The organism is Candidatus Accumulibacter phosphatis (genome assembly GCF_012939955.1).
GTDB classification, from domain to species: domain Bacteria; phylum Pseudomonadota; class Gammaproteobacteria; order Burkholderiales; family Rhodocyclaceae; genus Accumulibacter; species Accumulibacter delftensis.
This window is the reverse complement of record NZ_SPMY01000109.1, coordinates 1-54,985: the sequence shown is the minus strand read 5'-3', so window position 1 is coordinate 54,985 and position 54,985 is coordinate 1. Positions and strand designations below refer to the sequence as shown.

At 59.7% G+C, this 54,985-nt stretch carries 55 protein-coding genes and 6 pseudogenes (1 of these 61 cut by a window edge); 29 read left to right on the top strand and 32 right to left on the bottom strand.

Annotated elements, in window-relative coordinates:
- The 8 genes and pseudogenes from E4Q23_RS21835 to E4Q23_RS21800 all read right to left on the bottom strand — a co-directional run.
- On the bottom strand, positions 1-3 hold part of the coding region annotated (locus E4Q23_RS21835; protein ID WP_169068541.1) for a nitric-oxide reductase large subunit (this coding region is incomplete at its 3' end). Its footprint begins 1,642 nt before the window's first position; 3 of 1,645 annotated nt are visible.
- A 173-nt stretch (positions 4-176) separates the two neighbouring features.
- A complete protein-coding gene (locus E4Q23_RS21830; protein ID WP_169068540.1) occupies positions 177-626 on the bottom strand; it encodes an RrF2 family transcriptional regulator in 450 nt (149 codons plus the stop codon).
- 161 nt (positions 627-787) lie between these two features.
- Positions 788-1,120, bottom strand: coding sequence for an AraC family ligand binding domain-containing protein (locus E4Q23_RS21825; protein ID WP_169068539.1), 333 nt, complete (start codon positions 1,118-1,120; stop codon positions 788-790).
- Between the two features lie 20 nt (positions 1,121-1,140).
- Positions 1,141-2,886 carry a cation:proton antiporter gene (locus tag E4Q23_RS21820; protein WP_169068538.1) on the bottom strand — a complete coding sequence of 582 codons (1,746 nt, stop codon included), beginning with the start codon at positions 2,884-2,886 and terminating at the stop codon, positions 1,141-1,143.
- A gap of 13 nt (positions 2,887-2,899) precedes the next feature.
- A pseudogene (locus tag E4Q23_RS24405) lies at positions 2,900-2,992 on the bottom strand (type II toxin-antitoxin system mRNA interferase toxin, RelE/StbE family); the annotation flags it as partial.
- Between the two features lie 64 nt (positions 2,993-3,056).
- The gene (locus E4Q23_RS21810) at positions 3,057-3,641 is read right to left on the bottom strand and encodes a hemerythrin domain-containing protein (protein ID WP_169068537.1); all 585 of its coding nucleotides are present in this window, start codon (positions 3,639-3,641) and stop codon (positions 3,057-3,059) included.
- 113 nt (positions 3,642-3,754) lie between these two features.
- Positions 3,755-5,860, bottom strand: coding sequence for a phosphoenolpyruvate--protein phosphotransferase (gene ptsP, locus E4Q23_RS21805; protein WP_169068536.1), 2,106 nt, complete (start codon positions 5,858-5,860; stop codon positions 3,755-3,757).
- A gap of 35 nt (positions 5,861-5,895) precedes the next feature.
- Entirely contained in the window at positions 5,896-7,047 is a 1,152-nt protein-coding gene (locus E4Q23_RS21800; RefSeq protein WP_169068535.1) for a trans-sulfuration enzyme family protein, read from the bottom strand.
- A gap of 153 nt (positions 7,048-7,200) precedes the next feature.
- Here E4Q23_RS21800 and E4Q23_RS21795 point away from each other — a divergent pair, with 153 nt between their 5' ends.
- The 4 genes from E4Q23_RS21795 to E4Q23_RS21780 all read left to right on the top strand — a co-directional run bounded on the left by E4Q23_RS21795 (position 7,201) and on the right by E4Q23_RS21780 (position 10,216).
- A complete protein-coding gene (locus E4Q23_RS21795; RefSeq protein ID WP_169068534.1) occupies positions 7,201-7,620 on the top strand; it encodes a MarR family winged helix-turn-helix transcriptional regulator in 420 nt (139 codons plus the stop codon).
- Positions 7,621-7,682: 62 nt separating this feature from the next.
- Positions 7,683-8,129: a PAS domain-containing protein gene (locus tag E4Q23_RS21790; protein WP_169068533.1), complete on the top strand. Its 447-nt coding sequence runs from the start codon at positions 7,683-7,685 to the stop codon at positions 8,127-8,129.
- A gap of 12 nt (positions 8,130-8,141) precedes the next feature.
- The gene (locus E4Q23_RS21785) at positions 8,142-8,675 is read left to right on the top strand and encodes a hemerythrin domain-containing protein (RefSeq protein WP_291998426.1); all 534 of its coding nucleotides are present in this window, start codon (positions 8,142-8,144) and stop codon (positions 8,673-8,675) included.
- A gap of 386 nt (positions 8,676-9,061) precedes the next feature.
- Complete coding sequence (locus E4Q23_RS21780) at positions 9,062-10,216, top strand: cytochrome P450 (RefSeq protein ID WP_374682542.1); 1,155 nt, start codon at positions 9,062-9,064, stop codon at positions 10,214-10,216.
- Positions 10,217-10,994: 778 nt separating this feature from the next.
- On the opposite strand, the gene E4Q23_RS21775 is transcribed toward E4Q23_RS21780, so the two are convergent.
- The 6 genes and pseudogenes from E4Q23_RS21775 to E4Q23_RS21755 all read right to left on the bottom strand — a co-directional run bounded on the left by E4Q23_RS21775 (position 10,995) and on the right by E4Q23_RS21755 (position 16,573).
- The gene (locus E4Q23_RS21775; RefSeq protein ID WP_169068531.1) at positions 10,995-11,546 is read right to left on the bottom strand and encodes a cytochrome b; all 552 of its coding nucleotides are present in this window, start codon (positions 11,544-11,546) and stop codon (positions 10,995-10,997) included.
- Positions 11,547-12,387: 841 nt separating this feature from the next.
- Positions 12,388-12,759: a hypothetical protein gene (locus E4Q23_RS21770; RefSeq protein WP_169068530.1), complete on the bottom strand. Its 372-nt coding sequence runs from the start codon at positions 12,757-12,759 to the stop codon at positions 12,388-12,390.
- A 602-nt stretch (positions 12,760-13,361) separates the two neighbouring features.
- Positions 13,362-13,811, bottom strand: coding sequence for a MaoC family dehydratase (locus E4Q23_RS21765; protein WP_169068529.1), 450 nt, complete (start codon positions 13,809-13,811; stop codon positions 13,362-13,364).
- A gap of 186 nt (positions 13,812-13,997) precedes the next feature.
- Positions 13,998-14,275 (bottom strand): annotated as a pseudogene (locus tag E4Q23_RS24400) (GNAT family N-acetyltransferase); the annotation flags it as partial.
- Positions 14,276-14,345: 70 nt separating this feature from the next.
- The gene (locus E4Q23_RS21760) at positions 14,346-15,704 is read right to left on the bottom strand and encodes a GntP family permease (RefSeq protein WP_169068528.1); all 1,359 of its coding nucleotides are present in this window, start codon (positions 15,702-15,704) and stop codon (positions 14,346-14,348) included.
- A gap of 164 nt (positions 15,705-15,868) precedes the next feature.
- Positions 15,869-16,573 (bottom strand): glycerate kinase, encoded by a 705-nt coding sequence (locus tag E4Q23_RS21755; protein ID WP_336511758.1) that lies wholly within the window; start codon positions 16,571-16,573, stop codon positions 15,869-15,871.
- A 373-nt stretch (positions 16,574-16,946) separates the two neighbouring features.
- Here E4Q23_RS21755 and E4Q23_RS21750 point away from each other — a divergent pair.
- Positions 16,947-17,615, top strand: a pseudogene (locus tag E4Q23_RS21750) (recombinase family protein).
- A gap of 134 nt (positions 17,616-17,749) precedes the next feature.
- Here E4Q23_RS21750 and hsdR read toward each other — a convergent pair.
- The 5 genes and pseudogenes from hsdR to E4Q23_RS21725 form a co-directional block, all read right to left on the bottom strand.
- Positions 17,750-20,068: pseudogene (gene hsdR / locus E4Q23_RS21745) on the bottom strand (EcoAI/FtnUII family type I restriction enzme subunit R); the annotation flags it as partial.
- Positions 20,065-21,330, bottom strand: coding sequence for a restriction endonuclease subunit S (locus E4Q23_RS21740; RefSeq protein ID WP_169068525.1), 1,266 nt, complete (start codon positions 21,328-21,330; stop codon positions 20,065-20,067). The pseudogene hsdR and the gene E4Q23_RS21740, both read right to left, overlap by 4 nt.
- The gene (locus tag E4Q23_RS21735) at positions 21,330-22,787 is read right to left on the bottom strand and encodes an N-6 DNA methylase (protein ID WP_046534170.1); all 1,458 of its coding nucleotides are present in this window, start codon (positions 22,785-22,787) and stop codon (positions 21,330-21,332) included. The genes E4Q23_RS21740 and E4Q23_RS21735 overlap by 1 nt, the downstream gene beginning before the upstream one ends.
- 99 nt (positions 22,788-22,886) lie before the next feature.
- Positions 22,887-23,384 carry a GNAT family N-acetyltransferase gene (locus tag E4Q23_RS21730; protein ID WP_169068524.1) on the bottom strand — a complete coding sequence of 166 codons (498 nt, stop codon included), beginning with the start codon at positions 23,382-23,384 and terminating at the stop codon, positions 22,887-22,889.
- Positions 23,385-23,663, bottom strand: a complete 279-nt coding sequence (locus E4Q23_RS21725; protein WP_169068523.1) for a DUF1778 domain-containing protein — start codon at positions 23,661-23,663, stop codon at positions 23,385-23,387.
- Between the two features lie 486 nt (positions 23,664-24,149).
- On the opposite strand from E4Q23_RS21725, the gene E4Q23_RS21720 reads away from it, so the two are divergent.
- On the top strand, positions 24,150-25,370 hold the full coding sequence (locus E4Q23_RS21720; protein ID WP_169068522.1) for an IS110 family transposase: 1,221 nt from the start codon (positions 24,150-24,152) through the stop codon (positions 25,368-25,370).
- Positions 25,371-25,827: 457 nt separating this feature from the next.
- Positions 25,828-27,048: an IS110 family transposase gene (locus E4Q23_RS21715; protein WP_169068521.1), complete on the top strand. Its 1,221-nt coding sequence runs from the start codon at positions 25,828-25,830 to the stop codon at positions 27,046-27,048.
- Positions 27,049-27,234: 186 nt separating this feature from the next.
- Here E4Q23_RS21715 and E4Q23_RS21710 read toward each other — a convergent pair.
- Positions 27,235-27,318: pseudogene (locus E4Q23_RS21710) on the bottom strand (type II toxin-antitoxin system YafQ family toxin); the annotation flags it as partial.
- Between the two features lie 93 nt (positions 27,319-27,411).
- On the opposite strand from E4Q23_RS21710, the gene E4Q23_RS23375 reads away from it, so the two are divergent.
- The gene (locus tag E4Q23_RS23375; RefSeq protein ID WP_211203894.1) at positions 27,412-27,714 is read left to right on the top strand and encodes a hypothetical protein; all 303 of its coding nucleotides are present in this window, start codon (positions 27,412-27,414) and stop codon (positions 27,712-27,714) included.
- On the opposite strand, the gene E4Q23_RS21705 is transcribed toward E4Q23_RS23375, so the two are convergent.
- Positions 27,711-28,358 carry a DNA-binding protein gene (locus E4Q23_RS21705; protein WP_169068520.1) on the bottom strand — a complete coding sequence of 216 codons (648 nt, stop codon included), beginning with the start codon at positions 28,356-28,358 and terminating at the stop codon, positions 27,711-27,713. The genes E4Q23_RS23375 and E4Q23_RS21705 overlap by 4 nt on opposite strands.
- A gap of 252 nt (positions 28,359-28,610) precedes the next feature.
- Here E4Q23_RS21705 and E4Q23_RS21700 point away from each other — a divergent pair, with 252 nt between their 5' ends.
- On the top strand, positions 28,611-28,916 hold the full coding sequence (locus E4Q23_RS21700; protein ID WP_169068519.1) for an integration host factor subunit beta: 306 nt from the start codon (positions 28,611-28,613) through the stop codon (positions 28,914-28,916).
- Here E4Q23_RS21700 and E4Q23_RS21695 read toward each other — a convergent pair.
- Complete coding sequence (locus E4Q23_RS21695; RefSeq protein WP_211203896.1) at positions 28,898-29,158, bottom strand: CopG family antitoxin; 261 nt, start codon at positions 29,156-29,158, stop codon at positions 28,898-28,900. The genes E4Q23_RS21700 and E4Q23_RS21695 overlap by 19 nt on opposite strands.
- Positions 29,159-29,419: 261 nt before the next feature.
- On the opposite strand from E4Q23_RS21695, the pseudogene E4Q23_RS24395 reads away from it, so the two are divergent.
- Positions 29,420-29,614 (top strand): annotated as a pseudogene (locus tag E4Q23_RS24395) (type II toxin-antitoxin system RelE/ParE family toxin); the annotation flags it as partial.
- A 324-nt stretch (positions 29,615-29,938) separates the two neighbouring features.
- A complete protein-coding gene (locus tag E4Q23_RS21690) occupies positions 29,939-30,121 on the top strand; it encodes a hypothetical protein (RefSeq protein WP_169068503.1) in 183 nt (60 codons plus the stop codon).
- Between the two features lie 1,106 nt (positions 30,122-31,227).
- On the opposite strand, the gene trfA is transcribed toward E4Q23_RS21690, so the two are convergent.
- The 3 genes from trfA to E4Q23_RS21670 are packed head-to-tail and all read right to left on the bottom strand — an operon-like array spanning position 31,228 to position 32,997.
- Positions 31,228-32,055: a plasmid replication initiator TrfA gene (gene trfA, locus E4Q23_RS21680; RefSeq protein WP_169068517.1), complete on the bottom strand. Its 828-nt coding sequence runs from the start codon at positions 32,053-32,055 to the stop codon at positions 31,228-31,230.
- Between the two features lie 16 nt (positions 32,056-32,071).
- On the bottom strand, positions 32,072-32,338 hold the full coding sequence (locus E4Q23_RS21675; RefSeq protein ID WP_169068516.1) for a hypothetical protein: 267 nt from the start codon (positions 32,336-32,338) through the stop codon (positions 32,072-32,074).
- Positions 32,335-32,997 carry a ParA family protein gene (locus tag E4Q23_RS21670; RefSeq protein WP_169068515.1) on the bottom strand — a complete coding sequence of 221 codons (663 nt, stop codon included), beginning with the start codon at positions 32,995-32,997 and terminating at the stop codon, positions 32,335-32,337. The genes E4Q23_RS21675 and E4Q23_RS21670 overlap by 4 nt, the downstream gene beginning before the upstream one ends.
- A gap of 524 nt (positions 32,998-33,521) precedes the next feature.
- Here E4Q23_RS21670 and E4Q23_RS21665 point away from each other — a divergent pair.
- The 3 genes from E4Q23_RS21665 to E4Q23_RS21655 all read left to right on the top strand — a co-directional run bounded on the left by E4Q23_RS21665 (position 33,522) and on the right by E4Q23_RS21655 (position 34,990).
- Complete coding sequence (locus tag E4Q23_RS21665) at positions 33,522-33,920, top strand: hypothetical protein (protein WP_169068514.1); 399 nt, start codon at positions 33,522-33,524, stop codon at positions 33,918-33,920.
- Positions 33,921-34,277: 357 nt separating this feature from the next.
- Positions 34,278-34,628: a DUF6516 family protein gene (locus E4Q23_RS21660; protein ID WP_169068513.1), complete on the top strand. Its 351-nt coding sequence runs from the start codon at positions 34,278-34,280 to the stop codon at positions 34,626-34,628.
- Positions 34,625-34,990 (top strand): transcriptional regulator, encoded by a 366-nt coding sequence (locus E4Q23_RS21655; protein ID WP_043570634.1) that lies wholly within the window; start codon positions 34,625-34,627, stop codon positions 34,988-34,990. The genes E4Q23_RS21660 and E4Q23_RS21655 overlap by 4 nt, the downstream gene beginning before the upstream one ends.
- A 206-nt stretch (positions 34,991-35,196) precedes the next feature.
- Here E4Q23_RS21655 and E4Q23_RS21650 read toward each other — a convergent pair whose 3' ends face one another.
- On the bottom strand, positions 35,197-35,763 hold the full coding sequence (locus E4Q23_RS21650) for a recombinase family protein (RefSeq protein WP_169068512.1): 567 nt from the start codon (positions 35,761-35,763) through the stop codon (positions 35,197-35,199).
- Between the two features lie 183 nt (positions 35,764-35,946).
- On the opposite strand from E4Q23_RS21650, the gene E4Q23_RS21645 reads away from it, so the two are divergent.
- The 6 genes from E4Q23_RS21645 to E4Q23_RS21620 all read left to right on the top strand — a co-directional run bounded on the left by E4Q23_RS21645 (position 35,947) and on the right by E4Q23_RS21620 (position 39,828).
- Positions 35,947-36,198 carry an AbrB/MazE/SpoVT family DNA-binding domain-containing protein gene (locus tag E4Q23_RS21645; protein WP_012806131.1) on the top strand — a complete coding sequence of 84 codons (252 nt, stop codon included), beginning with the start codon at positions 35,947-35,949 and terminating at the stop codon, positions 36,196-36,198.
- Entirely contained in the window at positions 36,195-36,590 is a 396-nt protein-coding gene (locus E4Q23_RS21640) for a type II toxin-antitoxin system VapC family toxin (RefSeq protein ID WP_169068511.1), read from the top strand. The genes E4Q23_RS21645 and E4Q23_RS21640 overlap by 4 nt, the downstream gene beginning before the upstream one ends.
- An 11-nt stretch (positions 36,591-36,601) precedes the next feature.
- Positions 36,602-37,138 (top strand): transposase, encoded by a 537-nt coding sequence (locus E4Q23_RS21635; RefSeq protein WP_169068510.1) that lies wholly within the window; start codon positions 36,602-36,604, stop codon positions 37,136-37,138.
- Between the two features lie 220 nt (positions 37,139-37,358).
- On the top strand, positions 37,359-37,976 hold the full coding sequence (locus E4Q23_RS21630) for a recombinase family protein (protein WP_169068509.1): 618 nt from the start codon (positions 37,359-37,361) through the stop codon (positions 37,974-37,976).
- Positions 37,977-38,290: 314 nt separating this feature from the next.
- Positions 38,291-38,968: a DNA adenine methylase gene (locus E4Q23_RS21625; protein WP_012806128.1), complete on the top strand. Its 678-nt coding sequence runs from the start codon at positions 38,291-38,293 to the stop codon at positions 38,966-38,968.
- Positions 38,965-39,828, top strand: coding sequence for a hypothetical protein (locus E4Q23_RS21620; protein ID WP_012806127.1), 864 nt, complete (start codon positions 38,965-38,967; stop codon positions 39,826-39,828). The genes E4Q23_RS21625 and E4Q23_RS21620 overlap by 4 nt, the downstream gene beginning before the upstream one ends.
- On the opposite strand, the gene E4Q23_RS21615 is transcribed toward E4Q23_RS21620, so the two are convergent.
- The 5 genes from E4Q23_RS21615 to E4Q23_RS21595 form a co-directional block, all read right to left on the bottom strand.
- Positions 39,775-40,446 carry a nitroreductase family protein gene (locus tag E4Q23_RS21615; RefSeq protein WP_012806126.1) on the bottom strand — a complete coding sequence of 224 codons (672 nt, stop codon included), beginning with the start codon at positions 40,444-40,446 and terminating at the stop codon, positions 39,775-39,777. The two genes, E4Q23_RS21620 and E4Q23_RS21615, sit on opposite strands and share 54 nt — an antisense overlap.
- Positions 40,424-41,029, bottom strand: a complete 606-nt coding sequence (locus tag E4Q23_RS21610) for a 7-cyano-7-deazaguanine synthase (protein ID WP_012806125.1) — start codon at positions 41,027-41,029, stop codon at positions 40,424-40,426. Before E4Q23_RS21610 ends, E4Q23_RS21615 begins: the two co-directional genes overlap by 23 nt.
- Complete coding sequence (locus E4Q23_RS21605) at positions 41,026-42,174, bottom strand: PfkB family carbohydrate kinase (protein ID WP_336511755.1); 1,149 nt, start codon at positions 42,172-42,174, stop codon at positions 41,026-41,028. The genes E4Q23_RS21610 and E4Q23_RS21605 overlap by 4 nt, the downstream gene beginning before the upstream one ends.
- Before the next feature lie 572 nt (positions 42,175-42,746).
- The gene (locus E4Q23_RS21600) at positions 42,747-43,613 is read right to left on the bottom strand and encodes an ImmA/IrrE family metallo-endopeptidase (protein WP_248595643.1); all 867 of its coding nucleotides are present in this window, start codon (positions 43,611-43,613) and stop codon (positions 42,747-42,749) included.
- Entirely contained in the window at positions 43,610-43,936 is a 327-nt protein-coding gene (locus E4Q23_RS21595) for a helix-turn-helix domain-containing protein (protein WP_012806117.1), read from the bottom strand. The genes E4Q23_RS21600 and E4Q23_RS21595 overlap by 4 nt, the downstream gene beginning before the upstream one ends.
- Positions 43,937-44,109: 173 nt before the next feature.
- On the opposite strand from E4Q23_RS21595, the gene E4Q23_RS21590 reads away from it, so the two are divergent.
- The 5 genes from E4Q23_RS21590 to E4Q23_RS21570 all read left to right on the top strand — a co-directional run bounded on the left by E4Q23_RS21590 (position 44,110) and on the right by E4Q23_RS21570 (position 48,470).
- Positions 44,110-44,274, top strand: a complete 165-nt coding sequence (locus tag E4Q23_RS21590) for a hypothetical protein (protein ID WP_012806116.1) — start codon at positions 44,110-44,112, stop codon at positions 44,272-44,274.
- Between the two features lie 133 nt (positions 44,275-44,407).
- Positions 44,408-45,592: a nucleotidyltransferase gene (locus tag E4Q23_RS21585; protein WP_336511757.1), complete on the top strand. Its 1,185-nt coding sequence runs from the start codon at positions 44,408-44,410 to the stop codon at positions 45,590-45,592.
- Entirely contained in the window at positions 45,592-46,047 is a 456-nt protein-coding gene (locus E4Q23_RS21580; RefSeq protein WP_012806114.1) for a hypothetical protein, read from the top strand. Before E4Q23_RS21585 ends, E4Q23_RS21580 begins: the two co-directional genes overlap by 1 nt.
- 48 nt (positions 46,048-46,095) lie before the next feature.
- Positions 46,096-47,031 carry an S-4TM family putative pore-forming effector gene (locus tag E4Q23_RS21575; protein ID WP_012806113.1) on the top strand — a complete coding sequence of 312 codons (936 nt, stop codon included), beginning with the start codon at positions 46,096-46,098 and terminating at the stop codon, positions 47,029-47,031.
- The gene (locus E4Q23_RS21570; RefSeq protein WP_012806112.1) at positions 47,028-48,470 is read left to right on the top strand and encodes an SMODS domain-containing nucleotidyltransferase; all 1,443 of its coding nucleotides are present in this window, start codon (positions 47,028-47,030) and stop codon (positions 48,468-48,470) included. Before E4Q23_RS21575 ends, E4Q23_RS21570 begins: the two co-directional genes overlap by 4 nt.
- A 305-nt stretch (positions 48,471-48,775) precedes the next feature.
- On the opposite strand, the gene E4Q23_RS21565 is transcribed toward E4Q23_RS21570, so the two are convergent.
- On the bottom strand, positions 48,776-49,408 hold the full coding sequence (locus tag E4Q23_RS21565; RefSeq protein WP_169068507.1) for a tyrosine-type recombinase/integrase: 633 nt from the start codon (positions 49,406-49,408) through the stop codon (positions 48,776-48,778).
- A 73-nt stretch (positions 49,409-49,481) separates the two neighbouring features.
- On the opposite strand from E4Q23_RS21565, the gene E4Q23_RS21560 reads away from it, so the two are divergent.
- The 4 genes from E4Q23_RS21560 to E4Q23_RS21545 all read left to right on the top strand — a co-directional run bounded on the left by E4Q23_RS21560 (position 49,482) and on the right by E4Q23_RS21545 (position 54,804).
- Positions 49,482-52,511, top strand: a complete 3,030-nt coding sequence (locus tag E4Q23_RS21560; RefSeq protein ID WP_169068506.1) for a Tn3 family transposase — start codon at positions 49,482-49,484, stop codon at positions 52,509-52,511.
- A 213-nt stretch (positions 52,512-52,724) separates the two neighbouring features.
- Positions 52,725-53,405, top strand: coding sequence for a ParA family protein (locus E4Q23_RS21555; RefSeq protein WP_169068505.1), 681 nt, complete (start codon positions 52,725-52,727; stop codon positions 53,403-53,405).
- Complete coding sequence (locus tag E4Q23_RS21550; protein ID WP_169068504.1) at positions 53,365-53,655, top strand: ribbon-helix-helix domain-containing protein; 291 nt, start codon at positions 53,365-53,367, stop codon at positions 53,653-53,655. Before E4Q23_RS21555 ends, E4Q23_RS21550 begins: the two co-directional genes overlap by 41 nt.
- Positions 53,656-53,721: 66 nt before the next feature.
- A complete protein-coding gene (locus tag E4Q23_RS21545) occupies positions 53,722-54,804 on the top strand; it encodes a replication protein (protein ID WP_248595642.1) in 1,083 nt (360 codons plus the stop codon).
- Positions 54,805-54,985: the final 181 nt, after the last annotated feature.

Genomic DNA, 54,985 nt, shown 5'->3' with positions numbered 1-54,985 from the left:
CATGATGAAGCTCCTTTACGATATCGGCGAAAGCCGTTGAACAGAACAAGACCGAGGCAAAAGTCATAAAGAAGCATATTAAATACCTCTTACAAAAGATGCAAGCGCAATACCGCTTATAAATCACCGAGTTCAAAGATGGGCAGGCGGCGCGACAGGCGCCAACTGCAGAAGGACTACCTGGAAGGGAGCGCCAAAGGGTGCAGGACGTGCAGGATCACGCGTTCGCTCTTGCCCAGCAGATCGGCGAGCGTCACGCCATCAAGGACCTTGAGGAAAGCCGCCAGGGCGTTTGAAAGCGCTACCTTCAGCTGGCAATCGGGGTCAAGAATGCAGGCACAATCCTTGCCGAAGCACTCGACCAGATCCATGCCCGATTCCATGTGGCGGACGACATGGCCGACGACGATGGTCGCCGCCGGACGCGCCAATCGCAAGCCACCGCCCTTGCCTCGTACGCCGTCTACAAAGCCGCCACGGATCAAGCGACTGACAACCTTCATCAGGTGGTTGCGCGACACGGCAAAGCGGTCGGAAATTTCCTGGATGGTCACCAGACGGTCCTCGTTGGTCCCGAGGAAGATCAGTGCGCGCAGTGCGTAGTCGGTGTGCTGGGTGATGTGCATGGCAGGTTTTCGGGTCGCCAGTTGGCATCGCCATGGCTGGCGGTCAGGCCCTGCCCCGCGGCGACGGCAAGGGACAGGATGCGCACTCTACCGGAGAGCGCCCGCTGGTGTAAGCCCGGCGGTGCTCGTCGCTTGCCTATTGAGCTTCCGTGCCGCAGCAGCTATTTGCGATGCAACATCAGGGTAATGAGAAGGATGGTCCCCTGTTTGCTATGCAGGGCATGCGGTGCCGCATCGTTCAGATAGATGAGGTTGCCCGGCCGCAGCGTCTGGGTTTTATCGTGACAACTGAAATCCACTTCGCCTCCCAGACATTGCACCGTCATGGCACCGGCAGCGCTGTGCTCCTGCATGTGGGTGCCGGCGCCCAGGACCAGGCGGAAGATCTCGATATGATCATCGCGCACCAGCGTGACTGAAGTGTTGCTACTGAACTCGGCGGCGGCATCTTGGATGTTAACCAGATCGCCGGACTTGGCGTGTGATAGTGCCATGGCAATATTCTCCTATTCGGCTACCGCGCTATTTCCTCGCTATCGGGGTCGGATCTACGTTCAGACGGTTCGCGCACCAGCGCGTAGTCGGTCCCACGCACGCCCTGCAACAGACCCTCGGTGCTTTCGGCTGCGACGCCGAGCATCAGCAGCGCCTCAGCCCCGAGACGAAGACTGCTCTCCACTACCTCGGGAAACACCCGCGTGGCGCCGGCTTCTTCCAGTTTGGCGGTAGCCTCCAGGTCGCGTGCCCGGGCAATGATCGGCAGTTGCGGATACTGGCGGCGCAGGTGTGCCAACGCCGCGATTGCTGTTGGCATGTGATCGACGGTGATTATCGCCAGCGCCGCGTGCTCGACCGGTGCCGCGGCGAGCAGTTCCGGATCGGCCAGGTCGCCATAGTGAACCGGCAGGTGATCGGCCCGGCCCTGGGCAACCCGCACGGGGTCTTTGTCGAACACCAGGATCGGTACGCCACTGGCGCGCAGAATCATGGCCACGGTGTGCCCCACCCGACCGTAGCCGGCAATGATGACCGTCCCGCCCTCCGAGTCCCCCGCCGCGAGGACAGCTGCGCCGGTCGGCCCGGGGCTTGACTTCGTCAGGCGCCGCACCAGGGCATCGCCCGCCCGCACCATCAGCGGCGTGAACATCATACTGATCGATATCACTGCCACCGACACCACGAAGGTACGGTCGTCGATCACGCCCAGTCCACGCGCCGCACCGAACAACACGAATCCGAACTCCCCCGACTGCCCGAGCAGCACGGCCATGCGGATGGCCGATTCGACAGTGAATCGGAACGCCAACGCCAGAGCAAACATTACGGCCAGTTTTATCAACAAGATGACGGCCACTTGCTGAATGAAAACCCAGGGTTCAGCGGCGAGTACCTTCAGTTCGATGGACATGCCGACGGCGACGAAGAAGACGCTCATCAGGATGCCCTTGTACGGCTCGATGTAGGCCTTCACCTGGTAGGCATAGCGTGATCCGGATAACAGCATCCCCATGATGAAGCCGCCCAGTGCCATCGACAGACCAACCTCATTGGTCGCCCAGGCAGCGACGAACACTGCCAGCAGCACGACCAGAATGAAGCCCTCGCGGTTGCGCTGCCGAGACAGTTGTTCGAGGACCCTGGGCACCACGTAGTGGCCGACGCCGAACAGCAGAGTCAGAGTGCCGATCACCAGGCCGATCTGCTTCCAAAGCGGCACCTCGATCGACAGAACCCCGGTCTGGGACAGGATTGGCACAACTGCCAACAGGGGTACGATCGCCAGGTCCTGCATCAACAGCACCGCAAACGACGCCTGACCGTGGGTGCTGGCCAGTTCCCCACGTTCGTTGAGCAACTGGATGACGAAGGCGGTCGACGACAGGGCCATGGTCAGGCCAGCGAGCAGCGCAGTCTCCCAGCGATCCAGGTAGAAAAGCATGTAGCCGGCGATCAACAGGCCCGAGAGCAAGATCTGCAGCGACCCCAGGCCAAACACCTCGCGCCGTAATGCCCACAGCCGCGCGGGACGCATCTCGAGTCCGATCGCGAACAGCAGCAGCACGACGCCCAGCTCGGTGAAATGCCGCACCTCATCGACATGCGTCGTCACCGAGGGGCCGGGAGAATGCGGGCCAACCACGATCCCCGCCACGAGCAATCCGAGCACCGATCCCAGCCCAAGGTGTTTGAACAGCGCTACGCCGACCGCTGCTGCGCTCAGCAGCAGTACCGCGGAGAAAAGAAAACTTTCGAGTTCCATTGAGCCAGACCTTTCACAAACCCGGTTCGCCATGCGAACCGAGACGGACGAGTTGCAGCACGCTGTCGTCCGGTTTTCTGTAGATCAAGACGAGGTCCAGCCTGACGTCGTAAGCGGGAGCTTACCAAGAACCGGGAAGCGAGGGCGATGCTCCGCGATATTGCTCGCCATCACCGCCCTACTTCCGGATTCTCGAAACAGCCACAATCTGCTTCTCTGGCGATCACTCTGCGCAGGTCGGCGAAGCGCTTCTCGGTCAGCGAAACAAAGAGCGGATCTGCCGGCTCACGTGTCGATAAAGCGGCAATCGCATGCCAATCCGCGTCGCCAAGACGCTGTTCAGCCACTGGAAAAACGGCGAGTTCCTCGACCGTCATGTTGTGGCGAAGGCGTTCAGCGTATAGCCGGGCGCTGACCACAGCGGCGTGCCACGAAGTCGTTTCCTCGCGCGCAGCCGACTCGAGGTCGCGCATCAAATCCGTGCCCTGCCCGGCCAGTACACGATGTTGCCTTTCGATCTCGTCAGCGATATCGGCAGACAGCGCATTTTGAGCGAGGAGACTGGCGACGATCCGGTCTTCGACCGGGTGATGACGGACATCTGGAAAGCAGGTCAGGTAAGCGAAGACGTCAACCAGCAGCGTGATCTCGTCGAGTTTCGGATCAGTCATATCCACAGGAAGGCGATCCAGTAGTCCGACCAGTTTCCCCAGGTTTCGATGTTCCGCGAGCAGTTTTGAAATGATCTCGTTCACACAATCCTCCGTTCTTTGTGGGTCGGTATTTTCGGGAAGAAACAGCCTTCGTAAATACTGGCGCAACGATTCCATGGACCCGGCTTCAAGGTACTCAGCGCGAAGCACTTGCTTCAGTCCAGGTTTCCTTCCTGCCGGTCGACCAGGTCGCCAAATTCGGGATGGCGTTCGATGAAGCTGGCGACATACGAACAGCGCGGGACAATCTTCCAGCGCCGTTGCCGCGCCTCCTCCAGCGCTACACGAACCAGATCAGCAGCGATTCCCTGGCCGCGAAGCGCGTCCGGTACGAAGGTGTGCTTCAGAATGACGCGCTCGCCTTCGACACGGTAGCTCAGAAACGCCGAGGCGCTGTCTCCTGCCTGCGCTTCGAAGCGCTGCCGAGCAAGGTTGTGTCTCACCGCAAGCGATCTGCCGACGGGACTTGTTGGGTTGTTGAACTCTGGCGAAGCAACCGGGCGACGTCGGTTCCAGTCGTCCTGCACCTGCGCCCGGATGTCGCGCGTCGAGTGCACCGACAGAACCTGCTCGGCCAGCTTTTCAGCCTGTTGCAGGTCGGTCGAGCGAATGGCGTGCTTGATGTCCAGCAACCGTCCTGGACTGACACTGAAACTTCGAAATCCGAGGCCGATCAAGAGGTTTGTGTAGGTCGGGTCACTGGCAATTTCTCCGCACAAAGAGATCGGTGTTCCTTTGCTCCTGGCCACCGTCGCCAGCTTGGCGAGCACCTGGATGACCGCCGGATGCAAGGGATCATAGGTGGACACCATCTCGCCACGTATCCGGTCCGCAGCCAGCAGAAACTGGACGAGGTCGTTGCTGCCGACACTGAAGAAGTCGACCTCGTCGGCCAGGTGCTCGATGAGGATCGCCGCTGAAGGCGTCTCGATCATCGCCCCGACCGGGATCAGGGGATCGAACGACTGGCCGGCTGCGGCGAGTTCCTCCTTCACATGTTCGATCGTCGCTTTGGCCGCACGCAAGTCGTCGATGCCGTCGATCATCGGCAGAAGAATGGCGACCGGATGCGAGGCACTCAGTCGAAGGATGGCCCGCAGTTGCGTGTGCAGCAGGGTGGGATGCGCGAGCAACAGCCTGATGCCGCGAAAGCCCATGGCCGGATTGGCTTCGCGGGGCAGCGGGAAATAGCTGAGCGGTTTGTCGCTGCCGACATCGAGGACGCGGATCACGGTTTCCGCCGGTTGCAGGTGTTCTGCCGTGTTGCGGTAGAACTGGTACTGCTCGTCTTCCGAAGGGAAATGGTCCTGGACCAGAAAGACGAACTCGGTGCGATACAGTCCGATGCCATCAGCCTTGACGTTCGCCGCCGCCAGCGCGTCGGCGGTCTGCCCGACGTTGGCGCAGAGCTTGATTTCGACGCCATCGCGAGTGACCGTCGGCAGGCCAATCAAGCCCTTCAGGATGCCCTGGTGAACTTGCAGGTTGGCGTCCAGTTGATCGTACTTGTGCAGGATTTCGGCCTGCGGATTGATGAAGGCGCGTCCGGCCAGAGCATCGACGATCACCAGATCGCCGGCACGAATTTTCCCGGTCGCCTCCGGCACCTGTACGAGCGTGGGGATGCCGAGCGAGCGGGCAAGGATGGTGGCGTGCGCGGTGAGGCCACCTTTTTCGACAATCAAGCCACGCACGCCATGGCCTTCCAGGCGAGCAACGACGGAGGCGAGAATTTCGCTGGTGACGATGACGCATCCCTCGTGAACAGCAGGAACATCCGGCAGCCCGTCTTCCGCCAGGTGATCGAGGAGGCGTCTACCGACGTCGTACAGATCGGCGGCACGCTCGCGGAAGTAGGGATCTTCGAGGCGACCGAACAATTCCATCAACTGCTTGATCGCTGCTTCGACCGCAGCCTCCACATTCATCCGATTTTCGAGGCAAAGCGCACGCACCGCATCGCGCAATTGCACGTCGCGCAGGAGGAGGATTTGCGCTTCGAAAATCTCCGCCTCGTCCTTCCCCAAAGTCCGTCGGACGCTCTCCTGAACTTCCAGCAGCTTACCCTCGGCAGCGACCACCGCGGCATCGAAACGCGCGACCTCAGCTTGCACCTCCGCCGCGCTCACCTGCCGAAGCGGAACGGCTGTCTGCGTTCGGGCGCAATCGCACAGCAGAGCGGGTCCACGGGCAAGACCTGAAGACGCCACCTCGCCGACGATCATTAATGGGGCGGACTGCGTGTTGTCAGTGCTGTTCATAAGCGAGATTCCCTCGTCGGAGCCAGGAGCGACGATCATTTCATGGCCAGTGCGTCGGTGAAGTCTGCGAGCAGGTCTGCAACATCCTCGATACCGACAGAGACCCGCAACAAACCGTCGCTGATGCCGGCGCGCTGTCGCTCGGCGGCCGTCATCGTGCGATGTGTACTGCGGCTGGGAACGCAAATCAGGCTCTCCACGCCGCCGAGACTCAAGGCCGGCATGACGATCCGCAGCCGGCTCAGCAAGCGATCCAGCCGTTCCGGCTGACGCAGCTCGAACGACAGCATGCCGCCAAAGCCACGCATTTGGCGTGCCGCGATGGCGTGGTCTGGATGTTCGGACAGGCCGGGATAATTGACTTTGGACACCGCCGGATGCGAGGCAAGAAAACGTGCCAGCGCCTCGGCATTCTCATTGTGCCGTTGCACGCGCAGGGCCAGCGTCTTCAGACCACGTTCCAGCTGAGAACAGGCGTGCGCATCAAGCATGCCGCCGAAGTTGACGGCACTCTCGGTCACACGGCTAACAATTTCAGTGGAGGCAACGACCACGCCCGCGTTCACGTCGCTGTGGCCGTTGAGGTATTTCGTAGCGCTGTGGATGAGCGCATCGATACCCAGCGGAATCGGGTTCTGGTTGATCGGCGTGGCAAAAGTGTTGTCGATGACCGTCAACACGCCGTGGCGTTTGCCAAGCGCAGCCAGTTCGGCCAGATCGATGCAATGCAGCAGCGGATTCGACGGCGATTCGACGTAGATCAGCCGCGTCTCGGGTCGCAATGCAGCGGCGAACTCCGCCACGTTCGCCCCCCAGGAAACCTGCACGCCAAGCCGCGGCAGTTCGCTGCTGATCAGCCGCATGCTGCCGCCGTAGAGGTCGTTCTGGAAAATTGCGTGGTCGCCGGGTTTGAGATGAGCGAGCAGCAAAGTGGAAATGGCCGCCATGCCCGAGCCGAAGACAAGCGCCGCCTCGCCCTTCTCTAGCGCTGCCAGCTTGCGGTTGATGACCTGCTGGTTGGGCGTGTTGAAGTAACGCGGATAGGTGTTCTGCTTGGCCGGATTCGGAAACGCGTAGGCCGTGGAAGTGAAGATGGGGCTGCACGCGCCGCCGGTGGTCTGATCCAGATGCGTGCCGGCGTGAATGCAGAGCGTCGAGAGGCCGTGGGTAGGTGGGTCAGTAGTCATTGGGTTCCGTTGAGTCGCCTTTGCCTGGGGATGCCGCGGGATGACGCCTGCCAGGCGAAGCTCGCGAAACACCGCGGCCAGGCAACTTGCTCTTGCGTCCAGCTAACTATATCATGCCGTGATACAAATCATGGTTAAGCGCCCGCAAGAAGAATGTCCGACGACCATATTTCAAAAGCCGATTTCGAAACGCTTGCCCACTTCCGCTACCAGCTGCGTCGTTATCTGCGCTTCAGCGAAGAGCTGACGCACCGGAACGGAATCACGCCCTTGCAGTACCTGTTGATGCTCCAGATCAAAGGCTTTCCCGGACGGGAATCGGCGAACGTGGGCGAACTCGCTGAACGCCTGCAGGCGAAGCATCATGGGGTCGTGTCGCTGATTTCTCGGTGCGAGGCGGCCGGACTGGTACAACGTAGCGTCAGCAGCAGCGACCGGCGGCAGGTGGATGTGCAACTGACAGAAAAAGGCAACGAATGCGTTGAGCAACTGGCAGGCCTTCATCGCCGCGAGCTTCTGTCCTTGCAGGGAACATTCACGGTGCCCGACCTGACGACGCTCGGCCGCGAATAGCAACCACGGCGCAACGACGGCGAGCGCTTGTCGCATTCGACCAAGTGGAAAGGAGTTCCAGGATGCAGGCAACTGCCGCGTGTGCGGATACAGATTCCGATCTCTATCGGGCGCTAGTGGATCAGGCCCCGGATGTGATCATTTTCGCCGATCGCAATGGCGCCATCCGCGTCTGGAATCATGGCGCTGAAACCGTGTTTGGCCATTCCGCTGCCGAAGTTCTCGGCGAGAGCCTCGACGTGATCATTCCGGAGCGACTCCGAAAAGCGCACTGGGACGGCTTCCACAAAGCCGTTAACAGCGGCCAGACCAAGTACCGGAACCAGGTACTTACGACCCGCTCGGTGCACAAGGATGGGAGCAAGCTCTACGTAGAACTGAGCTTCGGCCTGGTGAGGGACGGCAGCGGCGCGATTGTCGGCTCGCTGGCTGTCGGCCGTGACTGCACCGCCCGCCACCTCAAGGCCGTCGCGCAGTTTTCGGCCAACAGCGCCAGTCAGGCCGAGTGAAGAGGCCTTGAAGTGACGACCAGCATTCCCGGGTTTTCCGCGCCGGCCGCCGCAACCGGTTCGCCGCTGGCCATGCTTTCCGCCTGCCACCACCGGATTGAGGCGCAATGCGCAACCTTGCGGCGTCTGGCTCCGCACCTGCTTGCGCGTGGCGTCGACGACGAGGCGCGTGCAGTAGCGAACAAGCTGATCGCCTTCTTCGATACCGCCACCATGCAGCATCACGCCGGTGAGGAAGACCACCTCTTCCCGGCGCTGATCGAATCGATGGCCGGGTCGGACGCGATCTGCCTGCGCCAGATGATCGACGGACTGACGGCCGATCACCGTGCGCTGGAAGCGTGCTGGCAACACCTGCGCGGCGTCCTCGAAAGGATCGCTGCCGGCGAGTGCGTGCCGCTGCTCGCCGACGAGGTCGAAGTGCTGGCGGCTTGCCATGAGCGCCACATGGAGCGCGAGGAACGAGATCTGTTGCCGATGGCGGCGCGCTTGTTGAGCGACGAGGACCTTGCTCGCCTCGACCACGCGATGCGCGGGCGCCGGTGAATCGACGAGGCATAGGCGCGAGGCTTGGCGCGGGCGCGCGGGCCAGGCTGCCAGCCCTCGGCGGCGGACGATCGCCGGCAGGTCACCGTGATCTTGCCCGTCGTTTCGTCCTGCCGAACTTCCTTGATCACTTGCCCGTCGTACCCCAAAATCCAGACCGGGATGACTGCACCCATTTTGCTGACCTCTCTGTGTCGTCGGAAAACCCAGATAGACACATGATCTCAGGGTTGTCAGTCATCCCGGTCTACCGTCGGCAACCGACGACGAGCCACACTTCCGGTCCATCTTTAAATCACGGGGACCAGAAAAAAACGGACCACAACCTGGACGGGAATGTCCGATTCCAAGACCATCGCGTGTCCTGTAGACAACGGAGGAAGATGATGACCCATGCCAAATCCGCCGACTGGAACCCCAGATCGGAAGACGTGCTCAACGACCAGATTGCCGCTTACGATGCGATGCGCAAGCGTTGCCCGGTCGCCCATAGCGACTATCTATGGTGGTCCCTGTTTCGCCATGAGGATGTAGTGCGCGTGCTGGAAGATCACGAAACCTTCAGCAATGCGGCGTCGAATCACCTGTCGATACCCAACGCGATGGATCCGCCGGAACATACGCCCTACCGGAAAATCATCGAACGCTACTTTACCGTTGAAGACATTAAGGCGTTTGATCCCGAGTGCCGGCAAATCGCCGATACGCTGGTCGCCGATCAACCGCGCGGTGAAACCGTCGAGCTGATGGCCGGTTTCGCGCAGCCCTTCGCCCTGCGCAGTCAGTGCGCTTTCATGGGCTGGCCCGACACCTTGCATGAGCCGCTACGTCAATGGATCGGCAAGAATCACCAGGCCACGCGCGCCGGCAACCGCGCGGCCATGGCGCAGATCGCAGTCGAATTCGATGGCTACATCAAACAACAACTCGTCATCCGCCGCGATGCCGGCGAGCAGGCCCCAGACGACGTAACCAACCGCCTGCTGCAGGAGCACATCAATGGCCGGCCGTTGAGTGACGAGGAGATCGTCAGCATCGTGCGCAACTGGACGGTCGGCGAACTGGGCACGATTGCCGCAAGCGTCGGCATCCTCGTGCACTATCTTGCCGCGCATCCCGCGCTGCAGGCCGAACTTCGCCAGCAACCCGCCAATCTGCCCGATGCCATCGACGAAATCCTGCGTATTCACGCACCGCTGATCGCCAACCGTCGCGTCGCCACCTGTCCGGTCGAGATCGGCGGGCGCAAGCTCGAGGCGGGCGAGCGTCTGACGCTAATCTGGGCCGCCGCCAACCGCGATGAAGCCGTGTTCGGCGACCCCGACGCCTTCGATCCCGAGCGCAACCGCGACAACAACCTGCTGTACGGGGCCGGCGTGCATGTCTGCCCGGGCGCACCGCTGGCGAGGCTCGAGTTGCGCCTGCTCATGGAGTCGCTGCTGGCGAATACACACGAGATCACGCTGGTTTCAGACCAATTACCCGAGCGCGCCAGCTTCCCTGCCTGCGGTTTCTCGTCCTTGCCGGCACGCTTCCGGTAAACGCCCGGTCCGCGCCTTAACGGCGAGCACGGCGCGGCGCCGCGCTACACCGTGACCGCGGGGTAGTCGTTCTCCGCAGGCAGCCCTGCACATACCGCGGTCGGCGGCGGCGGGATGCTTCGTCGTGGCGCCGTACGACTAAATTGGCCAGGCGAGGATCTATTTGGTATATCCCGAAAGGCCGTATTCCATTCGCCTTGCACGGAGAGAGGTTCGATCAAGCTCTTGGTCGATCATCGACACGGGGTCTTCCAATGGTTCCAGATGGGTCGTGACGTGAGCGCGTGGCAAGAAATGATGAATCTCGACCTCGATACGCTCCACCGAGGTGTGACCTTGCTACACCGTCCAGTTCCCCGGTACCAGGGCGCTGTTCGCGATCCAGATTCGTGCCGCCTCCCGTCAGTTCCCTGGAGGACGCACGGATGGCCGGCTCCGTCATCGCCATCGTGGTCCTTTCGACCACGTGCCCCTCGCGCTTCCCTTCCCGTTCTCCGTGGCAGTCTTTGATGTCATCCTCGTCGTCGCTGCGGTGACACTGAACGCAATTATCGAAATCACGGACGCCTCCTCGGCATGCTCGCGGTGAATCTTTGCCAGCGAGAGCTCGTGGTAGCCATAGCAGGTGTAGCCACTGTAGTCGTTGCCGACATGACCTGTAACACAGCGCGCGTTGTGGTCGCGGTCGAGGACAAACGCCTTGTCGACAGCAGCGAAAGATCACCGCTGCAATGGTGATCTTGCCAGAAGCACGATGGGTAATACGCACGGTAGCGGCTCAATCCTGGTTCGGAAGCATCCGCCGTAGCGTGTTATCTCGAAGGACGTAGTGGTGAAACAACGCAGCAGCGGTGTGGAAGCCGATGAGGAAATAACCCACGGTTCCGCCGACCTCATGTATCTCCTTGATCAGCGTTGCCAGGCTTTTGCTCTCGCCGACGAGCGCTGGCAGCTCCAGACCGAAGAACGGGATCGGCTTTCCTGCTGCGCTGAGAAGAAGCCATCCTCCAAGCGGCATACCAATCATCAAGAAGTACAGCGCAAAGTGCATAAGCTTGGCCGATAGCTTCTGCCACTTCGGAGGATCCGGCTCAGTTAGGGGGGCGGGTCCAGCCATGCGCGCCGCCAGCAGGCGCAGCCAGACAAGAACAAAAACAGATAAGCCCAGCATGAAATGCCAAGTTTTCAGTGCCTCACGAGGATCGCTACCCTTCGGGTATAACTCCCGTAGTTCAATACACGCGTACACCGCCACGAAAAGTAACAGCATTAACCAGTGAAGCCCAATAGAAACCGATCCGTAGTGGTATTTGGTATTACGCCAGCTCATTCTTATGCTCCCAAGGAAAGAAAACGTAAACGCTCTGCTCCGCATTGGCATCATGCTAATGCCGCCACCGATCACAGCACTACCGGTGCGTCGCTACGATCGATATGAAAATGTCCAGCGGGTGCCCGTACCTGGAGGAGACTTCCGACAGCTGCATGGTCATGGAAAAAAACCGGACGAACGCCGTGCTGGAAGTTGGCTGGCCTCTGGCGGCGGTAGCCGTTTGACCGAGACGCGATAGCTTTCCGGGCGAGGCGCATCCAACAGCGAATAGCAACGGACGATCTGTTCGGTACCCCCAATCGTCGGCAGATCAAAGGCGGAAGGTCAGGAACCGAAAAGGGCGGCCGCGCTTGCCCATCTTCCGGCATGAGGTAACCAGAGCAAACCGACCGCGCAGCATCTCCAGCGACCCTCCGTTCGGTCCTGAATGTCCGGAACCCTGAGCAGGAGCCAGTGGCCAAGTCGCTCCCCGCTGTCGGCGCAGGCGCTTTGACGGGCAGGTTGAACTCCACTGCGCGGCCGCGCAAGGCCTGATACTCCTGCCAGTGACGCCAGAAGCCGATACCCAGATAGATCGCCACCTGCAGCACGATTCCCGACGCAATCCAGAGGAGCAAATGGAGTGAAGTCATCATTGTCTGTTTTCCACAAACCCGGAGCTTCTGCAACCGATCGCGAGCGACTGACGGTTGAGACCAGCGGACACGTTGGCCAGCATCGTACCGCGCATGGTCACCGGCCCCGCTACCGGATCGATCGCGTGCGTTTGACAACGAGCTTGCTCGACCACGGCATCGCTGGTGGGTGTGGCAGTTGTTACGTGATACTTACTGCCCGGTTAGAAACCACGACCACCACCAGGCCCCATGCCGCCGCCGGGACCCATTCCACCGCCGCCCGGGCCCATGCCGCCACCTCTGGCCGGCGGTTCGGCGGGCAGTGTCACACCACGCGCCTTGGCGCGCTCCTGCATCTGCTCATGATGTTCCTTGCGGAGCTGCTCTCGTTCCTCCGTAGTCTTTGTGGCCCGCATTTTGGCGCGATATGCCATCTGCTCCTCTTGCGTCATGAGTTGGCTGCCATAGACTTGTTCCTGTTTCTGAACTTGAGCATTTTCCTTGGCCGCTTGCGGATCGGCTGCCAATGCGTACCCGGCAGACAGTGACAACGCGCTTACCAACGCAGATAGAAACAACGTTTTCCGTTTCATGATTTACTCCTGTGGTGGGTTGTCTGGAGCGGATGAGCATAGCCACCGCAACCCTGTTCAGTGGTCGTGCCTGATCTTTCAAGACGACAAGTGCGGAGATGGTTCGCTTCCCGCAGACGCGAAACACCCTTCTCGATGGGCATTCACCTCGCCGACCCTTACCACTGTCGCTTACAGTGATTTTAGCAACCGCAGGTGAACAGGGTCTGAACGGAGGTCTCTCCAGAGTAGGCGGCGCATGAGCGTAGGCTTGGGGGTGGAGGGAATCAAGGGGTTTCTGAAGACTAGGTGCATGGGCGGCGCGACCGCTCTCCCCGCGATCGTTTCTGTTTGTTCTCAGCGAACATAGCAGCCGGCACCTTGGTGGTCGGGTTCGCTGAAACGCGAATAGCTCCTTTGGCCGAATTGCCGCTCGACAACAGACTCCTGCGGCCTTTCTGAGCCAGGCGCCGTGTGGTAGCAGATCACTGACCCGCTTGCCCCAGAAGCCGCAGATCGAGTCCGCGACGAAGGATTTCCATGACACATATCATTTTGGCATCCGATGACCAACGACGGGCAAGGTGAATTCCGCGACGACCCTCTGCTGGCATTTGTCACCTTCAGCGCTGCCGTCGCCGCAGTAGGTGGTTGACGATGAAAGTGAGCACCGCCTCGCCACGCTGGTTGATCGCCTGATATTTCATGCGCACGATGCCGCGATCGGGCTTCGAGTTAGAGGGCCGGACGTCGAGCACTTCGACGACACTGTGCAAGGTGTCGCCCGGGCGTACCGGTGCCAGCCAGCGCAGCTCGTCGATACCCGGCGAACCCAGGCTCGATTCGGCCAGCACGCCGCTCTGGATGAACAGGCGGAAGCACACGGCCAGGCTCTGGAAACCACTGGCAATCAGGCCGCCATAGGGCGATTCTGCCGCCGCATTCGCATCGAGATGAAAGGGCTGAGGGTCGTAACGCCAGGCGAAGTCGATGATCTCTGCTTCGGTCAGGGTAATGCCACCGCTCTCGAAGCGCTGGCCGGCGTGCAGGTCATCGAGGTAACGCGTATCCATTGCAACAGCCTCCAAAAAATGTGCGCACGCGCTCAGCCAACGGACCTTGCATTCTGGCCGACGAGCATGCATCGACGAGCCTTGTCGACTACCTCTGCATTGTCGATTCGCCCGCCGCGTGCCAGCCCGATTGTGTGAATTGCCGCAAGCCGCACTCCGCGCGCGACGAAACAGGCTTGCGCCGCGCTAGCCCTTTGCCGTCAGCAGTGCCTTGGTAAGACTGCTCAGCGATCGCCTTTGCCTGCCGCCCCCATCGAAATTTTCCGCTGCCAGCCAGGTCTCGAAAGCCTTGTTCAGGGCGGGCCATTCGTGGTCGACAGCGGCATACCAGGCGGTGTCCCGATTATGCCCCTTGACGACACTGGCCTGGCGAAAGACGCCTTCGAAGGAAGCCCGAGGCGTTGGGCTGCCCGACGCGACGCCTGATTGAGGGCATTGCACTTCCACGCATAACGCCGGAAGCCAAAGTGATTGAATTCTACGTCACCCTTGGAAGACGAAATTTCGAGGGAAGCTCAGTCTCCGCCAATCTCGTTACAGAACCATGATCGACACCAGGTAGACCGCGAGCGCCGCCACCGACCCCTGAACCAGGGTGCCCAAGGTTTGGAGTTTGTAGCCGGTCTTCACGTCCATACCGGAGAACTGGGTCACCACCCAGAAGTAGCTGTCATTGGCATGGGAGACGACCATGGCCCCGGCGCCGATGGCGATCACGACCAAGGCCCGGTGGGTATCACTATCGAGCCCGAGGGTCGCCAGGAGCGGGGCAAGCAGCCCGGCGGTGGTGATGATGGCCACGGTGGACGATCCCTGCGCCGTCTTGATTCCGGCGGCAATGAGGAACGGCAGCCAGATACCGAGATTGGCGTCGCTCAGTGCACCGCCGATCACGTTCGCGATGCCGGAGTTTTGCAGGACCTTTCCGAAGGCCCCGCCGGCGCCGGTGATGATGATGATGGTCGCCGCTCCGACGATGGCCTCTCCGACCCAGCCAGTCATCGAGAGCATTTCCTTGTCGAAGCGCTTGGGCAGGGTCATGGCCAGACCAACACCGATCAACAGGGCCACGACGGGTTGTCCGAGAAAGCCCATCACTTCCGTGAAGGCGCCGGCTTCTCCAAAGGGTTTGCTCGGGAGCTCACCAATGGAGCGGGTGACGATGAGGATGATAGGGAGAAAGATCGGCAGCAGTGAGCGAGTGACGGACGGCCCATCCTCCTGCGCGGATACCACGGGGGCAGCGGCAGATTCGGCATCCGTTTTCTTCCCGGCGTCCGGCGAGATGTAGACCCGGGAGGCCACCAGGATTGCGAACAGCCAGCCTGCAACCAGAGAAACCAGCCCGACCGCCATTCCCCACATGATTACGAGACCGAGATCTGCGCCGAGTATCCCCGCCGCAGCCACCGGCCCCGGGGTCGGTGGGACCATGGTGTGAGTGGCGTAGAGGCCCAGACTCAAGGCGACGGCAGCCGACGCCAGGGTGATCCCGGCCTTGCTCGCCAGCGCCCGCATGAGCGGCGCCAAGAGCACGAATGCCGAGTCACAGAAGACCGGAATGGAGACAACGTAGCCCATGAATCCCATGGCCAGAGGCACCTGCCGCTGCCCGGTGAGCTTGAGGATACTGGTCGCCAGGCGATAGGCCCCGCCGGATTTTTCAAGGAAGGCACCGATGATCGCACCGGCCAAGATGACGATCCCGATATAGCCGATCGTGCCGCCAAATCCCTTATTGACCGAATCCACGACATCCTTCAACGGCATGCCCGAGAGGATGCCGAAGCCAAATGCGGTCAGCAATAACGCCAGGAATGGGTGCATCTTGAGCTTGGTGGTCGCCAGGACGATGAATACGATGGACATGACCAATAGCGCAACGAGCCACATAGGAATCTCCTCAGGTAGGGTTTCGTCGTTTTGGGGAAGATGAGATGCTAGTGTAGTGCTGCATCCTTGAAGGGACTTTCAGCAGGCGTGAAAGCGGTGCGAAACCCTTGTGGTGGCTGGAACTTGTATGTTCGAGACTGCGTGCAACACAACACAACACAACACTACCCTTGGCCTCCACGGGAGGCGCTGAAGAAACAGCGCACCACTTGCTCCGTTGCTGCTTGCAGCAGCGAAGGTCCGCCCTTCATGGCCTGTTCGAGCGTCATTGGGCCGTGACAGAGGCTAAAGACCGCGTCGATGCCGATCTCGTGCAAATCGGTGATGCGTTCACCGATCCCGCCGGCGATGGCCATGCAGGGGATGCCCCGCAGCTTGGCCCGCTGGGCGACCCCGGCCGGGGCCTTACCGAAGGCGGTTTGGAAGTCGATCTGGCCCTCGGCCGTGATGACCAAGTCGGCCCCGGTGAGATGGGCATCGAGTCCTACCAAGTCCAACACCAGGTCCACGCCACGACGCAGCTCAGCGCCCAGGAAGGCATGCAGCCCCGCCCCCAGCCCGCCAGCGGCCCCGGCTCCCGGAAGGTCGCGGACGTCTAGTCCGAGGTCCGAGGCAATGACATCGGCTAAATGGGCCAGGCCCGCGTCGAGTTCCTCCACCTGTGCCGGCGACGCACCCTTCTGCGGGCCATAGACATAGGCCGCGCCACGAGGTCCAAGTAGTGGGTTGTCGACGTCACAGATGGCCTCGCAGCGCAGCTTGGCCAGGCGTGGATCCAGTCCGCTGGGATCAATGCGGTGGATTTGTCCCAGGGCACCGCCGACCGGCGCTACCTGTAGCGACGCAAAATGATGTCGGCCCAGACGCACAATCAAGGGGGCTTTCTGACGCAAATTAGTTGAGACGGATAGCGACTCCAGACGCACATTCGGTGATTCTCAAACCACATTACGTGAGACGGACGCACATTGTTGAGACGCTCAATCGCGTTCGCGGTGCAGATGGTCACAGCGGCGGGCTCACGAAATCTCGGTACCGAACGTCTGGATGAATTTCGCCTTTCTTACGCGGCTCGGGGGGCTCACACCCGCCATTTCACAGTGGGGCTCGCCAAGAAAACGGCCGGTTTTCTGGTGGGCAGCAGGCGGCAGCTTTTTGCTCCGACGGGTCACCAGAAAACCCGTTGCTAAAATCAACACAAGATTGCATCCTATGCTCCTTGTTTCCTGACGGAGCGAAGAAGTGCTGCTAATCGGCTACGCCAGGGTATCGAAGTCCGATGGCTCCCAGACGGTAGCTCCGCAGCGCAATGCACTGCTTGTTGCTGGCGTCGACCCCGAGCGCATCTATGAAGACCTGGCTTCAGGGCGCAATGACGCGCGTCCTGGCTTGATCGCTTGCCTCAAGGCACTTCAAGCCCGGTAACACGCTCGTCCTCTGGAAATTGGATCGCCTGGGCGTGATCTTCGACACCTGGTCAACACCGCCGAAGACTTGCGCGTGCGGGGCATCGGCTTGAAGGTGCTGACCGGCGCCGGGGCGCAGATTGACACCACCACCGCCAATGGACGACTGGCCTTCGGCATCTTTGCGGCCTTCGCCGAATTCGAGCGCGAACTGATCGCCGAGCGCACCCAGGCGGGTCTCGCGGCGTCACGTGCTCGTGGGCGCTTGGGTGGGCGTCCGCGCAAGATGGATCGAGCAATGCTGACCATGGCGATGGCAGCCCTGTCGGATCCAAAGGCCGTTACTGCCGACGTCGCCAAGCGCTTGGGCATCACGACGACCACGCTTTACACCTACGTCAACGGTGATGGTTCACCGAAAGCCGCCGGTACTGCTTTGCTGCGCACCGAAACGGGCGACGAATCACCAGACAACACGGCATCCACTGTCCAGCGGAGCGCATAGTGAACGCCGGTGTCGCCGTTCCGATGGGGGATCGTGGCCTTGCCGATACGACATCCGGAGAGCCCGGTGCTGATGGACTCGATGGCCAAGTTTCTCTCCATGGTCAACAACATCCGAAGAATTAGTTGAGTGAGCTGTATAAGTGTTTTTTGAAAATCAACAAACACGCGCCGCACTTGGTCAGGCTTACCAAGATCGGCGAAAGCATCGGCAAGGGCATTCTTGTATCTGAGCTTGAGCAAGGGCGATAGCTTGTCCTGGTCAAGTTCCTCAACCCCTTGTTTGATGTACTGCGCAAGCACGAAGTCAACAAAGGCCCTCTGTTTGTCGGTGAACTCAGCAACAGTGGCTTCCTTGGCCGCTGCCGCCCGCTCGGCGCGAGAGACAGGCTGCGCAGCGAAGGCGACATAGGCCAGAACATCGAAGAGATCGCTGTTCTCAGCCTCGATGATTTTCTGCATTTCGGTCAAGGGCTCTTTACCAAATCCTTTATCTTCCAAGCCTAGAAGTAGGGCCTTACGGGTATCCGGCGCACTCCAGATGCGGCGCAGCTCGTCCTCATCCTTGAAGAACTCGGGAAGCGAGCCGTAGAGAACTTCCAAAAACTGTGCGGCTGACATCGGGCGACCGTCAGCACTCCAAAAAGTGGTTGCTGTCATGCTCTGGATATTCCTGGCCTTCCCGTCGGCCAGCTTGACCTTGATTTTTCTGGGAGGTGGCGGTGGGGGAGGTCTGGGGGGTTGCGGATCATCACCGCCGCCGCCCCCTCCTGTGCGTTGGGGTGGATCGGGTTCAATGGGTTCGCCGTCCCATTCCGGGTCACTGAAATGGTGGTGAGCTTTCACAAAGTCGTAGATCGTAAAATAGTCCTTGCCGTCATAGAGCCGCGTACCGCGGCCAATGATCTGCTTGAACTCGATCATCGAGTTGACGGGTCGCATGAGGACGATGTTGCGCACGTTGCGCGCGTCCACGCCGGTCGAGAGCTTTTGCGAGGTTGTCAGGATCGTGGGGATTGTCTTCTCGTTATCCTGGAAGTCACGTAGGTACTGGTCGCCCATGGCGCCGTCGTTGGCCGTCACGCGGACGCAATAGAGCGGGTCGCTGCTGGTCTGCTTGCCCTGGTTGATTAGGTCGCGCACAGCCAGGGCATGCACCTGGGTTGCGCAGAAGACGATTGTCTTCTCACGTTGGTCGATCATGTCCATCAATAACTTGACCCGATAGGCTTCGCGTTCCTTGATTTCGATGATCTTGTTGAAGTCCTTTTCCTCGTAACGCTTGCCGGCTTCGATGTCGCCTTCAACCACCTGGTCATCAGGCGTGTAGACGTAGTCGTCCAACGTCGTAGCAATCTGCTTGACCTTGAATGGCGTTAGGAAGCCATCGTTGATACCTTCCTTGAGCGAGTACACAAACACCGGCTCGCCGAAGTAGGCGTAGGTGTCGGCATTCAATGTGCGCTTTGGGGTGGCCGTCAGGCCAAGCTGAACTGCCGGCGCGAAGTAGTTGAGGATGGCGCGCCAGGTGCTTTCATCGTTGTTGCCGCCGCGGTGGCACTCATCAATCACGATGAAGTCAAAGAAGTCGGCGGGGTATTCGCCAAAGTATGGCGCCCCACCAGGGCCGCTCATGAAAGTCTGGAAGATTGTAAAGAAGATGCTGCCGTTCTTTGGCACCCTGCCTTTCTTGCGGATATCGGCCGGGTCGATGCGCACGAGGGCATCGTCGGGGAAGGCCGAAAAAGCGTTATAGGCCTGGTCAGCCAGAATGTTGCGATCGGCCAGAAACAAAATACGAGGACGCCTGGTCGGCTCTGCGCCGCTCTTCCAGTCGGGCAGGTTCCAACGGCTTTGGAAAAGTTTCCAAGCGAGCTGGAAGGCGATGAATGTCTTGCCAGTGCCGGTGGCCAGCGTGAGGAGGATGCGGTCGCTTCCGGCCTGAATGGCTTCGAGCACACGATCAATCGCGATGTCCTGGTAGTAGCGACCCTGCCAAGTGCCGGCCTTGTCCTGGAACGGCACGGCGGAAAAACGGTCGCGCCAAGCGTTCGCTTCGTCAAAGGTCAGGTTCCACAGTTCTTCGGGGCTTGGGTAGCTGGCCACGTCGCCTTCGGCGCTGGTAACCATATCGATGCCGTAGATCGCTTGACCGTTGGTGGCGTAGGTGTAGCGCACCGCCAGCTTCGCGGCGTAGCTCTTGGCCTGGCTGACGCCTTCGGTGAGGGGTTTGTCCCAGGCCTTGGCCTCGATGACGGCCAGCTTGGTGTTGCGGTAAACGAGAACGTAGTCGGCAATCTCGGCCTTGGCCCGTGCGCCCATGCCGCCGCTGCCCTGCAGCCGGCCTAGCGTGATGCCGTGCTCGCGCAGAACCCGGCTGCCTTCGACCACGCCCCAGCCGGCGGCTTTCAGGGCGGGGTCGATGTGCTCGGCGCGGGTTTCGGCTTCGTTCATGCGACAGCCTCAAGCTGCTTGTCGGTGGACTTGGCGATCAGGGAGCCGGTGAAGGCTTGATGCAGAAGGGACTTTTTGAGCTCGCCCAGGGCCGTGACCTTCTGTTGGTGAATCTCCCCCAAACGCTCGGAATGCTGCTGCAAATCGTCCAACGTACTGGCGATGGTCTCCTGCGCTTTTGGGGGCGGCAGCATGAACAAAAAGCTCTCGATCTGCTTTCCGCTGATGTGAGGTACGCCGAGACCGGTCTGCACACCAAGCAGATGCCCACTGAAGGACCTGCTGCCTGTGAGGTGGTATAGGAACTTCACGCTCATACGCTGCTTGGGGCGAAGCCGTGCCGTTCGCTGCAGTTGCAGACATGGCAGGTCATCCACGAAGATCCGAGCGCGCTTTAAACCTGCCTTGACCCAGGGGCGATCCATTGCCAGAACAACGTCGCCTTCCCGGAGAGCGAAGCGCATGTAGGGATCAACGTCATTGGCTGGCCAGGCTTTCGCGTCATCCCAACGAAGGTAGCCCTGCATGATGTTGTCGCCCCGCAGCAGCCGTATGCCGTCGGCATCATTGGTGTATCCCTTGCTGGAAAAGGCGTATCCGGCAAGCAGGTCAATCTCATCGCCTAGGGTCGTTTCGACGTAGCCGCTGTCGCGCTGCGACAACGCCGCATCGAGAGCGCTCTCGAACAACTCTCGCGCGTTTTGCAGGTTCTTCTCGGCGTTGGCCTTGGCGGTGGCGATGCCCTCGAAGGCTTCGTCGAGGATGGCAACAATGTGGCGCTGCTCGATCAACGAGGGATACGCGATCTTGATGGCCTTGTACGCATCACCGTTGAGGTTGCGGATGCCGGTCGAATGACTCTGCATCACTTCCGTGCGGCCCGATACGTACACCCAGTGCAGGTACTTGTGCAGGAATCTCGCATCTAGCGCGCTTGGGTCCGCGACTCGGATGGCTGCAGTGAAGTTGCTGAACGAAAAGTCCCCTTCGGTCTTGTCGAAGAACACAACCCGTCCAACGGGCTGCTTCGGCCCGCCCCCTGACTTCTCAAGAATCAAGTCGCCGAACTGCAGCCGCCGCTTCTGGAACTTCTTGGCTTCTACGTCGAGGTATGCAATATCGGAGTCGTCTAGGTCGCCCTCCTTGGTGAAGTTCGTATTCCTGATTACACCGACATGGACAAAAGGGGGCTCTTTGCCTTTCCACAGGCCGTTGATGAACTGCGTCACATCGCCAAGTGGCTTGGTTTTCCAGCCCAGCATCACGCCACCAACCCCCGGATAGTCGCCAACACTTCGGCGCTTTCAGCATCGAGCGCTGCGATCTCATCGAGGATATCCTGAGGCGTGCGCAACGGGACCTCGTCGCCACCGTTCGGGTTCTTGACCGAGAGGTCAAAGGTCGCCTGGTCGATGGCCGCCACGTCCACCGACCAGCTCTTCAGTGAGTCGGCGAGGGTCTTTTGCATGGTGATGAATTCAGCCAGGTCGGCGTCGTTCAGCGCGTTGGTCTTGCCCATGTTTCGACCTGGCTTCAGTTGGTAGAACCAGACCTTGCGCGTGGGAGCTCCCTTCTCGAAGAACAGCACCACGGTCTTGACGACGGCGCCTTGAAAGGTGCCGCCTGGCATGTCAAGCACCGTGTGCAGATTGCAGCTTTCCAGAAGCAGTTTTCGGATGCTGGTGCTGGCGTTGTCGGTGTTGCTCAGGAAGGTGTTCTTAATGACGATGGCAGCCCGACCGCCGGCCTTCAGTGACTTGATGAAGTGCTGCAAAAACAGAAAGGCTGTCTCGCCAGTCTTGACGGGGAAGTTCTGCTGAACCTCTTTGCGTTCCTTGCCGCCGAAAGGCGGGTTGGCCAGGATCACGTCGTAGCGGTCACGCTCCTGAATGTCGCTGATGTTGTCGGCCAGCGTGTTAGCGTGGATGATGTTTGGCGCCTCGATGCCGTGCAAGATCATGTTCATGATCGCGATGACGTAGGCCAAGCTCTTCTTTTCCTTGCCGTAGAACGTGCGCGTCTGCAGCGTCTTCACGTCAGCAGTGGTCAAGCCAGGCTGCCCGGTCAGATAGTCGAAGGCCTCGCACAGGAAACCGGCCGAACCACAGGCGCCGTCGTAGATGCGCTCGCCGATCTTCGGGTCGACGACTTTGACCATGGCGCGGATCAGCGGGCGCGGCGTGTAGTACTCACCGCCGTTGCGCCCAGCATTGCCCATGTTCTTGATCTTCGCTTCGTACAGGTGCGACAGCTCATGCTTTTCGGTCTGTGACCCGAAGCGCAGCTCATCAACGAGGTCGATCACGTCGCGCAGGTTGTAGCCGCTCTGAATCTTGTTCTTGATTTCCCCGAAGACTTCACCGATTTTGTATTCGATGGTGTTGGGACCGCTCGCCCGTTGCTTGAAGCCGGCCAGGTAGGGGAACAGTGTTCCGTTTACGAAGTCGCGCAGGTCGTCGCCCGTCATCGCGGCGTTGTGGTCAAGCCTGCCAGCCTCGGTCTTGGGCGAAGCCCATGCTTCCCAACGGTAAGGCGCGGCGATGATGAAGCTGTAGCGTTTTCCTTCAAGTTCAGCCTCAGACGACTTGTCGACTTCGAGGGCGTCGAGGTACTTCAGAAACAGGAGCCATGATGACTGCTCGGTGTAGTCCAGCTCACTGTTACAGCCAGCGTCCTTGTGCAGGATGTCGTCGATATTCTTGAAGGTTTGTTCGAACACGGCTCCCCATCTCTTTCTTTGTCTTGTTTGTTATAGCGTGGTTGTTTTTTTGAAGGCCAGAGCCATTTTCGGCGAAATCGTTACTCTCCGCTGCGATGCTCACTCCTCGCTTAAAGCCTGTTCGGCAGTGGTCAGCATGAGGCACATGGTCATCGGCTTGACGGGGGATTCGAGGAACCCGCGCGAACGATAGAAGCGCTTGGCGTCCTCGGAGAGGGCATGCACGAGCAGCGCGGTAATTCCGGCAATCTTGGCGGCCTGAAGCGCGCGCAGAATAGCGTCGCGCAGGAGTGCCGTGCCAATGCCTTCTTGGTGGTGCTCCTTATGGATCGCCAGACGGCCAAGCACGAGCACCGGAATCGGGTCTGGACGGTTTTGCCGCATAGACCTTGAGACTTCGCCGTGGCCGATGGCTCCGGCGGCGAGGCAGTAATAGCCAATGACGGCCTGCCCCTCGCACACAACGTAGGTGCGCGAAGAGCCGTTTGCCTGGTTCTTCAGCGCACGCCGCTTCAACCAATCGTCTAGCGATGGCTCGCCGCTTTCAAAGCCGTCAAGTTGGTGATGATCGGCGAGAGGTTCCGGCGACGACAACATTCAGTTTGATTCCCAGGGAACGGATGCCTTCAAGGTGCGGCGAAGCCTGTCGGTTGGAGCGGGCGGGGCATCGAGCATCGCCTGGAAGGCGGCAAAGCCGTTCGCATCGAGTGAAAAATAGGTCTGGTCGAGCAGCACGTCTTCGGCCTGGCGGCACGCGGCTTCGAGCATGAATTCTGAGCGACTGCGACCGAGACGATCAGCGGCCTGGTCGATCAGGTCGCGCTGCCCTGCTTTGGCGCGAATGCTGATAGTGATCGGTTCTTGAGCCTGTGACATAAGGCACCTCCTTGTAATACATTCATAGTACAAATATGTGTTGCAAAAATTCAACAAAAAATCCGCAAGCGCCCTTGTCAAAGAGGGATCTGGGCAAGGAAGGCGGCGACTTGGGAGTGGCGAAAGAGCAAGCGCGGGTTGAAGGCGAAGCCTTGAACCGTCGCGCCCTCCTTGCCCCGCGCTCGTGCGAAGCTGGGGCGCGGCCTCCGGCGGGAGCATAGCTGCCGCCACTAACGGTCATTGCAGTTGCGGCCGCCCCGGATCATGAAAGAAGATTCGAGTTGGGAGGCGATGGGTAGAGGTCGCGCAAAGTTTTGGCGGCTTGACCCCGCAAGCTAACGTGACCCGCTGAACCGACTCGTACCCCGGATTGCTGCCATCGAGCGCACACATTAAAAGGGCCGTTGGCGACGTGTCGCCTTCAGGCAACTTCGGTTCTGGCACCGACCGCCTCCCGCATTCAAGTTTATTGCGAAAGGAGACGGTATGGAACTGGTTCCGATCCACAAGCGGGTCATTGGACTCGACATCCATCAAGCCCAAATCACGGCGTGCGCGATCACCGAGGAATCGGGCGGCGAGACACGCATCGAACAGCGGCAATTTGGGGCCTTCAAACGCGACCGACGAGCGCTGGCAGCCTGGGCGGCGACGCTTGAGCCTGAGGAAGTCGTCATGGAAAGCACGGGCATCTACTGGAAGAGTCCGTATGCGGCGCTGGAGGCGGTGGGTATCCGGGCGACGGTGGTCAATGCCCGCCACGTCAAGCAGGTGCCGGGGCGCAAGACCGATGTCGGTGATGCCCAGTGGCTGGCCACCCTGGCGCGAGCCGGTTTGCTGCGTGCCTCTTTCGTGCCACCGGCCAAACTGCGCGAACTGCGTCTGATCGCTCGACAGCGGCAAAAGCTGGTCGGCCTGCTCTCGTCCGAGAAGAACCGCATGCACAAAGTGCTGACCGACGCCGGCATTCGCCTGGGTGTCGTCGTCAGCGACATCCATGGTCAGTCGGCACGGGCGATGATCAAAGGCCTCCTTGCCGGCGAGCCTCCCCAGGAGGTACTTAAGCTCGCCAGCCGACGCCTCAAGGCCAGCCGTGAGGAGTTGCATGATGCCCTGCAGGGCGAATTGACCGCGAGTCATGTGTTCGTTCTCGACGAACTGTTGCGGCATATCGAGGGACTGGAAGCGGGCATCGCCCGCTTCGACGCTCGCCTGCTCGGCGAACTGGCAAGCGAGATGAATGCGCTGGCGCTGCTGCAAACGCTGCCAGGCGTCGACGCTATCGGCGCCGCCATGCTGCTGGTCGAGATCGGCAGCGACATGAGTGCCTTTGGCTCCCCGGATCGCCTGGCTTCCTGGGTCGGCGTTTGCCCCGGCAACAACGAGTCGGCGGGAAAACGAAAGTCGGGGCGCGTGCGCAAGGGTAATCTCTACGTTCGCCGACTTCTCTGTGAGTTCGCTCACGCCGCCAGTCGGACCAAATCAGCGTTCCAGTCCAAGTTCCAGTCGCTGATCGTTCGCCGCGGTTACAAACGCGCCATCGTCGCTCTGGCTCACAAAATGTTGCGCACCATCTTCTTCATGCTCAAGCGTGGCGAACACTACCGGGATTCCGCCACCAACTATGAGCAGCTTTCCGTACAGCGCAACGCTTCTCGTTGGATCAAGGCCCTGACCCGCTTCGGCTTCATCCCCGCAGCCGCCTGATTCACGACAACCCATTTGCATGACCCCCGGTGGTCAGGTCTTCGTGCGTCTTCCAAGTGGCTTCTTGCACATTAACCTTGAAGACCGCAGAGTCGCGCAAGCGTCTCGAAGGCCTCGCCAAAGCGGAAGGCCTCGCGCGTGGTGGGGTCGCCTCAGAAAACGGAAAATAAAGCACGCTAGCGGCAAAGCTGTCAGGTTTAAGCCTAACGGTCATTGCGTGAGGCGGCTCGCGCCACCCCGGATGATGAAAGAGAATACGAGTGGGTGGAAACGGCAGAGGTCGAGCAATGAGATGGTGGTTGTACCCCGATGCCTAACGTGACCCGCTGAACCGACTCGTACCCCGGATTGCCTCGTGGAGAGCGCACGGTAAAAAGGCCGCAGGGGCAACCCTGCAGGTTGTTTCGGTCAAGCGCCGTTCCCACCCGTTTGTGACTTTACGGGAAAGGAGTGACGGATGGAACTGGCGAAACTGTACAAGCGGGTGGTCGGGCTGGACGTTCACCAGGCGAAGATCACGGCCTGTGCGATCACGGAAGATGAGGCCGGCCAGACGAGTGTCGAGTTGGCTGAGTTCGGCGGATTCAAGCGTGACCGCCAGGCGATGGCGCAGTGGGTGGCCGCTCACGGTGCCGAGATGGTGGTCATGGAGAGCACCGGCATCTACTGGAAGAGTCCGCATGCGGCGCTGGAACAGGTCGGGATCGTCGCGACGGTGGTCAATGCGCGGCACGTGAAGACCGTACCCGGCCGCAAGACGGACTGGGCGGATGCGCAGTGGCTGGCGATGCTGGCGCGAGCCGGCATGCTGCGCGCGTCTTTCGTGCCGCCAGCGCAGTTCCGGGCTTTGCGCCACGTTGGGCGGCAGCGCCAGCAACTGATCGGCATCCTTTCGAGCGAGAAGAACCGCGTGCACAAGATCCTCTCCGACGGCGGCATTCGTTTGTCGGTGGTGGTGAGCGACATCCACGGCGTCGCCGGGCGAGCGATGGTCAAGGCGCTGATCGCCGAGCACTCTCCCGCCGAAGTGCTGATGCTCGCCGGCAACCGTCTCAAGGCCGACCGTACGGAACTGCTCGATGCGCTCGATGGCGAACTCACCGCCGACCACCGCTTCGTGCTGCATGAATTGATCGCGCACGTCGAGGAGCTCGAACGCCGTATCGATCGTTTCGACCAGTATCTCCTCGATCAACTGGCGTCCTACCGAAGCATGCTGGCACTGATGCAGACCATCCCCGGCATCGACGCAGTGGGTGCAGCCTTGCTGCTGGTCGAGATCGGTAATGACATGAGCGCCTTCGGCTCGGTTGACCGACTGGCTTCCTGGGTGGGTATTTGTCCCGGCAACAACGAGTCCGCCGGAAAGCGCAAGACCGGACGAATACGAAAAGGCAATCCCTGGGTCCGACGCCTGCTTTGCCAGTTCGCCCACGCGGCCAGTCGGACACGATGTGCTTTCAAGTCCAAGTTCGAGGCGCTTCGCTTGCGACGAGGGCATAAGCGCGCCATCGTCGCCATCGCCCACAAGATTCTCAAAACGGTCTTCCTGTTGATCAGCCGACAGACGCACTACCGGGACTCGGCAACCGACTTCGAAGCCCTATCTGTTGCACGCAACGCCCCTCGCTGGTTGAAGATGCTCCAGAAGCACGGCTTTATCCCCGCTGCCGCCTGAGTCTCTCTTCCTGCCAGTTGCTCTGCATGGCATCAAGCGCCAGAGAGTCGCTCGCCTTCAAGAGGGTGTTCTTTCACGGTAAGGCGTTGGGCCTGAAACGTCAGACAAGGCTGAAAGCGGCCCTAATCTGACGTGACGTGAGCGTTCACCTGACGCCAAGTTGAAGCGTACTTCAACCGGACAGGCTCAACCGAAAAGCTCGCTGTGCGAGCCAAGCCGCGCCAGTCTGAGGGTGTCGGCATCCGACTTGCGGTAGATCAGCAGCAGGTCGTGCCAGCCAATGCCGCGATGTGCGCGCTCCAAGCGTGCGCATCAGGTTGCCTGATCGGTTCCCGTTGAGCACGCAGTGCGAATAAGGGCTTCGTGAAGAAGGACAACCCGCTTGCGGGTGGGCCTACTTCACATATCCTGCCCGGCGCTGCAGCGTTGTTCTACCTTTTTTTTACCGTTACTGCACCGTTGTTCTACCTTTTTTCTACCGTTGTTTTACCTTTACTGCACCGTTGTTTTCACAACACCAGCCCGGACAAACAACGGCGACAAAGCGCCGTAACCACGCTTTATCGCCGCCATGACCCTCTTGCGGCCACCCACCCAACTCCCCGCGCGACGACGATTTCCCGAAGAAAGCTGCCCGTTGCCGTGCCCCCCCTTCGCCAGGGTTAAGCGCTTGAACGCGGTTTCTTAAGTGCCGTCAGTTCGCCCTGCAAACGGGCAGCTTCCACCGCAGCGGCCTGGGCTTCGGCGCGTGCCGAAGTCACTGCTTCGCGTTCGGCCGTCTGTCGCGCATGGGCCCGCTCCAGTTCGCCCTTGAGGTCTTCGACCCGTGCCGCCAGTTCGCCGGCCTTGGCTTCGGCGGCGGCCATCCGTTCGGTCTGCGTCGCCCGTGCGGCCACGGCTTCGCGTAGTGCTTGTTCCAGCGTGGCGGCATGGTTGTCGGCCTGCTCTCTCTCGGCCTCCAGCCGGCCGATCGCCTGCTCCGCCTGGTCGAGCTGCGTCTGGATCGCCGCGATCTCTTCTCGCGTCGCCGCCCGCAGCGCTTCCACCTGCTGTCCGGCCTGTTCGTCGAGCAGGCCCCAGAACTCCCGGCCGAGACTCATCAGCCGGGCGACAGCGGGTTCCGGCAGTTCTACCGGCTGCCGCTGCTTCGGCGCCGCCTCCCGCCACTGGTCCAGATAGCGCTTGACCGTCGTATAGCTGCCCCCGCCGATCTCTTCCTGCACGTTCAAGATTGTCGGCGCCGTGCCCTGGTCCGTCAGGGCCTGTGCCACCTCGAAAACACGTTCTTGCGTCACCACCGCCTTGGCCATGATCTTATGTCCTTGAAAGAGTGTTCTGAAATTATCGTTATTACGATAATAATGTTACGGTAATTACCCTAATTTAGCAAGACAACGGGGAAGAATTTTGGCGGGAGCCGGGGCGCGAGCGCCGCGCCGCCGCCTCATTGCGAAGCGAGGCGAAAACAGCGGCTGGATCTGGGGTTACCGCCCCTCTGCACCGTTTCGTCCACGGATTCTGGGGATAACGGCCAGGGGCTGGGCCGCGTAGAATGCCGCCCCATGACCCGTTCCGAACTCATCGCCCGGATCACCGCCCGCTCGGCGGCGCTCACCGTCAGGGATGTCGAAACGGCGGTGAACGCCATTTTTGAGGGTATGACTGAAACCCTGGCGAACGGCGAGCGAATCGAGATACGCGGGTTCGGCAGTTTCCGTTTGACCTACCGGCCACCGCGCATCGGGCGCAATCCCATGACCGGCGACACCGTGCCGGTTCCAGCGAAGGCCCTGCCCCACTTCAAGGCGGGTCGGGAACTGGCGGCACGGGTGAATTCAGACAAGGGTCGTCAGGTGCCTGACGGCTGATGCACGGCCTCTTCGAGCGCCTTGCGGATAAAGCGCTGGTACGGCATCCCGGAACGATCGGCTTCTTCCCTGATGGCCGCGAACAGCGATTCCGACAACCGCATGGTGATGCTGCGATCCTTCGGCTGAAACTCGAAGCGCATCGGGGTCATGCGGGACAGGTCGTAATCGGTCAGGTCTGCCGTCGCGACAAAGTCTTCCGCCGCCTTATCGGTCGGCAGTCTTGGCAATTTCTTTTTCATGGCGTTCAACCGCCTTCGTCAAGGCAAATAGTGGCCTTGGCTGAGTACGGTCACCATCCGCAAAACGGCCCGCCAGGCGCGTCCGCGCGGGCTTGGCTACCCCATGGGGTTAGGCCAAGACAGAAAACCCGTCAGCGACCCGCTCTCGTCGTTCTACGGGGCATCCACGAGCACGGGTGCTCCACGATTCCCCTTTCCTCTACTCAATGCCTGGCCGTCCGGGGGGGCTGAGCGTTACGCTGCCTGGCGGCGGCGTCGGCAAACTTCGGCGACCACAAATTTTGCCGTGACGGCGTGTGGGAGCTGCGGATCGACGCCGGGCTGGGCTATCGCGTGTATTACGCGTAAGCGGGTCAAACGTTGGTGTTGGTGCTGCTGCTCTGCAGCTGCACCAAGCGCAGCCAAAGTTCTGACATCGAGAGGGCGGCAGAGTACTGGCCGACCAGGCGGCGCTGAACGCCACCACGCTTTACCGCACCCTCTCGCCGCAGGGCAACCCTGAGCTGCGCAGCCTTCCGCCCTTGCCTCTCCCTTTGCTGCTGGCTTATCAGCAGGGGCTGACGGGGGGTTCTGGAACAAACGGTCGAGACGCTCAGGCTCTTTCTGCTAAACCGCTTTTCCGGCGGTGGGTAGCCTCTGGTTCCTTCGAGTACTGCAAAGGATTGGATGCGCAACTGTTTGTTGCCTCCGTCCGGCCTCTGGCCGGGCGCTCGACAGGGTGGTTCCTCTGAGGCCGTAGGCCGATCACTTCTTAGTTTTCGGCTATGAAATGTGTCTCGGATGCCGTGCCACGAACAGCCCTTATTCGTTGGTTTTTGGCAGGGCTGCGAGGGTACGGCTGACGGTTACGGTGTCGCCGTTCCGATGGAGGCGATCGTGGCCTTGCGCCGCAGATTAGCGGCCTTGCCGATACGACATCCGGAGCGCCTGGCGCTGATGGACTTGATGGCCAAGCCCTGCTGAATCCGCAGCGATCGATGAAACTAATCGAGGAGATACGGGCAGCGTGACTGCCGCTGTGACCATCCGTACCGCGAACGCGATTGAGCGTCTCAACAATGTGCGTCCGTCTCACGTAATGTGGTTTGAGAATCACCGAATGTGCGTCTGGAGTCGCTATCCGTCTCAACTAATTTGCGTCAGAACGCCCCCTTGATTGTGCGTCTGGGCCGACATCATTTTGCGTCGCTACAGGTATCCATCATTGGCGTTTTCTACGGCGGCCAAGACTACGAAACGATCCTGCAAGACGATTCCGAAGGCTGAAGACGGCGATCAAACGGAACGGTTGACCGCACTTCGCTATCTGGCCGGGGCCTTTGGTGTGGAGTCGCATGGCTGGCCGACCAGGCGGCGCTGAACGCTACCACGCTTTACCGCACCCTCTCGCCGCAGGGCAACCCTGAGCTGCGTAGCCTTACGGCTATCCTGAAGGTGATGGGTGTGCGCCTTGCCGTTCAACCGGATGTTGGACTGAGGTAACGCCCTTGCTTGGCTAGCAATTGCTCTGGGAGAGGCTACAGCGTCTTTTGAGTGATAGTTGGCCCTTCCCTTCCCCGCTTGCCTCTTCCCTTGCTGCCGGCCTGTCAGCGGGGTTGACGGGGGTTCTGGCACAGACGGTTGATACGCCCAGGCTCTTTCTGCTAAACCGCTTTTCCGGCGGGGGGTAGCCTCTGGTCCCTTCGAGTACTGCAAAGGGCTGGATGGCCAACTGTTTGTTGCCTCCGTCCGGCCTCTGGCCGGGCGCTCGACAGAGGGGGTTCCTCTGAGGCCGTAGGCCGATCACTTGTGAAGTGTGAAGTTTGTCCGTGGAGCACGTGTGTTGTGGTTGGCTGGCATGTGTCGAACCCCGTGGCGCTTTCTTTTATTAGAAAAAGATTAAAGAAAGATTAGACCAAGAGGATTGGTTACAATAAGTGGTTGATTATAAATAGATAAATACACTTACTAACAACAAAAGTTATGTGTCGAACCCCGTGCCTTGCATGTGTCGAACCCCGTGCCTTATGTGTCGAACCCCGTGCCGGCATGTGTCGAACCCCCGTGTCGACATGTGTCGAACCCCGTGCCTACTCGTGGCGTGGCAAGGCGGCCGCCCGTTTTACTGTCACGGTGTCGCCTTCGATGCTGTAGCCGTGTAGGAAAGCTATTTTTACCAATTCGTCTAAAGCGGCGCGGCAAAGCCTCTTGAATTCAAACGTCCTTGCCGTCCGGCTTCCCGTTAGTCGTTGCAAAGTCGCCAGCTTGATGGGGTACGGTGTCCGGTGGCTGCTGTAGTAGGCATGGAGGGCTTGCGCTAGAGGTTTTCGCCGCAGTTCTAGCCGCTGCTGCCAGTCTATGGCAGTCCATTGTGTTTCCCCGTAGAGGCGCATCAATTCGCGGTTTAGCTCAATGGAGTAATGGCTTGTTAATTCGTCTTTGATGCCTGCTTTTATCAGTGCGCCAAAGTATGTTTTTCCTTCATGCGTGATTTGCACGGAACAGGCATTGAGCCTGGTTATCCCTTTGTGTAAGCGCTGGTGTTCATCGCCACCGGTGTTTAAGCCAAGAAGTTTGAGAAGGCTGTGCGCCGTGAATGCGCAAACATTTCCTAGCGGGTGTGCCTTTGCCAAATGAACCAAGTTTTCCCATAAGGTTAAATCCTCTTGGTTGAGTTGCTGTCCGGTATATTTGATGGTGATTCCCTGTTGGCTATAGAGGGTGGCACCGTCAATGTAAGTTCGGTCTTTACTGTGGATGGCGGAAAACAGGGCTGACCGGATGAAACTGTTCGGGGTGCCGCGCTTGGCCTCGGGCCAGAGCGGAAGCTGAATTAGTTCGGCTCGCTCGCGCTGTCGTGCGGTTTCCCTCAAGCGTTCAATGCTTGCGAAGAGTTGGTCTGGTTGCGGTTCGGTCATGCTTTCCCTCCTTCGCTTAAGCAATAGGCGGCTTGCCGTGCTTTATAAACCACTCATTGAGGGCCTCAGTCAATGCCTCTTGGGCGGTCAAGTGAAGGTCGGTGATAGTGTGTTTTAGTTGCTGACGTGCTGCCGATGGAACCCAAAACGGTAAGGCTACCCTGCCCGTTCTGGTCGCTGGGGTTTTGGTCTTCGGGTCGGTTGGCTTTGGATTGACGGCCTTGGCGGCTTCGGTGAAGGCTCCGGCTCCGGCGATGTTCATTTTTTGGCGTGGCTGGGTCATACAGTGGCTCTCTCTTTCTGCTTCGTGGTTGCAAGCAACATTGTGACATCACGATATAACAATGCAACTTCTTCGGCAGCCTTGCCTTGCGGGTCGTACTCGTGCACGGCGCGACCATCGACCAAGGCATCCTCAAGCGCCACCCAATCATGGACGACGGTTTGAAGCACGGTTGCCCCGATGCTTTCCAAGGCTTCCCGCGCTTCAGCGACCTTGCGCTTGCCACGTCTTGCTGCGTTGAGAACGATTGCGGCAGGTTTTCCGGTGGCTCTGACAATGACCAAAGTGGAAACCATCGCATCAAGGTCAAAAGTGGCTGGGCGACATGGGATGAGAACGGCGTCCGCGCTTTGCGCGGCCAAGGCTGCTTCCCTGTTGGCGTGGGGGGCTGTGTCAAGGATGAGCAGGTCAATCCCGTTTTCGATGCCGAGATTCTTGAGGTGTTCCAGATTGTCGGCGGTCGCTTTCGTCGCGTCGAGCTTCGGGCTTAGCTCGTTGCCTTCTGCACGACGGGCATTCCACTTGTAGGCGCTCGCCTGCTGGTCTAAATCGACAATGGCAGGGTGCAAGCCTTGTTGTCGAGCATATGCGGCCAAATGAACGGCGAGGGTTGTTTTGCCGCAACCGCCTTTTTGGCTGACTAACGCTAGGGTGAGCATGGTTGTAGCCTCTTTGTTGTGGTAGTGTGACATTGTGTGATTGCGCTATAACAATGCTGTTTGTATCATAACAAGTGTATAAGCGTCAATACTTCCCCGCGCACTTGTACGGCTGCGGCGCGGATTGAAGGCAAAGCCTGCGCCGTGGTTTTCGCCGCGCTCCAGCGAAGCGAGAGCGCGGCCCCGGCGGGAGTGAAGCTGCCGCCGCTGGTCAAACGGCGCGACCGGGCAGATAGGCAATGCTCCCAACCTAGCGCGCCATTGTCATAATTCGACCAGCAAACAAAGAAACGGGTTGCGCGCCTGGAAGGCTCCCGGCAGAATCCGTATCCCATTGATACGGATGTAAAATTTTATATGCAGCGATCTTTATGTCAACGTCGTTAACTCATTTTTCTAACTTCCTTTTTTTCTCACGCTTTTTTTCGTCAAGTCGCGTCTGACAGAAAAAAGCGTTCTCACGAACAGGTGTCCTCAGTTTCCCCCGCCTGATCGCCTGCCTGCTCGGCGGATACACCTCCAAAGTGCAGTCTGAACTGGACGCGTTCTTTGCCAACCTGGCCAACCGCGCCGATCTGATGCGAGAAGTCTCGGCGCAGGCCTTTGCCAAAGCCCGAATGCAGGTGTCGGTCGCAGCCTTTGAGGTCCTCAACGATCATTTCCTGGCCTTGGTCGATGCGCAGTTCGGCTTTCCCCTCTGGTACGGCCTGCGCGTCGTCGCCGGTGATGCCACAGTCCTGCGCTTGACCCTCTTCGGGAAGACCCGTGACGGCAAGCGATTCGTCCGCCACATAGTCGACGCCATTGGCTTCGCGCTCTATCTGCCCGGTATCGAAATGACCCTGGCTGCCAAGCTCTATTCCCCCCAACACCGGCGAGCGTCAGATGCTCTTCGAACACCTCGGCAAGCTCCGTTCCAATGACATCCTGGTACTCGACCGAGGTTACCCGGCCTACTGGCCCAGTGGGAGCGAAGCTCCAATTTGAGGCCACATAAGCATTTGCTGTTCCTTAATAGGTGTAGCGACGCAGGCATCACCTGAATATAGAAGAACGAAATTATTAGAGTCTTGGGCACGGGTTGAAGGCACAGCCTTGAACTTGTGCCGTGGCGAACTAGGGCTGGGCGCAGCCGTACACCATGCGCGGTGAAGCCCTGGCGAAGGTTGAAACACGAAAGCAACCGCGTTGATAGCAACGATGATCAAGCGCGAGGCGGTGCGACCACAATGACTTTTGCCGAAACGCTTGTGTTGATTATCAGTATGTGATACTGATAAATGATGCCGTCGCGCGATACCTCACTCGACAACCTCTTAGACCTGCATGGCCAGGTGCTGGTGATTGATGCCGCAGGCTATTGGGTGCGCTTCGTCGTTCATCAAGTGCCTGTGACCGCGCAGAAACCGCACGGTCTGGACTACGCGATGCCCATGCACGCGCCGGACGGCACGCGCCTGGTCGGGTTCGATAACGCCCACCAGGTTGAAGGAAAGCGCCGCGCCGAGCATGACCACAAGCGCCGCTTGCGAACGGTCAAGCCCTACGCATATCGCGACGCCCCCTCACTCGTCGCGGATTTCTGGTCAGAAGTCGAGGCCGTTATGCGCGAAAAAGGAGTCTGGTTATGAAAACGCTGAAAGTTGGCATTGCCTCGTATGAGGATATGAAGGCACGCACCATGGCTATCGCCAAGGGCGCACTGAAGCCCAAGGCAGGAGATCCGACGGTCTGGTTCACCTCGCCGGAAAGCTTCGCTAAGCTGCTGTCTAATCGCAACCGCACGCTGCTGGGCGTCATTGTCGATACGCGGCCAGAGTCGCTCAACGCCCTGGCTTCAACCACCGGGCGCACGGCAGGCAACCTGTCTCGCACCCTGCGGACAATGGAGCGCTATGGTCTTGTCCGCCTGCACAAAGGGGTGAGGGGCGCTGTCCGACCTGAAGTCCCGTACCGGGATGTCCAACTCGAAATGCGCCTTTCCAGTAGCTGAGGCTGGACGCGTAACATTGGCAGCGATGCTTTTGACGTTGGGGTCTGAGGCGCAGTTGCAGATGCTGGAGGCGGCGGCCACCACCATCGACCTGATCGAATCGAAGGTGCTGAGCCTGCTTGGGGAACTGGCTGTGCTGTTTCTGCCGGAGCTGCAGTCCGGGTTCACCAACGGCCTGTCGGCGGTTGAGCGGAAGAAGGAGCCAGTCAGGAGTCGGCTGCACTGGCCGATTGCAGGGCGGCATACAGCGCCGTCTTGCTCACCTTGAGCCGCGTTGCAGCCTCGCGGACGTTCAGCCCGTTGGCGATGTGATCCTGTGCCCGCTGCAACTTGTCGGCGGTAACGACCGGCTTGCGTCCACCTTTTCGCCCGCGAGCGGCGGCAGCGGTCAACCCGGCCTTGGTGCGCTCGCGGATCAAGTCGCGCTCGAACTGGCCCAATGCGCCGAACACATGGAAGATGAGCCGCCCGCCCGGCGTCGTGGTGTCGATGGCCTCAGTCAGCGAACGGAATCCAACGCCACGCGCTTCCAGTGCGGCTATCGTATCGATCAGATGAGGCAGGGAGCGCCCGAGCCGATCCAGCCGCCAAACGGCCAGCACGTCGCCGTCGCGCAGATAGGCCAGCGCCTCAGCCAAGCCGGGACGGTCGGCCTTGGCCCCGGAAACCGTGTCCTCGAAAATGCGCTCGCAGCCCGCCTTGTTCAGCGCGTCCGTCTGCAAAGCGGTGTCTTGTTCCGCAGTCGATACCCGCGCATAGCCGATCAGTGCCATTGTCATCCCTTTTGTCCGTCATTCCGTCCGCCTATCTTAATGTCCGACAACCCATTAAACAAGTGTTTTGCCGGACACTGTCCGGCTTGGCCGCCTAATGATCGTTTGACGGACATTGACCGTAAGGTATTTTTGCATTACGCTGCAAAGCGTCAACCTACGAGATTGCGAGGGCACAGCACCATGACCACATTGACTGTTACCGCACGGGGACAAGTGACGTTTCGGAAGGACGTACTGCAACACCTCGGCATCAGGCCAGGCGACAAGATCGAGCTGGACTTACTGCCAGATGGTCGGGGCGTACTCAAGGCGGCGCGGCCCGCTGGGACGATATCCAGCTTCGTCGGCCTGCTCGCGGGCAGGACGCAGAAGGTTGCCACCATCGAAGAAATCAACGAGGCGGCGGCGCTTGGATGGGCAGGCAAGAAATGAAGGTCGCAGTCGATACCAATGTCCTTGTGCGTGCTGTTGTGCGCGACGATCCCGTACAAGCGAACGTTGCCGCGACAGTTTTGACCGACGCCGAGTTGATCGCGGTAGCAACGCCGTGCCTATGCGAATTTGTTTGGGTGCTGCTCCGGGTATATGGCTTCCAGCAAGCCGACGCGGCCGGCGCGATCCGGGCACTACTTGCCGCTGCGAACGTGGAAGTGAACCGGCCCGCCGTGGAGGCCGGCTTGCTGGTGCTCGACACGGGCGGAGATTTTGCCGATGGCGTTATTGCCTACGAGGGCAATTGGCTTGGCGGGGAAACCTTCGTTTCCTTCGATAAGAAGGCGGTGGCACTTCTCACGGCTCAAGGGCAATCAACGCGCCTTTTGTGACGGACATGAGCATGAACGAATTCCGCCGACTGGCCGCGAAGATCGACCAGCACATGCAACAGCTTGCCGCCCAGGGCGTCAGCGAGGCCCATGCCGTCATCAATCGCATGATGGGGTACGTGCCTGACCTGCACAGGATATGGGTCGGCACGACCGACCAGCAACTCATGGCGCTGTCCCGCGAGCTCCCAGGGTTCTACCGCTACGCCCGCATCATGGAAGAGGCGTCCGAAGCCGAACGCAACAAGGCATCGCGGCCCTATGACGGCATGGCCGAGTTCTCCGAACAGCACAAGCAAATGGGAGCGCAACTGCTGACCACTGCGGCCACGCTTGAGCGCGGCTACCAGGCATTTCGTGCGAGCGGCAACCTGCAAGTCTTCCGGCCTCAGCTCGACGAGCTGGGCCGACTGCATCGGCAATGGCTGTCCGACCTGGACGCCTTCAAAGACTCGCTGCGTGCGCAGGGCGCAGAACCCAAGGTGCTGGAATACGTGAACGAGGTGTTCGGCCGCCTGGTCGAGCACATCAAGCAGCTTGCCGGGTGATCGCCGGAATTTCCGGCGGTTCCGGCTTCGTCGCGCCGTGCATTGGACTTCTGAGCAATCCCAGCCCCTCGCGGCGTTTCGTGCATAGAACTCCTGACCTTTGACGGTCAGAAATCCGCTGCGCACACGGCGGCCAGCCCAATGAACTGGTGCAGTCGTCTTCTGAAAATGACAAGCTCACGCTGTCACATAATCGAACGTATATGTGACAGGTGAAGAGATGTTGATCGGCTATATGCGGGTGTCGAAAGCGGATGGATCCCAATCCACCGATCTGCAGCGCGATGCATTGATCGGCGTCGGGGTGAGTCCTTCACATCTCTACGAAGATCTGGCTTCAGGCAGACGAGATGATCGACCGGGATTGGCTGCTTGCCTGAAAGCGCTCCGTGAAGGCGACACGCTGATCGTGTGGAAGCTCGATCGGCTCGGCCGTGATCTGCGCCATCTGATCAACACCGTGCACGACCTGACTGCGCGTAGCGTGGGATTGAAGGTCCTGACGGGTCACGGTGCGGCGGTCGACACGACAACCGCCGCGGGCAAGCTTGTGTTCGGAATTTTTGCTGCGCTGGCCGAATTCGAGCGGGAGTTGATTTCCGAGCGGACCGTGGCCGGACTTGCCTCGGCACGCGCCGCACGCGGCAGGAACGGCGGGCGGCCGTTCAAGATGACCGCCGCGAAACTGCGATTGGCTATGGCGGCGATGGGGCAGCCGGAAACCGTGGTTGGTGATCTGTGTGGGGAACTCGGCGTCACTCGACAGACGTTGTACCGGCACGTCTCGCCAAACGGCGAGTTGCGTCCAGATGGACTGAAGTTGCTTTCGCGGGGATGATCTTAGCCTGGAGGTGGATTGCTCACTACGGCAAATTGTCGTCAGCAAGCCACAAAAAGTCAGTGGCCGCTTATGGTTTGGAGCGGCCAGCCAGACCCGTTACTGGGGTTGTAAGCCGGAACCTGTGGTTCCGTGGGAGTGGCGACGTGTCAAGCGTGGCGGATAACCTGCGGCACTACGCTTGCCGTTGATTGTTGCCGAGGTTTCACGCTTCTTGATTCGACGGCTTCCTAAGCGACGGTTTGCCGTATCGCTGGACGACATTTTCCTTTCATCAAGTTGACATCATCGTCAGTTCTGGCGATGATCAACCTATGCGTTACCCAGGGGGAAAAGGCAAGTGCTTCCAGCGGTTGATCAATCTGATGCCGCCGCACTCGATCTATATTGAGTCTCATCTTGGCGGTGGCGCCGTCATGCGCAACAAGCGACCGGCAAGGCGGAACATCGGAATCGACGCCGATAGGTCCGTCATAGAACGGTGGCACCGTGAGCGCCCAACACCTTGCGAGCTTGTGCATGGGGATGCAGTTGCCTTCCTTGAACGCTTCACGTTTTCAAGTGGCGAACTCGTCTATTCGGATCCTCCCTATCTCGCAGAGACGAGACGCAACGGAAAGATCTACCGTCACGAGTATTCTGATCGAGACCACGATCGCCTTCTTTCGATCCTGGCGGCTTTGCCTTGCATGGTGATGGTCTCCGGCTATGACAGCGAGTTGTATCGCGAATGGCTGGCTGACTGGCGATTGGTGACCTTTTCGGCAAAGACCCATTTCGGTGTTCGGCAGGAGTGCGTGTGGCTGAACTTCGAAGAGCCATCAGAGTTGCACGACGCTTCGTTTTTCGGCGCCTCCTTTCGTGAGCGGGAGGCGACGAAACGACGTCACTCCCGGATGCTGGGCCGTTTCGACCAAATGAATCCTGTCGAACGCAACCATGTTTTGCAGTTACTAAATGAGCGCTTTGGGAACGGACATGTGACACGATGAGACAGTCAGCACCAGTGCTACTTGGCCATACGGTTGTACAGATCGATCTGCCAAACGCCGAATCGGATGTCCTCCCCGGCTTGCCGTGGGGCGCGATCGAAGCATTCCCAACCCCAGCGTATTGGGCATATCAGGTCATGGCACGTCGCGTCACCAGCGGGCCGGCCAAGCACCGCCTTGGCGAGACTCTGGCCCAGGAAGTAGCAGCATGCCTTCTCGGCGGCCATGGAATCCCAGCGAATGTCGGACTTGCCGCTTTCCAGCGACTCAAATCCCTAGGCGTGCTCCACTCGACGCCATCGGAGGCCGATCTGTTCAGCTTGTTGTCTGAGCCTTTGCAGGTGAACGACCGGCGAATCAAATACCGCTTTGCTCGGCAGAAGGCGAGCTACCTGAGTTCAGCTTTGGCCCGCCTTGCCAGCGGATCGCCACCCCTCGATTCCGGCAAATCGCTGCGAAACTGGTTGCTCAGGTCGCCTGGAATTGGGCTCAAGACGGCATCTTGGATTGCGCGAAATTGGCTCACCGCAAACGATGTGGCCATCTTGGACATCCATGTCCTTCGTGCGGGCGCATTGGGCGGATTCTTCGATGAATCGCTCACTGTTGAACGCAACTATCTGGAGCTGGAGTCCCAGTTTCTGCGATTCAGCCAAGCGATCGGGGCCTGGCCTTCGGAGCTGGACGCTGTTTTGTGGTTTGAAATGACGAACTCCCCTCTTAGCGTGAGCGAACTCATGGGGGGCCGTCGCAGTCGGGTGCGACCTAGTGTCCCAGATACGGCTTCTTCGGGTGCCTCGTCAGCGCTACGAGCCGGCAAAAGCTACACCGACCCCCACCAAGCCAACCTCATCGAGTAACTGAGAGACCCACGGTTCTCCAGTCACTCCGAGCGGGCAGAAGCTCAAATCGAGCGCTTCCGCCGACATAGCGAGAAATCCCAGCAGTACGCCGGCATCCCGCCAAATGAGGCTTGCAGGATGAGCATACCTGGCTGCAACTTTGCCGACCTCAGCAGCGAATACGATAAGCGTTGCGTCGGCGGCCGGCACGATCGCCTCCATCGCGATGCGAGCCTCCCGTGGGTCTGAATTCGCTTTGACTGCCTTCAGAGCATGCGTGAATGCGTCGTACCTGTACCAAGTAGCTTCACCGGGGTTGATCAACAAGAGGTGAATCGGATGGATGGCGCCGGCAGAAGGCGTTGGTCGGCGTGTAATCGGAAATCCGAGCGAAGCCTCGCCCGTCTGGTGTACTCGGCAACTGAGGTCTAGAAGGGCGCCGAGGTGTTCACTTTTCAATTTACCAAAGCTGCGGCGAGTACGCCGTCTGGCAACTAATTGCGCGAAGGATAGTTCATCGACGCTACCAGGCTGCCACGCCGGTAACGGAACGGCTTCTCCGTCTGGCCAGACGATCGGAATGTAAGGATCCGGCGCTGGCAGAGGGCGCGGATTACCCAGATCGAACCAATTCATTGCCCAGTTCTCGAAGAACCTCGAAATACTTGTTACAACCTCTGCATGCGCCGCAAGCCACGTCCGCCTTGTGGCAACTGTGAGCCCATGCAAGTATCTCAAGCGGTACGCCGGATTGGCGTACGAGATCCACAGTGCTCATGCCAATGGCTGGGGCCGATACCGTCAGTCCACCTTCCTGCACAGCGAGCAAGGCGCTCATGGCGGACAAGAAGTTAGGCGTGCCGTCACGGTGAGATGCGTCGGATGCGACGGTTCCTAACCAAAGCTGCCTCACTTCAAGCGTGACAGCCTTCATTGCAGCCAGGGTTATGAGCAGTTGATTGCGATAGGGCCACCAATCGGTAGCGGGTGCTAAGGCGTTGGGTTCAAGGCCGGCCATGTCGCCAGACCCGAGGGAATGGCAATCAACTTGCAGGACATGGTGAGGGATACGCAGGCGGCGGCAAATCGCTTGGGAAGCGGTGATTTCTGCGGCGGCTGGAAGTTGCCCATAGTCGATGGTGATCGCGATGTCAGGGTGCTTCCACCAAGCGATAGAGATCGAGTCCATCCCACCTGAAAGCAGCAGTGCGGCGGTCATAGGGCGCAAGCTGTCCAAAGCGTCTGGTAGATGGCAGTGGCGTAATCGTCGCACAGCGTGCAGCCTGAACCTCCCATCATTTTCTTGTTTTCGTCAGTTTCGTTCTCACAGTAGAAGATGACGGGTTTCGCCTTGGCGCAGGTGTAACCCACCTCATAGATCGTTCCAGAATCCAGGCCGTCTCCAATCGCAAACACCAGATCGGCTTTATCAATTCCTTCAAGGTCCAGTTGGACGACATCATCCGCTGATCCATGGCCGACCTCGTGGTAAGGCGAGAACACGCGTAGTCCCATTGCTTTGAGATCGGCTAGGGCTTGTTCGACGAGCCATAATTGCGCCAACGTAAAAAATGGTCCGGCCAAATAAACCAAGGGCCGGTAGCCAGCAAGATAGGCCTTCGACACGACTACGGGTTTGGGCTTGAAAGCGTTCAAGAGATCCGGCGTCGCGAACCCCCTGGTTTGGCAGTAGTAGGCTGTCCCTTGCGAAGCCAAGTCGGCGCTCTCGACAGGCGATTTGCCTTCGTTCATCCAATGAAAGGCGAAATGGGCCACGAAGTTATCGCCAGAACCGATCTTCCAGACTCGCTTAGTTTGGTAGGCGGGGACACGGTGACCTGCGGCTCCATCATGAACCAGCGATCCCTCGGCACCAAGCTTGATGACGACGACCTGTGCCTCACTATGCTGAATGAGGTGTTCAGCCAGATTCTCTGGAGATCTGCCAGGAAGTCCAGTCATGGATTCGGCTTCGCGCCTGTTCAGGATGAGGGCAAGATTGTCAGCGGTGGATCCGTTGGTGCAGAACAGTTCAGGAGAACTCGCGCTTTGGGGGTCGTAGACGACCTGCCCCCCTTTTACAATGGCGTCGCCTTCCAAGAGCCCAAAACGAACGATCCGGTCCGCGGTGACACTGAGAGGGGGCTCTTGTTTCCCGAGCCCGTAGATACGAGGCGTTTCCAGACTATGGTGATACTCGAAGGCGATAGACTGGCTAACTTGCGTAGGAATTACATGGAAGTCTTCTAGCGCTGCACGCGATTCCAGAACTTCCTGGGCTAGCGTATCCACATAGGTGTACAGGTCCACCTGGCCGCCCATGCAGCTGATCGCAGAAGCCGCCCTGCCTGCGGAGCCAAACACCTCTTTCCATCCGGGCCACATGCACCTTTCACGATAGACGCCACCTACCACGGCAATTCGGGAAGGTACTCGTCCGTTCCCGCTCACTTGGCCCTGACCCGAACTTTGACTTGCCCTTCGTTCTTGTCTGTGACCTCTGCATAGTACTTTGTGCCTCGGAGAATGCACTCACGTAGGCTGCGGACCTCGGGGGATGCAAGGCCACCGGCAACCTCTCCGTTAAAGAGCACAACAACAGACTCAACACCGCTACCGGCTTGGACCGTGACATCTAGCTTGTCATGCACATGAATGCCGGCGAGCACTGCAGGTTTAGGCGAACTTAGCTGAGTGTCGATGACGATGGCCTCGCAATTGTCAGGTGGCGCAAAACCACCACCTCCTCCGCCCCCCAGAACCAGACATCTGACCTCCTCCTATCGGCTGACTAGACGCTACATCATGACATATGCGCGACGGATGCGCCGCAGTTACCTAGTCACTGCAGGAAAATCATTCCTGTCTTGACGTGGACGCTGACGCGCTTCCGTCACCGCAAGCTTACAGCCGAGGCTCTTGGCTTGGGTCGGATTTCAGAACGTGGGCGGTGTAGTCGTCATGTCTTCGTCCGGGGCGTCATGATGTTCCACTCCTGGCGTGTCGAAGATAAGCAGAGAAAGTGACATGTCATATCGATCGGAGAGGACCGCCATCTCGCGCACGGGCAGCTTCATGGGCCAGACGCCTTCGGGGTGTTCGACACCCGATCGGTAGTCGGTCGTTGAAAGCGCTATGCTGGGATTTACGGCAAAAGAGTCCGAAGGAAGCTCCATGCCCACTTGGAGCGCGTCGAACGTGTATCTCTTCGCACTGCCACTGGCCTTCCACCAGTGCAGCATCCCCTCGCGCCCCATGACGGCGACCGCTGCTTGGTCGGTGAACTCCAACCACTTGAGGATCACAGCGGTGAGCGAAACGCCGTAGCGGTCGGCGCACTCGCCCAACAGGTCGAGAGTGATTCGACGCCCGCGCACCTGCTGGGTATAGTCGTCGATGGGCATGAGCAGATACGATGCGAACTGATCCGCTTCGCGTTCGATCCTCGTGCCCGTAATTCCCAGGGTCGCGTTTTGTGAGCACTGGAACGCCTCCTGCAACTTGCGGTGCAGGACGTAGTGCCCGAACTCGTGCGCCACGGTGAAATTGGAGCGGCCTGGCAGGTCGGGGTGCGGGTGGTACAGCAGCGCCCAGACTTTTCTCTCCTTTAGCCAGAACAGGCCACCCTCAAAGCCTTTCAGCTCCTTGGCTTGCAACTCCCCGATGGGGGCCTCTGGCACCACGTTTCTAGACCATTCCTGCGCCAGCGCTCCGGCATTGATCGGAAACGTGAGGCCATGGACGGCGCGCCATAGTCGCGCCATCTTGATTGCCTCACGCTTGGGAGAGAGCGGCGCGATCAAGGGCCGGCCTTCTTGTCGAGTACGCTGAGGATCTCCTGTAACTGCTGCTTCACCCCGTTGTCCAGCGACTGGTACTTGCGGAAGAACGCCTCGTCGGCCACGTCGATCGAGGGTTCGGCGACGTCATCGTTCATCAGGAACTCGGGTGTCACGCCCAGGACCTTCGCCACCTCGTGGATCCGGTCTGCGGAGGGGCGGGCCTTTTCCTTGTTTTCCAGTTCCCACACAGATGACTTGGACGCGCCGATCTGCTCCGCGAACTGCTCCAGAGTCAGGCCTGCCTTCTTCCGCAGTGCGCGGACCTTTTCACCCAATGCTGGCATCTCGTTCGGCTTTCCGATAAAAAAAAATTCTTGACTCCGGAAGTTCGGAAGTTCATACTTTTAATTATGTGCTTTCCGAACTTAATGCGCAACCCCGACTTGGTAACACAGCCTGCCGGGGAGAGGCCACTGGGCGGAACGTCGCAATCAACCAATCCTAAAAGGGGATGACCATGAGCAAGATATTGAAGCCCGGCACGCCGGCACCGAGGTCCGGTCAGTACAAGAACCCGGGTACGGGGAATGAAGTGACCGGGGTGAAGGGCAAGCCCTTGCCCCCCACGCCGCGGCCGGGTCAAGGCTACACGCTGGTGGATCCCACCAAGCACAAGCGCTGAGCTGGGACGACTCCAGGTGTAGCGGCAACAAAGAAAGACAACAACCTCAAGGAACCCCGTGATCTGCGAACCTGTGACTCTTCCCCAACGCCCCCTCATCTCGACGCGGTCGTCCGCCCGTTTCTTCCACTTGGTGGATGCCATCGCCCGGGCAAACGAGCCAACGCCGACCCAGTTGACGGCGCTGGAACGTTCATACAACAGCACCGGCGAATTTCTTTCGGGCTGCTCGGAGTTCCATGGCGATCTGATCCAGATCCATGCCCACGGCTCTCGCCAGCTGGGCACCATTGTGCGGCCACGGGATGGCTCACGGGAGGGCTTCGACATCGACTTGATCGCCCGGCTCACGCCAGAGGCTCGTCGCAAATACGAAGGCGACCGCGGTCCGGCCTTGCTGCTCGATCGTTTGCACGGGGTGCTGTCTCGTTACGCCGAGGCGCACGGGCTGCAGCTGCATCGCTGGGAACGTTGCGCGACACTTGAGTATTCTGACGGCATGTTTGCCGACATCGCGCCTGTTATCGATGCGCCGCTGCTCGCGGCGCCGTTCGGAGACACGCATGGGCTCATCCCAGATCGCGAACTTCGGCGTTTCGACTCGACAAACCCGCGTGGCTACGCGAAGCACTTCGATCTGGCCGCCGCCATCTCTCCGAACTTCACGGCCGCTCTGAGCTTCTCGGAGGCGATGGACTCCGTGACGCGCGCGGACGTCACCCCTTTGCCGGACGCACAGGAGGTGTTCGGCCGGCTCCTGTGCCGCTTGGTTCAGCTGTTGAAGCTGCATCGCAATGAGGCATTCGGCGTCGTACAAGTCGGCCAGGACATGGCGCCGTCGTCGGTCTTCCTGACGACGCTAGCCGCTATGGCCTACGCGGTGGAGGCGCCACAACCGCATGAAAGTCCCTTGGAACTGCTGCTTGATATCGTCGTGCGCATGCCGCTGCACTTCGAGCGCATCTCGCGGCCCGATGGCACTGAAGAATGGGTATTGCCCAACCCGTCGGCGCCGAAGGACAACCTCGCAGCGAGCATGAATTTGCCAGCGCGGCAGGAGGCATTCTTTTTCTGGCACCGGCGACTGATCAGCGACCTGAACCGCATCTTGAATGCGATCGAACATCATGAAGGTATGGACGTGCTCCTCAAGGCACTGCAAGCCGCTTTCGGTTCTCACAGCGCCGGAGCCATTCAGCAGGCGCAAGCTGAGCGCCAAAGCGCAAGCCGCGCTGCCGGCCGGGTGACGTTGATTTCTTCGGTGGCCGCTGCGCCGATCAACGTCCCGGTGCGTTCGCACACCTATTTCGGGCGTTGATGACGCGCTATCCCATTGCGCCGACCCCTACGTTGGCCCAGCGGGCATTGGAGCTACGCGCGTTGCCTCTCGACGGTGCGCGACTTGTGTTCTTCTCGGGCCGCGCCTTGCACTACCGGTTTCGCCTGGCGCCCAGCGAGTTCGGCCGGATTTATACGTGCGAACTTCGTCTTACGCCAGACGCCCGGGCACCGGAGATGTTCGTGCTGGATCCCGACTTGAAGACCCTGGCGGACGAAGAAGCCCTGCCTCATATCTATCCCAGCAAGGGGGTAGGCACCAAGCTGTGTCTGTGGTGGCCCAAGCAGCGCGAATGGCTGCCGCAGATGAAGCTGTCGGAGACCTACATTCCCTGGACTTCAGAATGGCTGTGGTACTTCGAGGATTGGCTCGCAACAGGCACCTGGTCTGGCGGGGGTAATCATCCTCGGATACGCGTGACGCGCTGGGCATGAGGAATGTCGGTGGCTAAGGAGAGCGCGGCAACACAACAAGGAAAAGAGATGAATGAAATCGACAAGCAGCAGGTTCAGCCGAGAATGCTGAACCTGCTGCGTGCCCGGACGCTGATCTACCGGCGCGCCAAGAACTACCAGGCCGTCGGGCTGGTGATCTCGCTGGGGCTGCCGTTAGTGGGGCTCGCAGCAGCAGCGCTGTTTTCAGCGTCGAAGCCGTTCATCGCGCTCTTTGCCCTGACCTTCAGCTACTTGGAAGTGCTGTTCTTCGACCCCTGGCTCAGAACGCAACTCAAGACTGCTGCCAAGCTGCAGGAGGACTTCGATTGCACGTTGTTGGGAATGGACTGGAACGTATTTCTGGCCGGCAGTCGGGTCGACCCTGAACAAGTGTTCGAGGATGCCTGTAGAACACTCAGCGCGAAAGACGAGAAGCGTCTGCTGGATTGGTACCCACTGACCGTCAATGCCCTGCCGCTTCATCTGGCCAGACTCGTGTGCCAGCGCACCAATATCTGGTACGACAGCGCGTTGAGAAAGCGCTACCGAATGGTTTTGCTGTTCGGTGCCGTTGCGATCATGTTTTTTGTCGGAATGGGCTCCCTGTGGATCGACACCACCATAACCTCGTTCGTCCTGTCGACGTTGGCCCCGATGACGCCCATGATGATCTGGGCATTGCGGGAGCGCAATCGGCACGCGGCGACTTGCGAATTGCTGGACCGCTTGAACGAGGACGTGAAGAAGCTCTTCGACAAGTCGCGTGCAGGGGCAACGGAACAAGAAATCAGCATGAGGTCGCGTGAGTTGCAGGATGCCATCTACAACCATCGCGTTTCCAGCCCGCTGATCTTCGACTGGATCTACAACCGACTGCGCAGCCAGATGGAGGAGCGCATGAATGCCGGCGCTCAGGAACTGGTCGACCAACTGCGACTAACACCCGCGCCAATGACCATGACTACAAAGTGGGATGAAAAATGAAGCTAATCCAGGACTTCAACACCTTCTTGGTCTACACGGTCAACCTCAACAGCACACGGTTCGGCCAACTCGAGAATGGCATTGAGGCCATCAAGACCTCGGTGAGAGGGCTAAATTGGAAGCCAACGATCGTCGGATTCGCGGCACACGGGTCGTGGGCGCACAAGACCATCATCAAACCTTTGTCCGGGGATCCGTTCGATGTAGACCTGCTGGTATACGTAAAGCCCGTCGCAAGATGGGAAGCGAAGGACTACATCAACGAACTGTATGCCGAGATGGGAAAGCGCGGATTGTACAAGGACAAGATCCGTCGGTACTCGCACTGCATCACCATCGAGTACGCTGGCGAGCGCAAGATCGACGTGGCGCCCTGCGTGAAGGAGCGCCTTCAATCGGGCGCCTGGGAGGTGTGCAACCGCGGTACCAACTCTTTCGAGAAGTCCAACCCGCTGGATTACACGAACTGGCTAATCGAACGTAATGCCATCAGCGGGAGCAATAATTTTCGCAAGACAACCCGCTTGCTGAAATATCTGCGAGACATCAAGACGAACTTCACGTGCCCGTCCTTTCTGCTGACGACGCTGCTAGGAATGCAGGTCTATGCATCGGACAAGGGGACGCCTGGTTTTGTCGATGTCCCCACGACACTGAAAACGCTGATTGACCGTCTTGACGATTGGCTACAGGCGAACCCAAGCAAGCCGACGGTACGCAACCCCGTACTCTTCGAAGAAATTCAGAGCAACGCCTGGGACGATACGAAGTACAGCAACTTCCGAGCGAAGGTCAACCTGTACCGCGGCTGGATCGATGACGCGTATGACGAGCCGGACAAGGAGGAGAGCATCGGCAAGTGGCAGCGTGTCTTTGGGGACGACTTTGCGGTTCGAGAAGCCGAGGAAAAGGCGAGCAAGGTCAGCGAAGTGGCGCTGGCAGCGATCAGGGGAACGCCGTTATTGGAGGGCGTTGGCGACCTGGTAGCGCTGGTGAAAAAGATCGGCCGGGCGGCGTTGCCAAGCGGATTTGATCGGCTGCCGCACATGCGCCGCCCCCGATGGCGAAACGTGCTTGGCACTCGCCTGAGCGTGAATGTCGGCGCGCAGTTGTGGACGGCGCGCGACGGGCAGCAACTCCATACGCTTCGCAGCCTAGAGCCTTTGACGTCTGGGTTTTGGGTGCGTTTCAACGCCAGAAACAATCAGGGGCTTCCGTTCCCGGATACCTACAAGGTCGAATGGCGTGTGACGAACACGGACGAAGTCGCACGTCGTGCCAATGCCCTTCGCGGCGACTACTACCGATCGGATAGTTCGGGGGTACGCTGGGAGCAGTTGTCATACCGTGGGGTTCACATGGTGGAGGCGTTCCTGATTCGCAAAACCGACGACGTCCTCCTTGGAAAAAGCGAGCCGTTCTATGTGGTCATCGAATAGCGGTGGTGGAGTGCGGCTGATGTCGAGTGTGGAGCGTACGCAATGTTTGCTCAGCGCAACTGCACCAAACAGGGTACAACGGCAGAATGCCCACAATCAGTCTGGAGAGGCTAGCCAGACCAGCAACTGCTGAGGCCGAGCACCAACGGCCGGATCGGACTGAGAGCAGCCGCTCAGATTTTTCAGACCACTCGCCGAAGCGCGGTCCGCGGCGCGACACGGTCACCACTGCGACCGCGAAGGGGGGGGTGTAAGCCGGAACCCCCGAAAATTCCGTCACCAGCCGAAATCGAAAAAGGCGGGGTTCAGTCACGCCAAAAATCCTTGAACCGATCCGACGCTAGATCGGTGTAGCGGGTGGTGTGCTGGATGTTGCGGTGTCCCAGGTAGTGCTGGATCGCGCGCGTATCCTGCCCGTCGTTGGCCAGCTTGTAGCCGGTGGCGTGGCGCAGCATGTGCGGGTGAATCGAAAATTCGATGCCGGCTTCGCGTCCGGCCCGCCTGACGATCTTGCACACTGCATCGGTGGTGAACGGTGCCTTGCGCTCGCTGACGAACACGTAGTCGGTCTCTGGATAGTCGCGCTGCAGGCGGCGCAGCGCGCGCAGCTCCGGCCCACGCAAAGGATGGACCGATGCGATACCGTGCTTGCGTCGCGTCACGTGCAGGAGGCCTTGCCGCAGATCGACCTGATCCCAGCGCAGGCTGACCAGCTCGGAGACGCGCAAGCCATGACGGTAGGCGATCAGGATCAAGGCCGCGTCCCGGGCTCCGTGCCGGCCGACGCTTGCCGCCGCCGCCATCAGCGCCGTGACCTCGTTTTCCGACAAATATTCGCGGCTGCGATAGGCGGCGTTCGCCAGGCGCCCCGGAACTTTCCGGTTTTCGATGCTTGGCGGGTCTCGATCCTGAGGCGTGGAAGCCGCGTCGACGCTCATGGGGGCAATCAAAACTTTCTGTATATGGGTCATTATATGGAAAGTTTTCCTGGTCAGGGTGAGCACTGCGTCGATGGAGACCAAGAGCAAGCGACTGAGCGTACTGTCCGAAGCCGAACAAGAGGCGCTGTATGGCCTTCCCGATTTCGACGACGGCCAGCAACTGGACTTCCTGTCGCTGTCGGAAGATGAGCTGGCACTCGCCAACACTCGGCCCGACATGGCGGCGCAAGTCTACTGCATCGTTCAGATCGGCTACTTCAAAGCCAAGCAGATATTCTTCCGCTTTGGCTGGGATGACATCGAGGACGATGCGGCCTTCGTCCTCACTCGCTATTTCCAGGGTGAGCCCTTCGAGCGCAAGGCAATCACCGACCACGAGTACTACACCCAGCGTAAGCTGATCGCCGAGCTGTTTGGTTTCCGCCTGTGGTCGGGCGAGTTCTCACCGCAACTTGCCCACCAGTCAGCACAGATCGTCCGACGCGACGTGACACCGAGTTTCGTCGCTGCCGAGTTGGTCGTCTGGCTCCATGAGCGCAACATCGTCCGACCGGCTCACACCACGTTGCAGGATGTGATCAGCGAAGCGCTTTCTGCAGAGCGTCATCGACTGGGCGACCTGCTGGAGCGGACCCTTGACGATGCCGGCAAGGCGGCGCTGGCGCAACTGATCGTGCGCGACGGCACACTCTCAGAGCTGGCGGTTCTGCGCCAGGACGCCAAGGATTTCCGCTGGCGGCAAATGGCCAAGGAGCGCGAGAAGCGCGCCAAGCTGGCGCCGCTGCACGGTATCGCCAAGACGCTGATGCCCGAGCTCGGCATCTCCCAGCAAAATATCCGGTATTACGCCAGCTTGGCCAGCTTCTACACAGTCCACGATCTGCGCAACCTCAAGCCCGAGCAAACCCGCCTGTATCTGCTGTGCTACGCCTGGCTGCGCTACCGCCAGTTCACCGACAATCTGGTCGATGCGCTCGCCTATCACATGAAGCAGTTGGAGGACGAGACCAGCGCGGCCGCCAAGAAATCCTTCGACGCCGAGCACCTGCGTCGCCAGCAGGAAACACCGCAGGTCGGACGCCTGCTTTCGCTCTATATCGATGACAGCGTGGCCGACCCCACGCCGTTCGGCGACGTGCGGCAGCGCGCCTACAAGATCATGCCGCGCGACACGCTGCAAAGCACCGCTCAGCGCATGAGCGTGAAGCCGGCCAGCAAGCTCGCACGGCACTGGCTGGCGGTCGACACGGTGGCCGAGCGCGTGCGCAAGCACCTACGGCCCTTGTTCGCCGCACTTGATTTCGCCAGTGCCAAGCCAGACAGTCCGTGGCTCGCGGCGCTCACGTGGGCGAAGGGCGTGTTCGCCAAGCAGCAGCGGTTGTCGCAGCGCCCGCTGGCAGAGTGCCCAGCCGTCACGCTGCCGAAGCGGCTGCGGCCGTACCTGCTGACCTTCGATGCCGGCGGCAAGCCGGCTGGACTACACGCCGACCGTTATGAGTTCTGGCTGTACCGCCAGATCAGGAAGCGCTTCCAGTCAGGAGAACTCTATCTCGACGACAGCCTGCAACACCGTCACTTCGCCGACGAGCTGGTCTCGCTGGACGATAAGGCCGACGTGCTCGCACAGATGGACATCCCGTTCCTACGTCAGCCGATCGAGGCCCAGCTCGACGTGCTGAAGAAGGAACTGCACGCGCAGTGGATGGCGTTCAACCGCGAGTTGAAGCAAGGCAAGCTGACGCATCTCGAATACGACAAGGACACGCAGACGCTGACCTGGCACAAGCCGAAGGTCGATAAAATGCCAGCGCGCGAGCAGGCGTTCTATGAGCAGTTGACGTTCTGCGACGTCGCCGACGTGTTCCGTTTCGTGAACCGCGAAACCAACTTTCTGGCGGCACTGACACCGCTGCAACCGCGCTACGCCAAGAAGGTCGCCGATCCGGACAGCCTGATGGCGGTGATCATCGCCCAAGCGATGAACCACGGCAACCTGGTTATGTCGCGCACCAGCGACATTCCGTACCATATCCTGGAAGCGACCTACCAGCAGTACCTGCGCCAAGCCTCGCTGCAGGCGGCTAACGACCGCATAAGCAACGCCATCACAGCGTTGCCGATCTTCACATATTACTCGTTCGACCTCGACACGCTGTACGGCGCCGTCGACGGGCAGAAATTCAGCGTCGAGCGGCCAACCGTGAAGGCACGCTACTCGCGTAAATACTTCGGTCGCGGCAAGGGTGTCGTGGCCTACACCATGCTGTGCAACCACATTCCGCTCAACGGCTACCTGATCGGCGCGCACGAGTACGAGGGCCACCACGTCTTCGACGTGTGGTATCGCAACACGTCCGACATCGTGCCAACCGCGATCACGGGCGACATGCACAGCGTAAACAAGGCCAACTTCGCCATCCTCTACTGGTTTGGCCGACGCTTCGAGCCACGCTTCACCGACCTCGAAGCGCAATTGAAGGAGCTGTACTGCGCCGACGACCCGGCGCTGTACGAGAAGTGCCTGATTCAGCCGGTCGGGCAGGTCGGTTTGGACGCAATCGTGAATGAAAAACCGGACATGGACCGGATCGTCGCCACGCTCGGGCTGAAAGAGATGACCCAAGGTACGCTGATCCGCAAACTGTGCACCTACACCGCGCCGAACCCGACGCGGCGGGCGATCTTCGAGTTCGACAAGCTGGTCCGCAGTATCTACACGCTGCGCTACCTGCGCGATCCGCAGCTCGAACGGAATGTGCATCGCTCGCAGAACCGCATCGAGTCCTACCACCAACTACGTTCGGCCATCGCCCAAGTCGCCGGCAAGAAAGAATTGACCGGCCGCACGGACATCGAGATCGAAATCAGCAACCAATGCGCGCGCCTGATCGCCAACGCGATCATCTACTACAATTCGGCGATCCTGTCGCGACTGCTGACGAAGTTCGAGGCGGCTGGCAACGCCAAGGCGTTGGCGTTAATCAAGCAGATTTCTCCCACGGCATGGCGGCACATCCTGCTGAACGGGCACTACACCTTCCACGCGGATGGGAAAATGATCGACCTGGATGCCATAGTTGCTGGGCTCGATCTTGGGTGACAAAATTTTCGGGGGTTCCGGCTTACACCCCCTAACGCAAAAGCTAGTCAGCGGCATGGGCTTGCGCCCATGCCGGATACGGGCACGGCGGTGCCCTGCCCTGGCGATACGTCCGCCCCAACCTTCCGTCCATCTTCGTTTCGCTAGGAAAATCGCTTGACACAGAAACCAAGCTGTTCAAAACTCAACATGTTTACATGTTGAGAGAATTACATGTTCAAAATTGCGATTATCGGGCAGAAGGGCGGCGACGGCAAAACCACCCTCGCCCTTGGCCTCGCCGTGGCGGCAACAGAAGCCGGGTTGGACGTGGCCATCATCGACCTCGATCCCCAGGCGAACGCCGCCAACTGGAAAGACCGGCGCACCGCTGACAACCCCGCCGTTATCTCCGCCCAGGTGAGCCGACTCAAACAAACAATCCGGACCGCCGAGGAGTACGGCGCGGATTTGGTTCTGATTGATACTCCTGGCCGTTCGGATAGCGCCGCTATCGAAGCTGCTAGGTGCGCTGACTTGGTGTTGATTCCCGTTCGACCGCAAATTTTTGGTCTTGAGACCTTGCAAGGCGTTCGTGACCTGTTGCGCGTGGCGGGTGATCCTCTCGCCTATGTGGTCGTTAATGGCATCCACCCCCAGGCAACGAAGGCCGCCGAGGCTGCCAAAACGCTTATCGAAGCCACCTTCGCCTTGAAGGTTGCGCCAGTACATTTGTGCCAGCGCGGGGGGTATGCCGAAGCGCCAACTACCGGCAAGACCGCCCAGGAGTTAGACCCGGAAGGTAAAGCGGCTGACGAACTTCGCCGACTTTACATGTTCACAACTGAACTTCTTAATATGTTGGATGGTAAACATGAGCACAAACAAAATGGCCGCGTTGCAAACCGCGCTTAAAACCCCTCAGCCGCAGCCCGTTGTCTCAGCCCGCCCAGCAGCCTCACCAACAACGGCAAAGGCTACCGCTAGTTACACAGCGCCGAGCCGTACCGGCAAGACAAACCTTACTGCGTATCTGTCCCCGGACTACAAACGCAATATGCGCTTGATCCAGGCCAAAACGGGGCGCAGTTTGCAAACCTTGATCGCCGAGGCGCTTAACGACCTGTTTGCGAAATATGACGTGCCCGTCATTGACCACGAGTGAACATGTCAGCATGTAAACTTGTTGACAAGTGACTATGTTGTGCAAGGGACTGCGGAAGGGCAGGACATGATCGACAGCAGCACATGGAAAAAGAGGCTACCGCGCCGCAAGGACGTTGCGCCCGTGCCGGATGACGCCTTCGCCAATCGGCAATTGGACTTGTTTCAAGGCTTCCTGGCCAACACCGAGGACAAGCGCGAAGCTCTCTCGAATGCCGTCGATCTGTGGGATAGCATCCCACGCTATGCCATTTCGCGGCTGCGGATGAACGCCATGAGGACGGCGGAGGGCTTCCTCGACGTGATGGAATTACCGTTCAACTACAGAGGAAGGCCGCTCACCGCGCTGATTTATCCGGCACGCGTCAAAGACAAGAACGGCCAGCGACTTAGCTACTATCCAAGCGCCCGCGAGGAACTCATCGAACACGCCTTACGCAAAATCTCCACCGATCAGCATTCCGGTTTTTTCGATCAGCAAAGCTACCGCAGCGGCGCGCGATTTTCCCTGTATCAACTTCGCAAGGAACTGGAACAGCAAGAGCACAGCCTCCGCTATGACGAACTCATCGAGGGGTTGGACATCCTTTCACTCAGCGCCATCGAGATTGTGGCCACGAACGATGACGGCGACGAGGCATTCGCCCGTTCAACTTACCTGGCCGCATTGACTGGCGTAAAGCGCAAGGATTACGAAGCCGACCGCGATGTACGATGGGCGGCGCAGTTTCACCCGCTGGTGACGCAGAGCATCGACCAAGTGACTTATCGGCAGTTCAACTATCAGCGTCTCATGCGGTGCAGCACACAGCTTGCACGCTGGCTCATGGGGCAACTGGTACTGAAATACACGCAAGCTGCCCTTATCAATAGCTTCGACATGCGCTACAGCACCATCAGGCGCGACAGCGCCTTGCTCAATGGTTATGGGCGCGAGCGCGATGCCGTTGCCGCGCTCGATAGCGCATGGGAAGAACTCAAGACCATGGGCACATTGGCCGTCGTCAGAAAGACTGAGCAGCGAGGCTCCCGCGCCAAGTTGGAAGACGTGACCTACACGCTGTTCCCGACCCGCGATTTTGTCGCCGAGCAGAAAGCCGCCAATCGTCGCCAGAATGATGCAAAAGTATCGTCTAGTCCAAGCCGTTGACCGACAGCAAAGCTTTAAGCCAACGCTGGAACAGACCGGGGATGCCAAGAGCTTGTTGAACCCCTTGTTCGACCTTGTGGAAAAACCCAAGCAGCGCACCTGAGAGCAGGGGGAATAGGTCGCGGGTCACGCCCCAAGGTCAGGGGGAATAGGTCGCGGGTCGGGAACAGCGTGTAGGTCA

Excerpts from the sequence above, each read along its gene's own strand:
- E4Q23_RS21830 (WP_169068540.1), bottom strand. The coding sequence starts at position 626 with ATGCACATCACCCAGCACACCGACTACGCACTGCGCGCACTGATCTTC.
- E4Q23_RS21825 (WP_169068539.1), bottom strand. The coding sequence starts at position 1,120 with ATGGCACTATCACACGCCAAGTCCGGCGATCTGGTTAACATCCAAGAT.
- E4Q23_RS21820 (WP_169068538.1), bottom strand. The coding sequence starts at position 2,886 with ATGGAACTCGAAAGTTTTCTTTTCTCCGCGGTACTGCTGCTGAGCGCA.
- ptsP (WP_169068536.1), bottom strand. The coding sequence starts at position 5,860 with ATGAACAGCACTGACAACACGCAGTCCGCCCCATTAATGATCGTCGGC.
- E4Q23_RS21800 (WP_169068535.1), bottom strand. The coding sequence starts at position 7,047 with ATGACTACTGACCCACCTACCCACGGCCTCTCGACGCTCTGCATTCAC.
- E4Q23_RS21795 (WP_169068534.1), top strand. The coding sequence starts at position 7,201 with ATGTCCGACGACCATATTTCAAAAGCCGATTTCGAAACGCTTGCCCAC.
- E4Q23_RS21790 (WP_169068533.1), top strand. The coding sequence starts at position 7,683 with ATGCAGGCAACTGCCGCGTGTGCGGATACAGATTCCGATCTCTATCGG.
- E4Q23_RS21780 (WP_374682542.1), top strand. The coding sequence starts at position 9,062 with ATGACCCATGCCAAATCCGCCGACTGGAACCCCAGATCGGAAGACGTG.
- E4Q23_RS21775 (WP_169068531.1), bottom strand. The coding sequence starts at position 11,546 with ATGAGCTGGCGTAATACCAAATACCACTACGGATCGGTTTCTATTGGG.
- E4Q23_RS21770 (WP_169068530.1), bottom strand. The coding sequence starts at position 12,759 with ATGAAACGGAAAACGTTGTTTCTATCTGCGTTGGTAAGCGCGTTGTCA.
- E4Q23_RS21765 (WP_169068529.1), bottom strand. The coding sequence starts at position 13,811 with ATGGATACGCGTTACCTCGATGACCTGCACGCCGGCCAGCGCTTCGAG.
- E4Q23_RS21760 (WP_169068528.1), bottom strand. The coding sequence starts at position 15,704 with ATGTGGCTCGTTGCGCTATTGGTCATGTCCATCGTATTCATCGTCCTG.
- E4Q23_RS21740 (WP_169068525.1), bottom strand. The coding sequence starts at position 21,330 with ATGCTGGGCTGGAAAACCAAGCCACTTGGCGATGTGACGCAGTTCATC.
- E4Q23_RS21730 (WP_169068524.1), bottom strand. The coding sequence starts at position 23,384 with ATGTTGTCGTCGCCGGAACCTCTCGCCGATCATCACCAACTTGACGGC.
- E4Q23_RS21725 (WP_169068523.1), bottom strand. The coding sequence starts at position 23,663 with ATGTCACAGGCTCAAGAACCGATCACTATCAGCATTCGCGCCAAAGCA.
- E4Q23_RS21720 (WP_169068522.1), top strand. The coding sequence starts at position 24,150 with ATGGAACTGGTTCCGATCCACAAGCGGGTCATTGGACTCGACATCCAT.
- E4Q23_RS21715 (WP_169068521.1), top strand. The coding sequence starts at position 25,828 with ATGGAACTGGCGAAACTGTACAAGCGGGTGGTCGGGCTGGACGTTCAC.
- E4Q23_RS21705 (WP_169068520.1), bottom strand. The coding sequence starts at position 28,358 with ATGGCCAAGGCGGTGGTGACGCAAGAACGTGTTTTCGAGGTGGCACAG.
- E4Q23_RS21700 (WP_169068519.1), top strand. The coding sequence starts at position 28,611 with ATGACCCGTTCCGAACTCATCGCCCGGATCACCGCCCGCTCGGCGGCG.
- E4Q23_RS21695 (WP_211203896.1), bottom strand. The coding sequence starts at position 29,158 with ATGAAAAAGAAATTGCCAAGACTGCCGACCGATAAGGCGGCGGAAGAC.
- E4Q23_RS21690 (WP_169068503.1), top strand. The coding sequence starts at position 29,939 with ATGCCGTGCCACGAACAGCCCTTATTCGTTGGTTTTTGGCAGGGCTGC.
- trfA (WP_169068517.1), bottom strand. The coding sequence starts at position 32,055 with ATGACCGAACCGCAACCAGACCAACTCTTCGCAAGCATTGAACGCTTG.
- E4Q23_RS21675 (WP_169068516.1), bottom strand. The coding sequence starts at position 32,338 with ATGACCCAGCCACGCCAAAAAATGAACATCGCCGGAGCCGGAGCCTTC.
- E4Q23_RS21670 (WP_169068515.1), bottom strand. The coding sequence starts at position 32,997 with ATGCTCACCCTAGCGTTAGTCAGCCAAAAAGGCGGTTGCGGCAAAACA.
- E4Q23_RS21660 (WP_169068513.1), top strand. The coding sequence starts at position 34,278 with ATGATGCCGTCGCGCGATACCTCACTCGACAACCTCTTAGACCTGCAT.
- E4Q23_RS21655 (WP_043570634.1), top strand. The coding sequence starts at position 34,625 with ATGAAAACGCTGAAAGTTGGCATTGCCTCGTATGAGGATATGAAGGCA.
- E4Q23_RS21650 (WP_169068512.1), bottom strand. The coding sequence starts at position 35,763 with ATGGCACTGATCGGCTATGCGCGGGTATCGACTGCGGAACAAGACACC.
- E4Q23_RS21645 (WP_012806131.1), top strand. The coding sequence starts at position 35,947 with ATGACCACATTGACTGTTACCGCACGGGGACAAGTGACGTTTCGGAAG.
- E4Q23_RS21640 (WP_169068511.1), top strand. The coding sequence starts at position 36,195 with ATGAAGGTCGCAGTCGATACCAATGTCCTTGTGCGTGCTGTTGTGCGC.
- E4Q23_RS21635 (WP_169068510.1), top strand. The coding sequence starts at position 36,602 with ATGAACGAATTCCGCCGACTGGCCGCGAAGATCGACCAGCACATGCAA.
- E4Q23_RS21630 (WP_169068509.1), top strand. The coding sequence starts at position 37,359 with ATGTTGATCGGCTATATGCGGGTGTCGAAAGCGGATGGATCCCAATCC.
- E4Q23_RS21625 (WP_012806128.1), top strand. The coding sequence starts at position 38,291 with ATGCGTTACCCAGGGGGAAAAGGCAAGTGCTTCCAGCGGTTGATCAAT.
- E4Q23_RS21620 (WP_012806127.1), top strand. The coding sequence starts at position 38,965 with ATGAGACAGTCAGCACCAGTGCTACTTGGCCATACGGTTGTACAGATC.
- E4Q23_RS21615 (WP_012806126.1), bottom strand. The coding sequence starts at position 40,446 with ATGAATTGGTTCGATCTGGGTAATCCGCGCCCTCTGCCAGCGCCGGAT.
- E4Q23_RS21610 (WP_012806125.1), bottom strand. The coding sequence starts at position 41,029 with ATGACCGCCGCACTGCTGCTTTCAGGTGGGATGGACTCGATCTCTATC.
- E4Q23_RS21595 (WP_012806117.1), bottom strand. The coding sequence starts at position 43,936 with ATGCCAGCATTGGGTGAAAAGGTCCGCGCACTGCGGAAGAAGGCAGGC.
- E4Q23_RS21590 (WP_012806116.1), top strand. The coding sequence starts at position 44,110 with ATGAGCAAGATATTGAAGCCCGGCACGCCGGCACCGAGGTCCGGTCAG.
- E4Q23_RS21580 (WP_012806114.1), top strand. The coding sequence starts at position 45,592 with ATGACGCGCTATCCCATTGCGCCGACCCCTACGTTGGCCCAGCGGGCA.
- E4Q23_RS21575 (WP_012806113.1), top strand. The coding sequence starts at position 46,096 with ATGAATGAAATCGACAAGCAGCAGGTTCAGCCGAGAATGCTGAACCTG.
- E4Q23_RS21570 (WP_012806112.1), top strand. The coding sequence starts at position 47,028 with ATGAAGCTAATCCAGGACTTCAACACCTTCTTGGTCTACACGGTCAAC.
- E4Q23_RS21565 (WP_169068507.1), bottom strand. The coding sequence starts at position 49,408 with ATGAGCGTCGACGCGGCTTCCACGCCTCAGGATCGAGACCCGCCAAGC.
- E4Q23_RS21560 (WP_169068506.1), top strand. The coding sequence starts at position 49,482 with ATGGAGACCAAGAGCAAGCGACTGAGCGTACTGTCCGAAGCCGAACAA.
- E4Q23_RS21555 (WP_169068505.1), top strand. The coding sequence starts at position 52,725 with ATGTTCAAAATTGCGATTATCGGGCAGAAGGGCGGCGACGGCAAAACC.
- E4Q23_RS21550 (WP_169068504.1), top strand. The coding sequence starts at position 53,365 with ATGAGCACAAACAAAATGGCCGCGTTGCAAACCGCGCTTAAAACCCCT.
- E4Q23_RS21545 (WP_248595642.1), top strand. The coding sequence starts at position 53,722 with ATGATCGACAGCAGCACATGGAAAAAGAGGCTACCGCGCCGCAAGGAC.